The following is a 54,834-nucleotide window of genomic DNA, read 5'->3' on the forward strand; positions in this document are numbered from 1 at the left end:
ATGAAGGCGCTGGCCCTCCTCGAGGCGGCGCGAGTCGATGATGTCGCCGGTGATGACGGCGAGGCGTGTGGCCATGGAGGCTCCCAGGGCGGCGGTCATGTCTCAGGATAGGCTCTCAAGGCTATTTTTCAATGTAATAGCCCTATGAAGCTATATTTGCGCCTGTCTTATGCCTCGCCCGAGCCTGCCCCCGACTTTGCGCCTTCCGGACGATACGCCTCGACCAGCGTGGCCGGGTCCGCCTCGTCGTGCCCGCGGGCGGCATGACCGCGCATCAGCTGGGCGGCCAGGGCGCTCATCGGTGTGGCGCTGGTGGCGCGGCCGCTCTGGGCCACGGCCATGTCCAGGTCCTTGAGCAGGGTGCGCAGGTGCCAGGGCGGGGCGGTGAAGTCGCGCTCGGCCATGCGCGGGGCGAGGATGCGAAACGGCCTGGAGTCGGCGAAGCCGCCGGCCAGCGCCTCGGTCAGCCGGGTGGCGTCCACGTCGCTGGCTTCCGCCAGGGCGACCGTCTCGGCGATCACCGCCGCCTGGCAGCCGACGATCATCTGGTTGCAGACCTTGGTCACCTGGCCGCTGCCCACCGGCCCCATGTGGGTCACCCGGGCGGCCAGCGGGGCGAGCACCGGGCGCAGCGCGTCGACGTCCTCGTCGGCGCCGCCGCACATCACCGCCAGCTCGCCGGCCTCGGCACCGGCCACGCCGCCGGAGACCGGGGCATCGACCCAGGCGATGCCACAGGCGTCCGCGAGCCGCGCGGCCATGTCGCGGGTGGCGTCGGGATCGCTGCTGGAGAGATCCAGCAGGCGTTGGCCGCGGCGCGCGTGGGCAGCCACGCCGTCCTCGCCGAACACCACGGCCTCGACCACGGCGGTGTTGGCCAGGCACAGCAGGATGACGTCCGAGGCCGCGACCAGCGCCTCCAGGGAGCCGGCAACGCGGGCGCCCGCCTCGGCCACGCCGGCGGTCTTGCCCGGCGAGCGGTTCCAGACCGTCACCTCGAAGCCGGCCGCCAGCAGACGGCGGGTCATGGGGGCGCCCATCAGGCCGATGCCGATGAAGCCGAGGCGGGGAGAGGACATGGCGATGCTCCGGTGGCAATGAAGAGAAACATCAGAATGCGCGATGGAAGGGATTTCCATCAAGTGCCGCCGGGCATCGCGATCGGCGTCCGGTGCTCCGAAGTGACGCATCGCATCCATTAGGCGGTTCATGATGGTGCGCCGCAGCTTGGGTGTTCCACGCGGTCTCGTTCCGACACGGCGCTATCTTTTATTATTCAATTGATTTTAAAGAGCTATTTATTTTCTGGCCTGTGCATTGCTTTGATATGGATGTCGGCGATCGGAGCCTTTCCTGTCTGGGCTTTGCTCCGATTGTCTGCCGGTCGTCATTGCGTCGCAGTAAGACGACCGGCCCGACGAGTGAGCTGGCGTGCTCCAACTGGCCTCCCTTCGGGGAGGCTTTTTTTATGTCCTTGAATTTCCATCTGACGCGCTATGATGGGGGCTCATGGAGATGCGAGGCGCGACGGTGGTTGCACGGCAGGGATTCATCCTGACCCGACATTGGCAGGAGACGTCCGAAGGCCCCCAGGGCGAGTTCTGGCTGGCCACCGATGAGGGACCTCTGCGAGTACGCGTGCCGCCGCGGCCGTCGGTGGCCTTCCTGCCGGCGGAGCAGCGAGCGCGCGCGGATCGAGTGCTGCACGGCGAGCCCGGCGTCGAACTGCGCTCCCTCGCGCTGCGCGACTTTCATCGGCGCCCCGTGCTGGGGCTCTACTGTCGGCAGCATCATCGGCTGACGGCCCTGGAACGACGCCTGAAGCACGCCGGCGTGGAGGTCTACGAGGCCGATATCCGGCCGCCGGAGCGCTATCTGATGGAGCGCTTCATCACCGCGCCGGTGAGCGTCGAGGGAGAGCCCGACGGCGCGGGCGGCCTGATGGCGACGCGGCTCAGGCCGGCGCCGGACTATCGTCCGCGACTCAAGGTGGTGTCGCTGGACATCGAGACCAGCGGGAGCGGCGAGCTGTATTCCATTGCCCTGGAAAGCGGGCAAGAACGTCGGGTGCTGATGCTGGGCCCGCCCAACGGCGCGGCCGATGGGCTCGATTTCGACCTCGAGTACTGCGATAGCCGCTCGGACCTGCTGGAGCGGCTCAACCGATGGTTCGCCGAGCACGACCCGGATGCCATCATCGGCTGGAATCTCGTGCAGTTCGACCTGCGCATTCTCCACGAACATGCGCGGCGGCTCGGGGTTGCCCTGCGACTGGGGCGCGGCGGGGCCGTGATGGAGTGGCGCGCCCAGGGTCATCAGGCCCATCGTTTCGTCGCCTCGGCGGCGGGACGGCTGATCATCGACGGCATCGAGGCGCTTCGCTCGGCCACCTGGCACTTCTCTTCCTTTTCCCTGGAACACGTGGCCCAGGCGCTGCTGGGCGAGGGCAAGGCCATCGACAACCCCTACCAGCGGCTGGATGACATCCTGCGCATGTTCGCCGAGGACAAGCCGGCGCTGGCACGCTACAACCTCAAGGACTGCGAGCTGGTGACGCGGATCTTCGCCGAGACCGAGCTTCTCGACTTCCTGCTGGAGCGGGCCACGGTGACCGGGCTGTCCGCCGACCGCAGCGGCGCGTCGGTGGCGGCCTTCACCCATCTCTACCTGCCACGCCTGCACCGCCTGGGGTTCGTGGCGCCGAATCTCGGCGAGGCAGAAGCCGCCGAGAGCCCCGGTGGCTTCGTCATGGATTCCCGCCCCGGCCTCTACGACTCGGTGCTGGTGCTGGACTTCAAGAGCCTGTATCCCTCGATCATCCGCAGCTTCCTGATCGACCCGGCGGGCCTGGTGGAGGGGCTCGCCGATCCCTCGGATGCGGCCTCGGTGCCGGGGTTTCGCGGGGCCCGCTTCTCGCGTTCGCGACACGCGTTGCCGGCGATCGTGGCTCGGGTCTGGGAAGGGCGTGAGGCCGCCAAGCGCGCGGGCAACATGCCGCTCTCCCAGGCGTTGAAGATCATCATGAACAGCTTCTATGGCGTGCTGGGATCGAAGGGCTGCCGCTTCTTCGATGCACGCCTGGCCTCGTCGATCACCATGCGCGGGCACGAGATCATGCGACGCACGCGCGAGCTGATCGAGGCCGAAGGCTATACCGTCATCTACGGCGACACCGACTCCACCTTCGTGTGGCTCGGCCGCGAGCATCCCGAGCGGCAGGCGGAGGCGATCGGCCGGCGCCTGGTGGAACACGTCAATGCCTGGTGGCGTGAACACCTGGCCCGGGAATATGGCCTCGAGAGTGCGCTGGAGCTGCAGTTCGAGACCCATTACCGACGCTTTCTGATGCCGACCATTCGCGGGGCCGAAGCGGGCAGCAAGAAACGCTATGCCGGACTGGTGCGCGACGCGTCCGGGGACGAACGGATGGTCTTCAAGGGGCTGGAGAGCGTGCGCAGCGACTGGACGGACCTGGCCAAGGACTTCCAGCAGGAGCTCTATCGGCGCATCTTCAACGGCGAATCCTATCGGGATTTCGTCCGCGACTATGTGCGTCGCACCCTGGCCGGCGACTTCGATGATCGACTGGTGTATCGCAAGCGACTGCGTCGTTCCCTGGCCGACTATCAGCGCAACGTGCCGCCCCATGTGCGGGCGGCGCGGCTCGCCGACGAGGCCAGCGACCGGCTCGGTCGGCCGCGCCGGTATCAGCACGGCGGATGGATTCGCTACGTGATGACGGTGGCGGGGCCGGAGCCACTGGAACAGCAGTGTTCGGCCATCGACACCGAACACTACCTGACCCGCCAGCTGCAGCCGGTGGCGGATGCCATCCTGCCGTTCGTGGGGGACGACTTCGCGACCCTGATCGACCGTCAGCTCGGGCTGTTCTGAGCCCGACTCTCTTCGCCGTGGCCGATCGTCGCGGCGCGCTTGATGGCGCCGGCATCAGGCGACATAGTTTCTCGGGTCTTCCCCCTCTGGAGTCCCATCATGTCCGATGCCCTGCTGCTGGGCTGTGCCCACTGTCATGCCATGAACCGGGTTCATCCTGATCGCCTATCGGCCGGCCCGCGCTGCGGCAAGTGCCAACAGCCGATGTTCACCGGCGAGCCGCTGACGCTGACCGGTGCCAACTTCGCGTCGCTGGTGGCGCGCAGCTCGCTGCCGGTGGTGGTCGATTTCTGGGCCAGCTGGTGCGGCCCGTGCAAGGCGATGGCGCCGATCTTCGCCGAAGCGGCCCGCGAGCTGGAGCCGCGCCTGCGCTTCGCCAAGCTGGACACCGAGGCCGAGCAGGCCCTGGCCGGCCGCTTCGGCATCCGCAGCATCCCGACGCTGATCCTGTTCAAGCACGGCCAGGAGGCGGCCCGCCAGCCGGGGCTGTTGCAGGGGCCGCAGCTGCGCCAGTGGCTGGCGCCGCACCTCGGCTGAGGCGGGTTGATCGGGGCGGCCGGCGTCAGTCGCCCTGGCGCTGCTTGAGCTGGTCGCGCAGCCCGTTGGGCACCTTCTTGATGATCAGCCGGTCGCCGTCCTCGTCGTACTCCACGGCGGCGCCCAGCAGGTGGGAGTCGAAGCTGATCGAGACGCCGGCGGCGCGGCCGGTGAAGCGCCGGAACTGGTTGAGGGTGCGCTTGTCGGGCGGGATCTCGGGATTCAGCCCGTAGTCGCTGTTGCGGATGTGCTCATAGAAGGCCCTGGGGCGCTCCTCGTCGACCAGCTCGGAGAGGTCCTCGAGGGTGATGGGCTCGCCGAGCTTGGCCTGGTCGCTGGCGTAGTCGACCAGGGCGTCGGTCTTCTCGCGGCTGGCCTCTTCCGGCAGGTCCTCGTGCTCGACGAAGTCGCTGAAGGCCTTGAGCAGGGTGCGGGTCTCCTCGCCGGCGTCGCGCTGCTCGCGGGCGCCCAGCGCCTCGGCGAAGGCCTCGGACAGCTTCTTGCCGCCGCGGTCGCGGGTCCAGGAGAGATACGGATGCGAAGCCGAGCCGTTCTGCCACTGGTTGACGTCGAGGCGCGCGGCCAGCGTCATCTGGGCCAGGTTGAGCTGACGGGCGGGCACCACGCCGAGGGCCTCGTCGATGCCGAAGCCGTCGCGGTGATGCAGCAGCGCGAGCATCAGGTAGCGGGCCTCGCCCTGGCGATGGTCGACGACCAGCAGGTGACCGCCCACGGGCAGGTGGTCGTCGATCAGCGGCACGATCTGCTCGGCCAGCGCCCGGGTCAGGCTGGGGAAGTCGCGCTCGCCGTCGAGGAAGCTCGACAGGGCCGCGGGAAAGGCGGCCGGCTCGTCGTCGGCGAAGCGGCCCCAGTTCTTGGCCTTGCCGTGATAGGCGTCGTTGAGCCCCGAGACCAGGTCGTCCAGGGCCGTGGACGCCGCCAGCGGCGCCTCGGCGGGCACGAGGCGGGCCGGCGTCTCGCCGTCTCCCTTGTCGATGCGGTGGATGATGCTGTGCAGGATCGGCATGGGAACCTCCCTCGGGCTCGGTGAACGGGGGCAGGGATGATACCCGCCGCGGCACGGCGGCGATAGCGCGGCGGGTATCCTGGCGGGACGGTCAGGGCTTGAGCCGGTAGCCGCTGCGGAAGATCCCGTTGACCACGGCGAGGGCCACCGCCAGGAACAGCCCGATCACCGCCAGGCTGGCCCAGATGCTGACGTCGCCCATGCCATAGAAGCTCCAGCGGAAGCCGCTGACCAGGTAGACCACCGGGTTGGCCAGCGTCACCGCCTGCCACAGCGGCGGCAGCATGTCGATGGAATAGAAGGTGCCGCCGAGGAAGGTCAGCGGGGTGATCACCAGCAGCGGTACCAGCTGCAGCTTCTCGAAGCCGTCGGCCCAGATGCCGATGATGAAGCCGAGCAGGCTGAAGGTCAGCGCGGTGAGTACCAGGAACAGCAGCATCACCAGCGGGTGGGCGATGGTGAAGGGCACGAACAGGCTCGCGGTGCCGAGCACGATCAGCCCCAGGATCACCGACTTGGTGGCCGCCGCGCCGACGAAGCCCAGCACCACCTCGAAGTAGGAGACCGGCGCCGAGAGGATCTCGTAGATCGAGCCCGAGAAGCGCGGGAAGAAGATGCCGAAGGAGGCGTTGGAGACGCTCTGGGTCAGCAGCATCAGCATGATCAGCCCGGGCACGATGAAGGCGCCGTAGCTGACGCCTTCCACCTCGCTGATGCGGGTGCCGATGGCGGCGCCGAAGACCACGAAGTAGAGCGAGGTGGAGATCACCGGCGAGACGATGCTCTGCAACACGGTGCGCAGGCTGCGGGACATCTCGGCGACGTAGAGGGTCTTCACGGATTCGAGGTTCATGCGTCCTCCCTGACGAGGCTGACGAAGATGTCCTCCAGCGAGCTCTGCCGGGTGTGGAGGTCCTTGAAGCGGATGCCGGCGGCGTCCAGATCGGCGAGCAGCTCGGCGATGCCGCTCGAATCGTCGCCGTCGTGGCGGCCGTCGTAGGTGTAGATCAGTGCCTGGCCGTCCTCGGCGATCTCCAGGCCGTGGGCGTCCAGTTCCCTGGGCAGGCGTTGCAGGGGCTCGTGGAGCTGCAGGGTCAGTTCCTTGCGGCCGAGCTGTCGCATCAGCTCGCGCTTGTCCTCGACCAGTACCAGCTCGCCCGAGCGGATCACGCCGATGCGGTCGGCCATCTCCTCGGCCTCCTCGATGTAGTGGGTGGTGAGGATGATGGTCACGCCGCTGTCGCGCAGCTGGCGCACGACCTCCCACATGTCGCGGCGCAGCGCCACGTCGACGCCGGCGGTGGGCTCGTCGAGGAACAGGATCTGCGGCTCGTGGGCCAGCGCCTTGGCGATCAGCACCCGGCGCTTCATGCCGCCGGAGAGCGTGATCAGGCGATTGCGGCGCTTGTCCCACAGCGACAGCGATTTCAGCACCCGCTCGATGTGGTCCGGGTCCTTCGGCTTGCCGAACAGCCCGCGGCTGAAGCTCACCGTGTCCCACACCGTGGAGAAGGCCTCGCTGGTCAGCTCCTGGGGCACCAGGCCGATCAGCTGGCGCGCCTGGCGATAGTCGCTGACGTTGTCGTGACCGGCCACCAGCACGCGGCCCGCGGAGGCGTTGACCAGCCCGCAGATCACGCTGATCAGGGTGGTCTTGCCGGCGCCGTTGGGGCCGAGCAGGGCGAAGATCTCGCCGCGTCGGATCTCGAGGTCCACCCCCTTGAGGGCCTCGAAGCCGCTGTCGTAGGTCTTCGACAGCGCCTCGACGCGGATCACGCTTTGTTCACTCACCTTCCCGTACCTCCCTGGCTGTTCGGATCCTGCCGCTGGCCTGCCGGCGACGCTCCTCGTCGAGTCGGCGTCTCTGAGGCCATACCTTAACGCTTCCCTAACCTCTTCGGGTACAAGCTGCCAGGGTCTCACTGAGGCGATATTCCCTGTTCTTCATTCAAACCGCCCGTACCGGGCGGTTTTTTTTGGTCCCGGCCGTCGCCGGGCGTGGCGCTTGTCTCCCATCGCCGCCGCCATGGTTCCGGGCGTCGAGGGGTTGCCGGGCGTCGTCGTCGGTCGACTCGGTCGCGCCGGGTTGTGGCATCATCTCCTGCTCATTTCCCTGAACCCCTGCCGGGGCATGCTGCGACGGCACGGGCGTGAATCGAGCGAGGAGAGCCGATGCTGAGCGTGCTGCTGATCGAGGACGACATCGACCTGGCCGAGACGCTGATCGACTATCTGGAGCTCGAGGGCATGCGTTGCGACCACGCCGCCAACGGCGTGGCGGGCCTCGAGCTGGTCGAGCGCCAGCCGCCCGACCTGGTGCTGCTCGACCTGCACCTGCCGCGGCTGGACGGCCTGCGGGTCTGCGAGCGCCTGCGCGAGGCCGGGCGCGACATCCCGGTGCTGATGCTCACCGCCCGCGATGCCCTGGACGACAAGCTGGCCGGCTTCGCGGCCGGCACCGACGACTACCTGATCAAGCCCTTCGAGCTGCGCGAGCTGGCGGCGCGGATCCATGCCTTGGCCAGGCGTCGCAGCGGCCAGTCCCAGCGCCTCGGCTGCGCCGACCTGGAGATGCACCTGGGGGAGCGACGGGTCACGCGTGCGGGGCGGCCGATCCATCTCTCGCCCACCGGCTGGCGGCTGCTCGAGGCGCTGCTGCGAGCCTCGCCGAACGTGGTGTCGCGCGCGGCGCTGGAGACCACGCTGTGGGGCGAGGACGTGCCCGACAGCAACAGCCTCAAGGTCCATCTCTATCACCTGCGCCAGGCCGTGGACGTGCCTTTCGAGTACCCCCTCGTGCAGACCGTGCCCGGCCATGGCGTGGCGCTGAGGCCCGCGACGTGAGGCGACCCGATACCCTCAAGGGGCAGCTGATCCTGGGCGGACTGGTGGTGGGCCTGCTGCTGGCGGTCGGCTACTCCGTGCTCAGCGCCCACTACTTCCTGCGCGGCATGGACAACATGACGCGGGCACACATGGCCCGGGTCGCCGACGACGTCGCCGGCCGGCAGGGCGGCGCGTTACCGGAAGACCTGCGCAAGGTGGCCGGCTACCATCTGAGCGGTGACTGGCAGGCCATGCCCGAGGCCGTCCGACGTGTCTTCCGCGATGCGCCCGGCGAGCCCGGGCGGCTCTACAAGCAGGACGACGGCAACGGGCTCCAGCGGCCGCAGACCTTCTATGTCGCCATGCGCCATCCGACCCCAGAGGGATCGCTGTTCGTGGCCGACGTGATCGCCTCGTCGCCTTCCGCCATCTCGCCGGCCAACGAGTCGCTGAACAGTCTGATGACGCTGCTTGGGCTGGGGATGGTCATCGCCGTGGGGCTGCTGGGTGCGCTGCTGTGGTGGCTGCGCCACGTCTCACGCCCGGTGAATGCCCTGGGCGACTGGGCACGCGGCCTCGATGCACAGCGCCTGGCCGAGCCGACGCCGGATTTCGGCTATCCCGAGCTCAACGAGCTGGCCGGCCTGCTGCGCGAAAGCCTGTGCTCGGCCCATGAGGGCCTGGCGCGAGAGCAGCGCTTCCTGGCCCATGCCAGCCACGAGCTGCGTACGCCGATCACCGTGCTGCGCCACAACCTGGAGCTGCTGCGGCGCTTCCAGCAGGCGCATGACGAGACCTGGAGCCCGCGTCATCGCCAGGTATTCGCGCGCATGGAGCGGGCCGGTACCACCATGAAGCACCTGACCGAGACCCTGTTGTGGCTGAGCCGGGAGGAGGGCCCTGCGCCCCCCGGCGTCAGCGTCGATCTCGAGGCCTTGCTCGATGCCCAGGTCGCCGAGCTGCGCTACCTGCTGCGCGACAAGGCGGTCGACGTCGAGCTCGATACCGCGCCGTGCCGCCTGACCCTGCCGGAGGCGCCGACCCGGATCGTGCTGGGCAATCTGATTCGCAACGCCTTCGTGCATACCTGGGAGGGGCGGGTGGTGATCCGCCAGCGCGGCTCGGAAGTGCGCATCGACAACCACCAGGCGTCACCGAAGACGGCCGAGGCCGATGAGGCGCCGGGCGAGGTCGGCTTCGGCCTGGGGCTGCGGCTCACCGCGCAGCTGACGCAGCGGCTGGGCTGGCCCTACGAGAACCTGCCCGAGGCGACGGGCCATCGCGTGCGGGTGGTGTTCGACGCGCGTGACGCCGGGCCGATGGCCGAGCAGGGGGTGTCATGAAAAAGGCCGCGTCGATATCCGACGCGGCCCTTGTCTACCTCTGCAGCCACTCAGCCGCGGCTGGTGACTTCCAGCAGGTGGTAGCCGAACTGGGTCTTCACCGGGCCCTGGACCTGGTTCAGGTCGGCGGAGAACACCACCTTGTCGAACTCGGGCACCATCTGGCCCGGGCCGAAGCTGCCGAGCTCGCCGCCCTGGCGGCCGGACGGGCACTGGGAGTGTTCACGGGCGACCTCGGCGAAGTCGCGGCCGCCTTCGATCTCGGCCTTGAGGGCCAGGCACTGTTCTTCGCTGGGCACGAGGATATGGCGAGCGGTGGCCTGAGTCATGGGAATCTCCTTCGCGAATGGGATAGGCTCTGAACGAGCGGGGAGAATAGCACGCCGCCGGCGCCGAGGAACCGTTGCGGCCGGCGTTTTCGGGCGCGTCGTCGTCATCAGGGAGGCATCGAACGTGAGCTGCATCTTCTGCGAGATCGTCGCCGGCCGGGCGCCGTGCCATGTCATCTGGGAGGACGAGGCGCACCTGGCGTTTCTGTCCATCTTCCCCAACACGCCGGGCTTTTCGGTCGTCATTCCCAAGGCCCACCACCCCAGCTACGCCTTCGACCAGCCGGACGAGGTGCTGACCGGACTGATGCTGGCCACCAAGCGGGTCGCGCGGCTGCTGGATGCCTCGCTCGAGGGCGTCGCCCGCACCGGCATGTTCTTCGAGGGATACGGCGTCGATCACCTGCACGCCAAGCTGTTTCCGATGCACGGCACCGGCAGCGACCCGGCCTTCCAGCCCGTGGAGTCGCGGGTCGACAAGTATTTCGACCGCTACGAGGGCTATCTCTCGTCCCACGATTACCGGCGCGCCGACGATAGCGCGCTGGCCGAACTGGCCGCGCATATCCGCGCGTTTGGCTGAGCCGCCCGGCCGTGCGCATCGACCGATACCGACGCCGCGCGGCTGGCGGGGCTACGCTCTGCACCATATGCTCAGCACAAGGCATCGCCATCTCGCCAGGAGGCAGCATCCATGAGCACTCAGATTCAGGATACCGAGCCGGCGTCGTCGCTGGACTGCCCGGTCGTCGATGGCAAGCGACGAGTCCAGCACGTGTCGCCGCGCACCGCCGATGTCGGCGGCATTCCGGTCAATCGGGTGCTGCCGTCCCGGCATCGCCGCCTGATCGGCGCCTGGTGCTTCCTCGATCACGCCGGCCCCAGCGTGTTCAAGGGCGATGCTCGCGGCCTGCGGGTCGGTCCCCATCCGCACATCGGCCTGCAGACCTTCACCTGGATGATCGAGGGCGAGGTGCTGCACCGGGATAGCCTCGGCAATCAGCAGGTGATCCGCCCCGGCCAGGTCAACCTGATGACCGCCGGCCGCGGCATCAGCCATACCGAGGAGTCGGTGCCCGGCGAGACTCGTCTGCATGCCGCCCAGCTGTGGATCGCCCTGCCAGACGCCGACCGGCGCACCGATCCGCGCTTCGATCACTATCCGACCCTGCCGACCTGGGAAACGCAGGGCGCCGACGTCACCCTGCTGATCGGCGAGTTTGCCGGACGGCGTGCGCCGACGCTGGCCTTTTCCGAGCTGGCCGGGCTGGACCTGGCCAGCCGGGAGGCGAGCGACGTCGAGCTCCCTCTCCGCCGGGACTTCGAGTACGGCGTGCTGTCGCTGGAAGGGGAGATCGGCATTGAAGGGGAGGCGTTCGCGCCCAACGAGCTGGCCTATCTGGGGCGTGGGCGTGACGCCGTCACCCTGTCGCTGCCCGCCGGTGGCCGGGCCATCCTGATCGGCGGCGAGCCGCTGGGCGAGGAGATCCTGATCTGGTGGAACTTCGTCGGCCATGGCAAGGCCGAGATCGCCGAGGCCCAGCGCGACTGGGAGGCGGGCGCCGAGCGCTTCGGCCACATTCCCGACGACGACGGCGAGCCGCTGATGCCGCCGCCGCTGCCCTGGAAGGCGTAACGCCGCCCTCAACCGGGATCGATGGTCAGCAGCAGTCGCGGCTGGCCCTCCGCCAGCGCCGGGCTGCGGTGCACCAGGCCGTGCGACTCGTTGCCGATCCAGCCGCTGCCCTTGAGCAGCGCCACGTCGCCGGACTCCAGCCGGCGGATGGCGCCGTCGTCGCGCACGATCGCCGGCTTGGCGGCGCTCGGTGCCCCGAGCCCGGCGCGATTCACCGCCGCTTCGGGCAGCCATTCGCTGCCCGGGCCCAGATAGGTCGTGATCATCCTCACCGGCAGATTGTCGCAGTGGAAGCGCGGGCACATGGGCGCGTCCATCAGCCTCAGCCGCAGGCCCACCGTGTCGGTGTCGAACAGGAAGGCCATGGCCTCGGCCAGGATCACGACATCCTCCACCAGGGCGACGGACGCCGCGGGAGCGGCCAGGGTCTCGAACAGCGCGGTGCGCAGCTCGACACCGGGTGCACCGCGCCAGTTGAACGATAGCGGACGTCCGGCTTCCACCTGGGCCAGGGCGCCGGCCAGCAGCTCGCTGCCGACCGGGCGACGCATCACGGCCAGCGTGATGGCGTCCTCGAAGATGCGCGGCAGCACCTCGATGCCGCCGCCTTCCGCCCAGTGAGGCGTCGAGAGCGGGCGTGGTGCCGAGGCGGCAAAGTCGGGGCAGGGCAGGGGCGTGGGGTGCGGCATGGAAGTCTCCGTCATGAGGCGGTTAGCGGGCTTGGATGTCTTGCCAATTTGTTACGTTATAACGTATCTTTTCTGCCCTTGAAAGCCACGCTCTCTCGAGGGCGGGCGATGACCGTGACCAACAGGCAACAAGGAGAGACCGATGAGTGAACCTCATCCCCTGCCCGTGACAGTGCTGTCCGGGTTTCTCGGCGCCGGCAAGACGACCCTGCTCAACCATATCCTGGCCAATCGCGAGGGGCGTCGGGTGGCGGTCATCGTCAACGACATGAGCGAGGTCAACATCGACGCGGCCCTGCTGCGGCAGGACGAGGGCAACGGCGGTCCGGTCCCCGACATCGCGGTCAACCGCGCCGAGCAGCGCCTGGTCGAGATGAGCAACGGCTGCATCTGCTGCACGCTGCGCGAGGATCTGCTGATCGAGGTGGCACGCCTGGCCCGCGAGGGACGCTTCGACCAGCTGGTCATCGAGTCCACGGGCATCTCCGAGCCGCTGCCGGTGGCCGAGACCTTCACCTTCGAGGACGACAACGGCGAGAGCCTGTCGCGGCTGGCGCGCCTGGATACCCTGGTCACCGTGGTCGACGGCGCCAACTTCCTCACCCAGTACCGTGAGGCCCGGTCGTTGACCGAGGCCGGAGAGAGCCTGGGCGAGGACGACGAGCGCAACGTCGCCGACCTGCTGGTCGACCAGATCGAGTTCTGCGACGTGCTGTTGATCAGCAAGGCCGATCTGATCGACGAGCGCCAGCGCGCCGAGCTCGAGGCGGTGCTGCGAAGCCTCAATCCCGAAGCGCGGATTCTGGCCATGGCCCAGGGGGCGGTCCCGCTGGAGGAGGTGCTGGATACCGGCCGCTTCAGCTTCGAGCGGGCCCAGCGGGCACCGGGCTGGCTCAGGGAGATGCGCGGCGAGCACGTGCCGGAAACCGAGGAATACGGCATCGCCAGCTTCACCTACCGGGCGCGGCGGCCTTTCCATCCGCAGAAGTTCTTCGAGCTGCTGCACGCCGACTGGTTCGGCGAACGGCTGCTGCGCTCCAAGGGCTTCTTCTGGCTGGCCTCGCGCCCGCGCCTCGCCGGGCAGTGGAGCCAGGCCGGCGGCGTCGCCCACTACGGCTTCGCCGGCCTGTTCTGGAAGGCCGTGCCCGAGGTCGACTGGCCGACGGATCCCGGCTATCTCGAGGCGATCGAGCAGGTCTGGGAGGAGCCCTTCGGCGACATGCGCCAGGAGCTGGTGTTCATCGGCCAGGGCATGGACGAGGCGCGCATGCGCGAGGCCCTGGACGGCTGCCTGCTCGATGACGAGACCCTGCTGGCCGGTCATGAGTTCTGGCGCGCGCTGCCCGATCCCTTCGCCGATTTCGCGCCCGTCGAGCTCGACGCCGAGGAGGCCTGATGACAACGCCGCTGATGGATATCGCCGACGGCGCCGCCGATCAGCCGGGACGGCTGTCCTGGGTCGGCATGGAGGGCATCGATCTGCCGCTGAGCCTGGCGGGCCGGCCGGTCCAGGCACGCGCCCATGCCGGGGTCAGCCTGGACGCCGCCGAGGCGCGTGGCATTCACATGTCTCGGCTCTATCTGGCCCTCGAGCATCTGGTCGACCGGGAGATCACGCCCGGTCGGCTTCAGGAGGTGCTGGCACACTTCCTCGACAGCCATCATGAGCTCTCGCGCGAGGCCTTTCTCGATCTGGAGGGCGAGGCCCTGCTGCGCCGACCGGCGCTGGTCAGCCCGCTGGCAGGCTGGAAGGCCTATCCCTTCGCGTTGCGCACTCGCCTCGGCCCCGACGGCTTCACGCTGCGGCTGTCGCTCGAGATCGGCTACTCCTCTACCTGCCCCTGCTCGGCGGGGCTGGCGCGACAGCTGATCCAGCAGCGCTTCGACCGCGACTTCGCGGATGCGTCGGCCATCGAGCGCGAGGCGGTGCGCCGCTGGCTCGGCAGCGAGCAGGGCATCGTCGCCACGCCTCACAGCCAGCGCAGTCGGGCGCATCTCGAGCTGCGCCTCGATGGCGGGCTCGAGGCCCTGCCGGTACTCGAGGCCATCGAGCGGGTGGAGGCGAGTCTCGGCACCGCGCTCCAGACGGCGGTCAAGCGCGTCGACGAGCAGGCCTTCGCCCTGGCCAACGGCCAGAACCTGATGTTCTGCGAGGACGCCGCCCGGCGCCTGGATCGGATCCTGCGCGAGCAGCCCGGCGTGGCCGGCTTTCGTCTGCGGGTGGTGCACGCCGAGAGCCTGCATGCCCACGACGCCGTGGCGCGCAGCCAGTGGAACTGGCCCGAGGTCGAGTGCTGAGGTCCTCCCCGGGGTGCGGGCCTAGCGATCGGCGCGGGACGGCCGGGAGCGGAAGCGAGACGCACCGACCAGGCTCGCGCACAGGAACAGCAGCGTGGTGACGCAGACGATGGTGGGGCCGGTAGGGGTGTCGAACCGATAGGCGGCCATGAGGCCGCCGTTGGCCGAGAAGATGCCGACCGCCGCCGCGGCCATCGCCATCCGCTCCGGCGTGCGGCTGAACGGCCGGGCAGTGGCCGCGGGAATGATCAGCAGCGCGGCGATCAGCAGCACGCCCACCACTTTGATGGCGACGGCCACCACCAGCGCCAGTGACAGCGTCAGCACCAGCTGCTCGCGCTTCGGGTCCATCCCGGCGGCGTGGGCGAGATCCGGGTTCAGGGTCGAGGTCAGCAGCGCCGGCCAGCGCCAGCTCAGCAGTCCCAGCACCATCAGCGCGCCGCCCCAGATGATGGCGAGATCCTGACGGCTCACGGCGAGGATGTCGCCGACCAGATAGCCCATCAGGTCGATGCGCACGCCGGAGACGAAGGACACCGCCACCAGCCCGAAGGCCAGTGCCGCATGGGCGGTGACGCCGAGCAGTGTGTCCATGGCATAGCCGCGGCCACTCAGCAGCGACACGGCCAGCGCCATCAGCAGCGAGACCGCCAGCACCCCGGCGAACAGGGAGGTGGACAGGACCAGGGAAAGGGCGACGCCGAGGATGGCCGCGTGGGCGGTGGCATCGCCGAAATAGGCCATGCGCCGCCACACCACGAAGCAGCCGAGCGGTGCGGCCGCCAGGGCGACGCCGGTGCCGCCCAGCGCGGCGCGAACGAGGAAGTCATCGAGCATCAGGAAAGCGCCTCCTCGGGCGCGTGATCGTGGCGATAGAAGGCGACGGCATCGCGTTCGTCGACGCCGAGCAGGTCGCGATAGGCCGATGAGCCGGCCACCGTGTCGGGAGGTCCCTGGCAGCAGATCCGCCCGTTCAGGCACACCACGCGGTCCGACGCACGCATGACCACATGCAGCTCATGGCTGACCATCAGCACCCCACAGCCCAGCTCCCGTTTCACCCGCGCGAGCTGGCGGTAGAACTCCGCGGTGCCGCGGTGATCGAGTCCCTGATTGGCCTCGTCGAGAATCAGCAGGTCCGGGGACGTCAGCAGGGCGCGGGCCAGCAGCACGCGCTGGAACTGACCGCCGGAGAGGCCGGTCATCTGCCTGTCGGCCAGCCCGGCCGCATCGGCCTGTTCCAGTGCGCGCCGCACGGCGTCGGCGGAATGCCGCCGGGGCAGGGCCATGAATCGGGCCACGGTCATGGGCAGGGTGGGATCGATGTGCAGGCGCTGCGGCACATAGCCGATGGACAGCGAGGCATCGTGAGACACCTGGCCCTGGCTGGGTGCCAGGGCGCCGATGATCACGCGCAGCAGGGTGGTCTTCCCTGAGCCGTTCGGCCCGACGATGGTAACGAGCTCGTTCTGTTCCAGGGACAGGTCGATGCCGTCCAGGATGGTATGGCCACGTCGGGTGACGCCGACGTCTTTCAGGCTCAGTAGGGGCATGGCGGCTCCATCAGGTCGTCGTCGCTCCGCCAGGGGCAGCCTCGACAGGGGGACTTGCTAAAAACGTTATGATATAACATTTTATTCGCAACCCGAAAGAGACCTGAAAGGAGATCCCCATGCCCCTGAATCGCCGTCCCTGGCTTCTCTCGTTGCTGGCCGTCCCGGGCTTCGCGGCCGCCGATGTCCCGCGCGTTGCGGTGGACATTCCGCCCGTCCAGTCGCTGGTCGCCCAGGTCATGGGCGATCTTGGCACGCCGATGCCGGTCATCCAGCCCGGTGCGTCACCTCACGGCTATTCCATGCGCCCCTCGGAGGCCGCGACGCTGGACCGGGCCGACGTGGTGTTCTGGGTCGGCGATGCGTTGACGCCCTGGCTGGCGAAATCGCTGAGCAGCCTGGCTGCCGAAGCGACCACGATCGAGCTGCTCGAGGCGCCGGGGCTGGTCCGTCATGACTTTCGCCAGGGGGCGACTTTCGCTGCCCATGACCACGGCGAGGATCATGCGCACGACCACGACCACGACCACGACCACGACCACGACCACGACCACGACCACGATGAGGCCCATCATGAGGCCGGACATCATCACTCTCACGAGGGGCTGGATCCCCATGCCTGGCTGGATCCCCGCAATGCCCAGGCCTGGCTGACGCTCATGGCCGATACCCTGGCCGAGGCGGACCCTGAACACGCCGAGACCTATCATGACAACGCCCGCGCGGCTCGGGCGAGCCTGGATGACCTGATCGACGACGTGCAGCGGCGACTGGAGGAAGCCGGTGAGCCGCGATTCATCGTCTTTCATGATGCCTATCAGTACTTCGAACGCCGCTTCGGGGTGCCGGCGGCCGGGGCGATCTCGCTGGGAGATGCCTCCGACCCGAGCCCCGCCCGGATTCGTCGCGTGCAGGAGCAGGTCTCGGCGCTCGATGTCCGCTGCGTGTTTACCGAGCCGCAGTTCAATGCCGATCTGGTGCAGAGCGTGTTCGGCGACATGCCCGTCGACACCGCGATGAGGATCGATCCCCTGGGCGTGGGCCACGAGCCGGGCCCCGGCCTCTATGCCGGGGTCATCGAGGATCTGGCCGATGGCCTGTCGCGGTGTGCGGCGCCCTGACCAGCGTGTCCCGGCGTTCAGGGGCAGCGCGGGCGGCTGATGGCCGTCCGTTGCGCTGCCCATGACGCGTAAGACGTGTGAGGTTGGGTGTCGAACGATGGAACGTCGGACGGCCGGCCAGGGCCCCGGAGGTGATTGTCGTGGCGGCGGTCGAGGACTTTTTTTCATATGCCGATTCGCGCGTCGGGCGGGGCTATAGTGAAAGTGCCGACGCCGGACGCCCACCCGAGGCGGCCAACAGGCGCAGCGCCGAGAATCTGGCTCTTTGGGAGCCTCCTTCCCTCCGCCACTCCTCGACACCACACCAGGACGGGCATGGCCGATGGCACGGTCGTGCTTCCGGACGGCGGCTGCGCCGTTCGAGGCACATTCCTCTCACTCATGCAGTGGAGGTACCTCATGAAACGCATACTGATTTCGACGCTGCTCGCGGCAGCCCTGGGGGCTTCCGTCTCGACGATGGCGATGGAGAGGGAGGCTCCCGTCATCACGCCGTCCGCCGTCGATCGGCAGGACATCGGTGTTGAGGTGATACGCCAAGCTGACGCACCGCTGATGCTGGCGGTGGGCGATGCCTGGGAAGCGCGCGGTCAGCGCCTCAGCCAGCCACTAACTCCCAAACGCACCCGCTCGATGCCGCGACGCGAGGTGCGCGACACCAACCCGTGGTGGCGGTGAGACACGCGGAACCCATCGGCCGGGCATGCCCGGCCGATGGCCGTCTTGGGCGTCATCTTCGATCAGGTGTCGACTAGTCTGGAGGGCAGGGTTGAATGCCAGAGCTAATACCAGAGGAGCGACACCATGCAACTCGAGGGTTCCTGTCACTGCGGGGCGATCCACTTCCGCGTGGAAGCGCCGCATCCCTATCCGTTCAATCGCTGCTACTGCTCGATCTGCCGCAAGACCGCGGGCGGCGGCGGCTATGCGATCAATCTCGGGGCCCTGGCCGAGACGCTCAAGGTCGAGGGCGCCGAGCACGAGACCATCTATCAGGCGGTGACCGATGGCCAGGCGAGCCCCGGCGAGCGTCACTTCTGCTCGCGATGCGGCAGCGCGCTGTGGGTGTTCGATCCGCGTTGGCCCGAGCTCGTCCATCCCTTCGCCTCGGCGATCGACTCCGAGCTGCCGGTGCAGCCCGAACGCGTTCATCTGATGCTGGGCAGCAAGGCCGGCTGGGTGGACGTCGAGGCCGGCCCCGACGATCGCTGCTTCGACGGCTATCCGGACGAGAGCCTGGCCGACTGGCACCGGCGACTGGGGCTGGAGGAATAAGCCTGGCGTGCTAGCCATCGCCCGAAACGGCACGCGGCGGGCCGAGGCCCGCCGCGCGATAAGACGTCTCAGGCCCGAACGGGCCGAGGCGCTGTTCAGTGGAAGACGTTGAAGCTGTCGGCGTTGATCCACAGGTGCATCAGCACGCTGGCCACGTAGCCCAGAGCGATGACCGGCGCCCAGCGCATGTGGGCGGCAAAGGTGTAGATGCCGCGGGCCTGTCCCATCAGTGCCACGCCGGCAGCGGAGCCCACCGAGAGCAGGCTGCCGCCCACGCCGGCGGTCAGGGTGATCAGCAGCCAGTTGCCCATCGACATGTCCGGATCCATGGAGATCACCGCGAACATCACCGGGATGTTGTCGACCACCGCCGAGATCACGCCCAGCACCACGTTGGCCAGCGTCGGATCCCAGCCGGCATAGAGCGTTTCGGAGAGCAGGCCCAGGTAGCCCATGAAGCCGAGGCCGCCGACGCTCATCACCACGCCGTAGAAGAACAGCAGGGTATCCCATTCCGAGCGGGCGATCCGGGTAAAGACGTCGAACGGCACCACGCTGCCCAGCGCCTCGAGCTTGCGCCAGTCGCCACGCTGGCTGTAGCGGGTGCGCTTGCGCTCCAGCGAGCGCGGCAGGCTGCGGCGCAGGTAGTAGCCGAAGAACTGCAGGAAGCCGAGACCGGTCATCATGCCCAGCGCCGGCGGCAGGTGCAGCACCGTGTGGCACAGCACCGAGATCACCACGGTCAGCAGGAACAGGCAGACGATGCGCCGCGCGCCGCGCTTGAGCCAGATGTGCTCCTCGAGGGCGCCGGGCTTCTTGTTCTGGATGAACAGGCTCATGATGATCGCCGGCACCAGGTAGTTGACCAGCGACGGCCCCAGCAGCTCGAAGAATTCCTGGAACTCGACCAGCTTGGCCTGCCAGACCATCAGCGTGGTGATGTCGCCGAAGGGGCTGAAGGCGCCGCCGGCGTTGGAGGCCACCACGATGTTGACGCAGCACAGGCTGATGAAGCGCTTGTCGCCCTCGGCCACCTTGAGCACCACCGCGCACATCAGCATGGCGGTGGTCAGGTTGTTGGCCACGGTAGAGATCCAGAAGGCCAGCAGGCCGGTGATCCAGTACAGTGCGCGATAGCTGAAGCCCTTCTCGACCATCCAGGCGCGCAGCTTGTCGAACACGCGGCGCTCCTCCATGGCGTTGACGTAGGTCATCGCCACCAGCAGGAACAGCAGCAGTTCGGTGTATTCCAGCAGGGTGGCCTTGAAGGCGTGCTCGGCCGCATCCGGCAGGCCTTCCTGGACGTAGACCCAGCCGATCAACGTCCAGATAAGGCCCGCCGCGACCAGCACGGGCTTCGACTTGCGCATGTGCAGCTTTTCCTCGGCCATGACCAGCGCATAGGCGAGGATGAACAGCGTGACGGCGACGAAGCCGCTCAGCGTATAGGTCAGATCCAGCTCACCGGCGCCGGCGGCCAGTACCTGAGGGCTGAACAGCAGCAGTGCCGCGAGCACGAGAAAACCTGGCCACCGGGCGTGTTGCCGGGGCCAGTATTGCGGTCGACATCTTGTCGGCATGGCGAATGCATCCTGGGATTGGAGGGGGAGGGGAAAAAACGCGCGCAATTCTACTACAGGGCCCGTTTTATCACTATGCGTGGCCGACCCTCATAGCGTGCTAATGGTGTCGACTTTCGGCTAATGCGATGCGTCGCGCAACGGGGCGGCCCCACGGGTGGGCGACAGCCTGGCGCGCCAGGCTTAAGGAAGGCTTAACGGCGTGAGATTCAGGGCATCCCGGCCGCACTCGCGAGGCGAGGAGCGCGGCGTTATCCTGTGCGCATTCACCTTTGCATCCCCGCCAGGGCCAAGGAGGCTCGTCATGACGTCGCATCCGCAAGAGGGCATTCCGGTCGGTATCAGCGCCTGCCTGACCGGCCAGGAAGTGCGCTACAACGGTGGCCACAAGCGGTCCCGCTACTGCCTGCAGGTGCTCGCGGAGCGCTTCGCGTTCGAGCCTTTCTGCCCGGAGCTGGCCGCCGGCCTGGGCGTGCCCCGGGAACCGATTCGCCTGGTCGGCAAGGTCGGCGAGACGCCGCGGGTCAAGGGCACCGTCGATGCCTCGCTTGACGTCACCGAGCGCCTTGAAGAGGTCAGCGAGTCCTTCATCGAGGCGCATCGTCACCTGCGCGGCTTCGTGCTGATGAAGGGCTCGCCGACCTGCGGGCTCGAGCGGGTCAAGGTCTACCATCCCAACGGCATGCCCAGCCACGCCGACTCCGGCGCCTTCGTGCGTGCCATGCGTCGCGACTATCCGGAGCTTCCGCTCGAGGAGGAGGCGCGGCTCAACGATCCGGTGCTGCGTGAGAATTTCATCACCCGGGTCTACGCCCTGGACGACTGGAAGCGTAGCGTGGAACCCTCTCCCAGCCGTCACGCCCTGCTGCAGTTCCACAGCCGCCAGAAGTTCCTGCTGATGGCCCATCGCGTCGAGACCTATCGCGAGCTGGGGCGCTACCTGGGCGAGGCGCATGACGTGCCGTTGGAAGAGGCCATGACCCACTATCTGCGGCGCTTCATGGCGGCGCTGTCTCAGCCTGCCACCCGCAAGTCCCATACCAATGCGCTGATGCACGTGATGGGCTACCTCAAGCGCGCACTGGACGGCGACACCCGCCAGGATCTGCTGGCCGCGGTGGAGGAATATCGCCTCCAGCAGGTGCCGCTGGCAGTGCCCATGCGGCTGCTCAATCACTATATCCAGCGCCACGGTTCCGACTACATCCGCGCTCAGTCCTACCTGCAGCCGCATCCCTACGAGCTCGGCCTGCGCAATGCCATCTGAGCCGGCCCTCGAGGCACGCTTCCACGCGCTGACCGAGCGGCTGGCCGAATGGCAGGCGCTATGGCGGCCGCTGCCCTTCCAGCACCGTGGCGTGCCCTGGGGCGAGCGTGCTCCGGGGCTCGCCGAGGCGCTGCTGGCTCTGTCCGACGACGAGGCCGAGCGCCTCCAGGCCAGGCCCTTCGACGCCTCGCCGCTGGCGGCATGGTTGCCGGTCGATGCGCTGGCCGAGGCGGTCGACCTGCCGGATCTGGTTTCTGGCGAAGAGGCGCTGCCGGCGAGCTGGGGCGAGGGCATCGGCGCGCGCAAGTGGCGTCAGATCCAGGCCTTCGCCGGCTGCGTGGCATCGGACGACGACGAGTCGCTGCTGGAATGGTGCGCCGGCAAGGGCCACCTGTCGCGGACCCTGGCCCGGCGGGACGGCCGGCCGGTCACCGGCCTGGAGTGGCAGGCGTCGCTGTGCGAAGCGGGGCAGGTCCTGGCCGAGCGCCAGGGTCAGCCGGTGACTCTTTACCGCCAGGACGTGCTGGCCGAAGGCGCCGGCGACTGGCTGGCGCCGGGCCGGCGCGTGGCGGCGCTGCACGCCTGCGGCGACCTGCACGCCCGGCTGCTCGAGCTGGCCGCCGAGCGCGGCGCGGCGGTGACGCTGGCGCCCTGCTGCTATCACCGCACCGAGGCCGTCGACTACCGTGCGCTGTCGAACCGGGGCAGGGCACTGATGGCCGAGCACGGCCTGACGCTATCGCGTGAGGACCTGGCCATGGCGGTGCAGGAGACGGTCACGGCACCGCAGGGCGTACGGCGACATCGTCGGCGCGCCAACGCCTGGCGGTTGGGCTTCGACCGCCTGCAGCGGGAGGTGCGCGGCCGCGATGAATACCTTCCCGTGCCCAGTTGCGCCTACGGCAGGCTTCCCGGCGACTTCGCCGGCTTCTGCCGCTGGGCGGCCGAAAGCAAGGGTGTCACACTGCCCGAGGAGGTAGACTGGGCCCCCTTCGAGACCGCCGGCTGGCGGCGCCAGGCCGAGGTGGAGCGTCTTGAACTGGTGCGCCATCTGTTTCGTCGGCCGCTCGAGGTCTGGTTGGTACTGGACCGAGCCTGGCGACTGGTCGAGGCCGGCTATCGGGTGCGCCTCGGTACCTTCTGCGAACGCGAACTGACGCCACGCAATCTGCTGCTCGAGACGCGCTGAGCCGTCGCGCCTCGGGCGTGTACAACGATAACGACATCGACCCGCCATGAAGAACATCGCGCCCGACAAGACAGACAAGACCGACAAGGAAGTGCTCATGTCCGATTCCCCCTGCCTGATCCGCCCGCTCCAGATGAGCGACAAGCCGGAATGGGCACGCCTGTGGCAGGACTACCTGGCCTTCTATGACACCGAGCTTCCCGAGGCCGTCTACGATCACACCTTCGAGCGGCTGCTGGCCGTCGGCGAGAGTGAGCCCGGGTGTTTCGTGGTGGACGTGCGAGAGGCCGACGGGCAGGAGACGCCGGCCCTCGCGGGGCTCGTCCACTACCTCTATCACGCGCACTGCTGGAAGCTGGGGCCGGTCTGCTACCTGCAGGACCTGTTCGTCGATCCCCGCTATCGCGGCAAGGGGCTGGGGCGCCGGCTGATCGAGCGCGTCCATGGCCAGGCCGGTGAGGACGGCGTCACGGACATCTACTGGATGACCCAGGAGTTCAACGAGCCGGCGCGTCGTCTCTACGACCGGGTCGGGGCGCTGACACCCTTCATCAAGTACGTGCGCAGCGCCTGAGCGAGCACCGTTTCGAGCCCACATGAATCGGCCACGCCCCAAGGGGCGTGGCCGATTGTCGTGTCGCGTGACGGCGACTCAGTGGGGGCGACTGAAGGCGCCGTGCCGGCTGCCGGTCATCAGGCGCTCGAACTCGTTGCCGCTCATGTGCACCAGCGTCTCGTGGTCGCCGGCATCGAAGTAGATATCGGGCTGGTGACGAAGCTGGTCATCGAGATAGACCTTCAGGCCATAGGCCTGGCCCACGGCGATGGTCGCGCCGGGGTCACAGTCGTCGAACTCGCGCTGGATCTCCTCCTCGGAAGCCAGTTCGAAGTGCTCATGGAACAGCTGTGAGAGTTTCTCCAGGTCCGCATCCCGGGTGCTGGGCACCACGGCGACGCGATATCCCTGGTCGCCGTGCAGCATGACGGCCTTGGCCATCTGGTGGCCGCCGACGTGGGACATCTCGGCGATGCGGCTGGTGGAAACCGCGTGTGGGTGAGTGACCTCCTCATAGTCGATGTCGCAGGCGCGGAGGTACTCCCTGATCGTCATCGGCATGGCCATGACGTGCTCTCCTTCGGCCTCGCGGGCCGAGCCATCGATTGCCGCGCCTCCCTGCCTGGCAGGCGTGTCTTCCTGACTTCAAGCATAGTCCGCGACGGCGTGCGTATCAGCCCATGGTAGCCGTCTGCCCGCTCAGGGTGCCGGACGCGTCAGCCGGCGGCGCTGTTCCTCGTCGAGCAGGTCGAACAGCGACTGCTGAAGCCGGTGCTGTTCCTGCCACATCTGCTGCTGCATCTCCGACATGCGGGTCCTGGCGTCGGCCACGGCCTGCGGATCGTAGTCGCTACCTGCCTGGCTCTGCCTCAACAGCTGCTGGCGCAGCGACATCATTTCGCCGCCGCGCTCGGCCTGTTGACGATGGAACTCCTCCATCAGGGTCTTCGCCTGACGACGCTGGTCGTCGTCCATCAGCGCCCAGGCACCGGGGCCGACGCCCGGTCCGTCGCCACCCATCATGCCGGGCCCCATGCCCTGGCCGTAGCCGCCCATCATGCCGGGCCCCATGCCCTGGCCATAGCCGCCCATCATGCCGGGCCCCATGCCCTGGCCATAGCCGCCCATCATGCCGGGCCCCATGCCCTGGCCGTAGCCGCCCATCATGCCGGGCCCCATGCCCTGGCCGTAGCCGCCCATCATGCCGGGTCCCATGCCCTGGCCGTAGCCGCCCATCATGCCGGGTCCCGTGCCCTGGCCGTAGCCGCCCATCATGCCGGGGCCCGTACACGGGCCGTAGCCGCCCGAGGCGCCGGGGTCCCGGTCCTGAGCATGGCCGCCATGGGCGATGGCGAGCGGGCTGGCGAGCGTGGCGGCGGCCAGCAGCGTGAACAGCGTGCGATGAACGTAACGGCGTGGCATGGCGTCTCTCCTGTCGGGCCGGCAGGAAAAAACAGCGGGATGGCGTGGTCCGGCCCTGTTTCCGGAGCATAGTGCCAGCGGCCGGCAGCGCCCTTGATGCGCGTCAAGGGCGTGGCGAATCGGAAAGCCTTGGGTTGCCCATAGCTTTTTGATTTTCAATGAGGTTTTGGGTCGATGACAGCGACTCGTCAGCCCTGGCGACCGTTGAGGGTGGCGACCAGTCGCCGGCTGCCACCGTGGTCGCGGTGTTCGCCGAGATAGAGTCCCTGCCAGGTGCCGAGAGCCAGTCGACCGTCGCGTATCGCCAGGGTCAGCTGGGTGCCGAGCAGGCTGGCCGCCACGTGGGCGGGCATGTCGTCCGGCCCCTCGATGGTGTGCCTGAAGTAGGGCAGGTCGCCCGGCACCAGGTCGCGCAGGAAGGCGTCCAGGTCGTGGCGCACGTCCGGGTCGGCGTTCTCGTTGAGGGTCAGCGAGGCGGAGGTGTGCAGCAGCTGCAGATGCAGCAGGCCGACGTCGAGCTCGGCCAGCGCCGGCAGCTGACGGGTGATCTCGTCGGTGATCAGGTGAAAGCCCCGGGCGCGAGGGGCAAGGCGGATCTCGTGCTGGTCCCAGATCATGGCGGTCTCCCCTTGGATGGCGAAAGGGCGGTCAGCATAGGCGAGACGCCTCCGCCATCATACCCGGGAACAGGACCGGAGTAGAAAGGGCTAAAGAAGAACGCGCCAGGCCCGCGGTGGTGTCATGAGCGGGCCCGGGAGGGGAAGGCCCGGGCCGTGGCCAGGCCCATGCCGGAGGCGGCTTCGGTGACGAGGGCGACCTTGCCGGAGACATCGTAGCTCACGCCCATGGGGCTCGTGCTCCTGAATGCGGGTAAGGGAGCCTACCCCACGGTGCACGTCGTTCTGCGCCAGGGAACGTGTCTGCGGCGATATCGGTCATCAACAGGCGTGATGAATGGGCGCCGATCGCGGCCCGCACCTCACTCGCGATAGCGCAGTCGATCGATCACCAGGCGCAGGGCAGAGCTGACCTGGCGGCGGCCGGAGTAGAACAGGTGATAGCCGTCGAAGGGCGGGCACCAGTCCGCCAGCATCCGACGTAGGCTGCCGTCCTCGATCGCCTGGCTGACCTCCGGCTCGGTCACGAAGGCGATGCCGTGGCCGGCCCTGGCGGCCTCGATGCACACGCCGCTGTCGCTGAACACGAAGGGGCCGGCCACCTTCTTGACGATTTCTTCCTCGCCGCGCTCGAACTCCCACTCGTAGGCGGGCGCGTGGGGGCTGAAGCGAAGCGACAGGCAGTCGTGGGCGTCCAGGTCGTCGGGGTGGTGGGGCACGCCGCGGGTCGCGAGATAGCCGGGCGAAGCGACCGCCGCCATGCGCAGGGGCGGGCCGACCTGCACGGCGATCATGTCGGGGCCGACGTACTCGCCCAGTCGCACCCCGGCGTCGAAGCGGTCGCCGGCCAGGTCAGAGAGGTGCGGGTCGAGGTTCAGCTCGATCTCGATCTCCGGGTAGTCGCGCACGACCTGCGACAGCACCGGCATCAGCAGCGTCTGGGCGGCGGCCTTGCTGGCGGTGAGGCGTACCCGGCCGCTGGGCGAGTCGCCGAGATGGCGCAGCTCCTCGAGGCGTGCCTCGATCTGTCCGAAGCCGGGGCGCAGCGTGGCCAGCAGCTTCTCGCCGGCATCCGTGGTCGAGACGTGCCTGGAGGAGCGATGCAGCAGCCTCAGGCCGACGGAGGCCTCCAGCCGTCGCACCGCATGGCTGACGGCGGACTGCGAGATGTCCAGCCGCACGGCGGCGCGGGTGAAGCTGCGCTGCTCCGCGACGTGCATGAAGACGGTCAGGTCGCCCAGTGTTTCGCGCTTCATCGATGAATCCCCTAGCATGAACGGCGAGTTTATCCGCTCGATCGGCCGCCATCATCCGCTCATCCATGCGTCAGATTCATGGGTGCGATGAGCCGGAGACGATTGTGGGCGGCGCAGGCGGCCGGTAGCGTGGCGGGCCTCGCATCTCACCAAGGAAAGGAATCTCCATGACCGCCCGGTCCTCGACCCTGTCGCCCGCGCAGCAGACCGCTGCGTGGGGCGCCGTGTTTTCCATGTCCTTGTGCGTCGCCACGCTGATCGCCGCCGAGTTCATGCCGGTCAGCCTGCTGACGCCCATCGCCGACGGCCTGGGCGCCACCGAGGGCCAGACCGGCCAGGCGGTGTCGATCAGCGGCTTCTTCGCGGTGGCGGCGAGCCTGCTGATGACCACCCTGGCCGGGCGCCTTAACCGCAAGTGGGTGCTGCTCACCATCACCACCCTGATGCTGATCTCGCTGGCGCTGATGGCGTCCGCGCCGAGCTTCGGCGTGCTGATGCTGTCCCGCGCGCTGCTGGGCCTCTGCATCGGCGGTTTCTGGTCGCTGGCGACGGCGGTGATCATGCGTCTGGTGGACGCCGAGCACGTCGCCCGGGCGCTGGCGATCATGTACACCGGCCAGGCCATCGCTGCCGCCTTCGCCGCGCCGATCGGCAGCTATCTGGGCGGCATCATCGGCTGGCGAGGAGTGTTCTGGATACTGGTGCCGATCGTGGCGGTGAATCTGATCTGGCAGTGGGCGGCCCTGCCGCCGCTGCCTGCCAACCAGCGCCAGACCTTCCGCTCGCTGATGGACGTGCTCAAGCGCCCTTATTTCGCCAGGGGCATCGCCGCGGTGGTGTTCTGCTTCTCCGGTGCCTTCGCGATGTTCACCTATCTGCGTCCCTTCCTGGAGGGCGTGACCGGCGTCGACGTGACGATGCTCACGGCGATGTTCCTGGTGCTCGGCTGCGCCGGCTTCCTCGGTACCTGGGCGGGGGGGCGGCTCGCCAATCGGCATGTCGTGCGGCTGCTGCAGGCGGTGCCGCTGCTGATGGGGCTGGTGACGCTCGGCCTGCTCGGCTTCGGCGAGCGGCCGGTCGTAGTGGCGGTGCTGCTCGCCATCTGGGGCGCCATGAACACGGTGATGTCGATCGCCTGGATGGCCTGGCTGTCGCAGAACCTGGACGACGCCCCGGAGGCCGCCGGCAGCCTGGTCGTCGCCGCCATCCAGGCCGCGATCCTGCTCGGCGCCGCCTTCGGCGGCTCGCTGCTGGACCACTTCGACATCCAGGCGACCTTCCTCGGCAGCGTCGCGCTCTCCGCCCTGTCGCTGCTCCTGATCGGCAGCGGCCGCCGGCTGCTCAAGGTCGGCTGAGCGACCGAGCGCTCAGGCGAGGTCCCCGTCGGCCAGGCGCAGGACGGGGCCCTCCAGCAGCCGCATCAGCTCGCCGAAATAGCCGGCCGAGCGCGCCGGCCGGTTCGGGTCGGAGGTGATGGCGACGGCCAGGTCGCGCTCGCGATGCGCGGCGATGATCTGGCCGCCATAGCCTCGGGCAAGCACGTAGCCGCTGTCGGTGAGGAACCAGCCATAGCCGTAGCCCATGCCCGAATAGGGCGAGCGTGCACGGGGCTCGAGGGAGCGACGAAGCCAGTCGGCGGGGATCACCTGCCGGCCGTCGACGCGACCATCGTCGCAGATCATCCGAGCTATCGACAGCATGGCCCGCGGCGTCAGCGCCATGCCGTTGCCGCCGAGATAGTAGCCCCGCGGGTCGCGCACCCAGGGCGGGATCTCGAACCCCATCGGCGCGCCCAGTCGCCGGCGCGCCAGGTCGAGCAGGCTCTGTCCCGAGGCCTCGGCGAGGGCGGCGCCCAGCACGTGGGTGGTGCCGGTCGAATAGATCATCCGGCCGCCGGGCGACGCCACCATGGGGCGGGTCAGGGCATCGTCCAGCCAGTCGGAAGAGGCCACCCAGGCGCCGTAGTTTTCTCCCGAGGTGCTCTCGAGCCCGGCGCGCAGCGTGACCAGGTCCTCGAGCGTGATGTCCTCGACGCCCTCGGAGGCGTCCGCGGGCACGATCCCCGGCGCGACGTCGATCAGGCGGCTGTCGACGGAGGGGATCTCGCCCTCGGCGATGCAGGTGCCCAGCAGCAGCGCCACCACGCTCTTCGAGCACGACTTGATGGGAGCCAGCGCGTCGAGTCCGGGGCCCCGCGGTGCCTCGGCGACCAGCAGTCGACCGCCGCGCTGGACCTGGAGCGAGTGCAGCTGGTCGAGGCCGTCCAGGGCCCGGTCGAGGCGGTCGTCCCGCTGGCCGAACGCCGTCGTGGCGAAGCGTGCCGTCAGCGGCGCGGCGAGGCCCGCGAGAGCCAGCCGGTGGAAGGTGCGGCGGGTGATCATCAGGCGCTGTCCCTGTCGCAGTAGAGTGGAGAGGGCCCGTGACGGGTGATCGATATCGGCCACCGTTGTGGCTTGTTAGTGGATCGCGGCTCCGCCGCCGGGTTCCGGTGCCGGTCACGTCGATCATCGATGATCACGTCGACCCGATTACGTGGGAGCGGCTGGATGCCTTCTTCGACGATCATCTCGACGGAGTCTTCGGCCTGAAGAGCCGACGTCGAGAGCATGGGCACGCCGGTGGCGTGCCCCTTGTCGTGTGGCGTCCGTGACACCGTGCACGATGGCTCGGGGCCAGCGAAGAGGGAAGGACGGATGGGCCCTCGCTAGAGGGCCCATGCCGTGGGCGTGTCAGCTCGCCAGCTGATTGCCCACCGGCAGGCGGCGGATGCGCTTGCCGGAGGCGGCGTGGATGGCGTTGCACAGCGCCGGCGCCACCGGCGGCAGCCCCGGCTCGCCGACGCCGCCCATGGCGACCTCGGGATCGTCGTTGATCAGGTGCACGCGGGTCTCCTTGGGCGCGTTCGACATGCGCGGGACCTGGTACTGGTGGAAGTTGTCCTGCTCGATGCGTCCGTCGCTGGCGGTGACCTCGCTCTGCAGGGCGATGCCGATGCCCATGATGCAGGACCCCTCCATCTGCGCGCGGATGCGTTCGGGATTGACCTGGGGGCCGCAGTCGAAGGCGATGTCGGCGCTGTGAATGGTCAGCTCGCCGCCATCCCCGACCTCCACGTCGAACACCACGGCGGCGTAGGACACGAAGCTGTGGTGCACGGCCAGGCCCAGGCCGCGGCCCGCGGGGCGCTCGCGATCCCACTCGGCCGCCGCGGTGGCGGTCTCGATCACCTGACGCAGCCGGCCGACGTCGATCGGGTAGCGCTCGGGGTTCTCGCCGTAGTTCCAGCTCTCGCCGATCTCCCGCGGGTCGATCCGGCGCGCCGGGCCGAGCAGCTCGAGCAGGTAGTCGCGGTGGTCGCGCCCGGCGGCCTCGGCCAGCTCGGCGGCGAAGCTCTGGATGGCGAAGGCGTGGGGCAGGTTGAACACCGAGCGGAACCAGCCGATGCGCACGTGGGCCTCGGCCTCGGGGTTCTCCAGGCGGATGGCGGGGATGTCCAAGGGCAGGGTGTTGAAGCCCATGCCGAGCTCGAACGCCTGCTTGTGCTCGGGGTCCTCGGCGAACAGCGAGCCGATGCTCGGCGACAGGGTGCGGTGGCGCCAGCCGACCGCCTTGCCGTCGGCATCCAGGCCCGCCTCCAGCCGATCCAGCGATACCGCGTGGAAGTAGGCGTGGTGGATGTCGTCCTCGCGGGTCCACTGCAGGCGCACGGGTCGCCCCTCGAATTCGCCGGCCAGGCTGGCGGCCTCGAAGATGTAGTCTGGCTTGGACTTGCGGCCGAAGCCCCCGCCGAGCAGGGTCACGTGGACAGTCACGTTCTCGACGGGCAGGCCGAGCCGGCTGGCGACTCCCTCGCGCGCGGCCTGGGGATTCTGCACCGGCGCCCAGATCTCGGCGTGTCCGTCGACCACCTGGGCCAGCGCCACCGGCGGCTCCATGGGTGCTTGGGCCATGTGCGGCATGAAGTAGGTCGCCTCGACACGCGTCTCGGCGTCGCCGAGGGCGGCCTCGATATCGCCGTGGTCGCGGATGACCTTGCCCGGCGAGCGCGAGGCCGCCGCCAGGGTCTCGCGATAGGCCGCCGAGTCGTAGTCGGCGTTGTTGCCGGCGGGCTCGAGGTTCCATTCGAGCTTCAGCGCCTTGCGCCCCTCGATGGCCGCCCAGGTGTTGTCGGCCACCACCGCCACGCCGCCCAGCGGCTGGAAGCCGGCGGGCTGGCCGGTGCCCTCGACTGTCACCACGCGCTGCACGCCGGGCACCTCCAGGGCGGCGCCGTCGTCGACGCTGGCGAGCCGGGCGCCGTACACGGGCGGCCGGGCGATCACCGCGAACAGCATGTCGTCCCGGCGGACGTCGGCGCCGTATACGGCGCGGCCCTGGACGATGTCCTCGCCGTCGATGGCCAGCGGGCGGTCGACTGCGTCGCCGCTAAGCTCGCGGGTGGGGCCGGTCAGCTGGCCGATGTAGCGCCATTCGTCGCGGGACTTGAGGCGCAGGGTGTCGCGCTCCGGAACCGGCAGCTGGCTGGCCGCGGCGGCGAGCTCGCCGAAGCCGAGCTCCCGGCCGCTGGGCGCATGGACGACCACCTGGACGCCGGCCCGGCACTCGCCGGCCGGCACCTCCCACCGGGCGGCCGCCGCCTGCTCGAGCATGGTGCGCGCCGACGCCGCGGCCCGCCGCATGGGATCGAACCAGTGGCGCATGCTGCGCGAGCCGTCGGTGTTCTGGTTGCCGTACGTCTCCTCGTCGCCCGGCGCCTGCTCGACGCGGACGCGCTCCCAGTCGGCGCCCAGCTCGTCGGCGGCCACCATCACCAGACTGGTGCGGATGCCCTGGCCCATCTCGGCGCGATGGTTGACTACGGTGACCGTGCCGTCCGGGGCGATGTGGAGGAAGACGTTGGGGTTGTCCACCCAGCCGTGGGGCATGGCGTCGGCGCCGTACTGTTGTTCTTCCTCCTGGCCAAGGGCCAGGTCCCAGCGCGCGGCGAGCACCAGCGCGCCGGTGGCCGCCAGGCCCTTGAGCACGTGGCGGCGGCTGACGTTGGCCAGCAGCAGCGTGTCGCGAGTGTCACTCATGCCTGCTCCTCCTCGTGGCCGGCGGCGCGGTGGATCGCCTGCTGGATGCGCTGGTAGGTGCCGCAGCGGCAGATGTTGCCGCTCATGGCCTCGACGATCTGCTCGTCGCTGGGGTCCGGGGTCTGCTTGAGCAGCGCCGTGGCGCTCATGAGCTGGCCGCCCTGGCAGTAGCCGCACTGCGCCACGCCCAGGTCCAGCCAGGCCTGCTGGACCCGCTGGCCGGTGGCGTCCTCGGCCAGTGCCTCGATGGTGGTGATCTCGCGCCCCTGGACGGCGGAGATCGGCGTGATGCAGGAGCGCGTGGCCTGGCCGTCCAGATGCACCGTGCAGGCGCCGCACAGGCCCATGCCACAGCCGAACTTGGTGCCGGGCAGGTTCACCACGTCGCGCAGCGCCCAGAGCAGGGGCATTCGCTCGGGCACGTCCACGTCATGCTGCTGACCGTTGATCGTCAGGGTCACCATTCTTCTTCTCCTCTGGCTGTCATGTCGCAGGGATTCAGGCTAGCACGGCCAGCGCAGTGGCCATGGCTGGGGTCACTCGGCGCGTGACGCGAAGATCTCCTTGGCGACCGGCAAGGTGGAGAAGACGTTGGGCCAGCCGGCGTAGAAGGCCAGCTGGGTCAGCATCTCGGAGGCCTCGCCGCGCGTCAGGCCGTTGTCCATGGCGCGGTTGAGGTGGAAGCCGACCTGCTCGATCTTGCCGGCGGCGATCAGTGCGCTGACCGTGACCAGGCTGCGATCACGTGGGCTGAGGGCCGGGCGCAGCCAGAGGTCGCGGAAGAGCACGTCGGTGGTGTACTGGAGCACGCCATCGGACGAGCCGCCATAGGTCTCCTCGACGCTTGCCTCGCGGGCCTCCTCGGCCTCCACGTCGAGCGGCAGCAGCTCGGGGTCGGCGGAGGGCAGCCGGTCGGCGCCGATGCCGCGCTCGGCGAAGACGTCCTGGGCGACGGTGACCGCCGACATGGCATTGCCCCAGCCGGTGTAGAAGGCCAGGTGGGTGATGGTCTCGGAGATCACCGCCGGCTCGACGCCGTTGTCGAGGGCATGCTCGAGCTGGGCGCGGATCTCGACCCGATGGTTGCGGGCGATCACGGCCGCCAGGGAGACGACGCTGCGATCCCGGGTCGAGAGGCCCTCACGCTCCCACACTTCACCCAGCAGCAGATCCTCGGTGTAGGCCGCCAGGGCCGGTGACACGGAGGCGACGCCCTCGGCGGTGGGGGCTTCCGACGATGGATCGGCCGCACGTTCGTTCGCCTGGGCGGGCAGGACGACGGCCGCCGCAACGGCCAGCGACAGCAGCGAAGCGGGTACGAGTTTATGGGGATCTCCTTGTCATGGTTAGGCGCGGCCGTGGAGGCACGGTCGGTCAAGCTGACTCCAAGATGGCAAGCCCCGCCTTGAGTCGCAATCCTGATGCCCGGTAGCTGTTATGAAACTGGCTCATCAATGGCCATCTCATTCCTGATGCTGCAGCGCCTCGACGATGACCCGGAAGGCCAGCGAGGACTGGCGACGATGGGGATAGTAGAGGAAGTAGCCGGGGAAGGGCGGGCTCCAGTCCTCCAGCACCGGCACCAGGCGGCCGGCGTCGATGTCCTCGCGCACCAGGTTCTCCGGTACGTAGCCGAGGCCGTAGCCGGCCTGCGCGGCGCGAACCACGGGATAGATGGTATTGAAGGTGCACTGGCCGTCGACGCGGACCTTCAGCTCGCGCTCGCCCTTCTTGAACTCCCAGGCGTACAGGCCGCCGTGGGTCGGCAGGCGCAGGTTGATGCAGTCGTGGTCGGTCAGCTCCTGCGGGGCCTGCGGGATGGTGCGTCCCTCGAAGTAGCCCGGCGATCCGACCACCAGCATGCGAAAGTCGGGCCCGATACGCACCGCGATCATGCCCTCCGAGACCTGTTCGCCCAGCCGCACGCCGGCGTCGAATTTCTCGGCGACGATATCGGTCAGGCTGTAATCGGTGACGACCTCGACCTTGAGATCGGGGTAGTCCTTCAGCACCGGCGATAGCTTGGGCCAGATCACGCTGTTGGCGGCATGGTCGGTGGTGGTGATGCGGATGGTGCCGGCGGGGCGGTCACGCATCTCGACCAGCGCCTCGAGCTCTTCCTCGATCTGCGTGAAGTGCGGGGCGATGCGCTCGAGCACGCGTTCACCCTCCGAGGTCGGTGTCACCTTGCGCGTGGTGCGCGTCAGCAGGCGCACGCCCAGGCGGCCCTCGAGGCCGCGCACGGCATGGCTCAGCGCCGACTGGGACACGCCGATCTGCGCGGCGGCGCGGGTGAAGCTGCCGACCCGGGCGACGACCACGAAGGACATCAGGTCGGTGACGTTCTCTCTCAGCATTGATGAGTACCTTTCATAATTGCTATTCGATGGTAACAGCTTACTCATCGACTGACGGGCTGCTACGGTCGCAGACCTATAAGGCCATCACGAGTGAGGAGAAGTCGCGATGAAGATCGGCATACTCGGCGCCGGCCTGATGGGAGCCAAGCTCGGCACGATCTGGGCCCGGGCCGGTCATGACGTGACGTTCAGCTATTCGCGCCGTCCGGAGCGGCTCGAGCGCTTGGCCCGGGACGCGGGTGCACGCGCGGGCACGCCGGCCGAGGCCGTCGACGGCGCCGATGCCGTGCTGCTGGCGGTGCACTGGTCCCGGGTCGAGGACGTGCTGGCCCAGGCCGGTGATCTCGCCGGCAAGGTGGTGGTGAACTGCTGTGTGCCCCTCGACGCGCAGGACCGCGACCTGGTGGTCGGCACCACGACGTCGGGGTTGGAACAGCTCGCCGAGCGTCTGCCCAGGGCGCGGCTGGTCGCGGCCTTCAACACCTCGCCCAGCGAGGCGCTGTTTGGCGTCTTCGAGGCCCGCGACGACGCCTCGCCGCGGCCGCAGCTGCTCTACTATGGCGACGATGCCGGCGCCAAGGCGGTGGCCCGTGAGCTGATCGAGGACGTCGGCTACGAGCCCCTCGACGCCGGCGCGCTGCGCACGGCCCGTTTCGTCGAGCCCTTCGCCATGGTCACCGCGGAGCTCGCCTACGGCCAGCCTGGCGGGCCCGAGCTGGTCTATCGCTTCGAGCGCCTGGGTCGCTGAGGTCCGCCGGGCATTGATGATGCAGGCTCATAACTGCTAACGGCCGATAGCGATTTATCGATGATCGGGGCCCCACTAGGATCGGGGGCTATCGTGCCGATGTCTTTCTTGACGACCAGTGAGGTCAGCGCCGCCATGCGTCCCAGGATCACCTGCCACATGATCACCTCCCTCGACGGTCGACTGCACCCGGCGCGCTGGAGCGATCCGGGCGACGATCGCATCGACGACCTCGTCGGCACCCACTATGAGGCGGCGGCCGGCCGGATCGGCGCCGAGGGCTGGATCGTCGGCCGCCGGACCATGGCGGAATTCGTCGACCAGGACGCCGATCCCGAGCGCCTCGAGGCCCCGATGACGCGCCCGAATCATCTGGCCGAGCGTGGCGGGCGCGACCTGTGCGTGGCGATCGACCCGGCCGGCAGGCTGCGCTTCGACGCCGACCATATCGAGGGCGATCACGCGGTGGTGATCCTGTCCGAGCGGGTCACGGACGCCGCCCTCGCGCGTCTGCGTGTCGCCGGCGTGTCTTACCTGTTCGCCGGCCCGGACGGCGATCGCCTGACCTCGGCGCTGGATGCGCTCGGCGAGGCCTTCGGCGTCTCGCATCTGTTGCTCGAAGGCGGCGGCACCACCAACGGCGCCTTCCTCGCCGCGGGGCTCATCGACGCCTTCAGCACGCTGATCTGCCCGGCGCTCGACGGCCTGGCCGGGGAAGCGTCCATCGTCGAGCATGCCGGCCCCGCCGGCAGCCGGCCCGCCGCGGGGCAGCGCCTGCTGCTGGCCGCCTGCGAGCCGCTGTCGGGTGACGTCGTCTGGCTGCGGCATGACGTCGAGCGCGCCGAATCCGTGTCCTGATCCCCCATCATCCAGCGCCGGGGCGGTATTCCGCTGCCGCCTCGGCGTGACCGAGCGCCCCGCCATGGCGGGGGCACTCCGGCCAGGAACGGCCGGGCGCAGCACCGCGGCCATTCGGCCGCCTGACCATCACAATGCCAAGCAAGGAGACACAGCATGATCCGATTTAGCGCTATCGCCCTGACGGCGGCGCTGGCATCGACCAGCGTCTTCGCCCAGAGCATGGAAGTCATCAAGAACGGCACGCGCGACGGCTTCATTGGCCCGGACGACAAGTTCACCGGCAGCGCCTACATCGAGCCGGTGTTCGCCAACGAGGATCCCTTCGCCGTCAACGGCGGTAAGGTGACCTTCCTGCCAGGGGCTCGTTCCAACTGGCACACCCATCCGGCGGGGCAGGTGCTGGTGGTGATCGACGGTGCCGGCTGGGTCCAGGAAGAGGGCGAGGAAAAGCATCTCATGGAGCCGGGCGACGTGGTGTGGTGCCCGCCGGGCGTCAAGCACTGGCACGGCGCTACCGACACCACCGCGGTCACGCATATCGCCATTCAGCAGGTCGAGAACGGCGAGAACGTCACCTGGATGGAACCGGTCACCGATGAGCAGTACGGCGGCGAGACGCCGTAATGGAACTGGCTGAACGACAGGCGGGCGCCGACAAGGCGCTCGTCCTGACCATCGTGTCCGGGGCGACGATGCTCGCCCTGATGATCTTCACCGCGCCGCTGACGACGTTGGCGCCCACCGCCGATGCGCTGGCCGCCGGGCCGGGTGCCCAGGCCTGGATCCTCAGCGGCATGCCACTCGGGGCGGCGGCCGGCCTGCTGGGCGCCGGCGCCCTGGGGGACAATCACGGCCGACGCCTGGTATTCCTGTGGGGCCTGGCGATCATGTTTGCCGCCTCGCTGGCGGGCGCGCTGGCGCCCGAGGGCCTGACGCTGATCCTGTCGCGGGTGATACAGGGGGTCGGCAGCGCGGCGGTGCTCGCCTGTGGCCTGGGGCTGCTGGGCCAGGTGTTCGCCGAGACGCACGAGCGCATTCGCGCCACGGCCATCTGGGCCGCCGGGCTCGGCGCCGGCGTGGCCAGCGGGCCGATCTTCGCCTCGGCGCTGACCATGGCCGGAGGCTGGCGGGCCGCCTATGTCGGCACCGCCGTGCTCGCCGTGGCGCTGCTGGCGCTGGGGCGCCGCCGGCTGCCGGACACCGAGGCCAGCCCGAGCGATCGCGTGGACTGGCTCGGCAGCCTGCTGCTGGTCGGCGGCCTGGCGTGTCTGATGTCCGCGCTCACCGAGCTGCGCATCGGTTGGGCACGCCCCCTGCCGCTGCTGCTGGCCGCCGCGGGCGTGGCATTGCTTGCCGGTTTTGTCATCGTCGAGAAACGGCACCGCAATCCCATTCTCGACCTGTCGCTGTTCCGCCATGCCGACTTCGTGGGCGCGACCGTGGCGGCCTTCGCCTCGGGAGCGGGCATTCTCGCCCTGATGACCCTGGTGCCGACGCTGCTGCAGCGGTTCATGGGCACCGGTGCGCTGGCGGCGGCCTTCGTGCTGCTGGGCTGGTCGCTGACCAGCGTGGTCACGGCGCTCTCGGCGCGCTGGCTGCCGGCGGGCCTGACACCGCGGGCGATGATGATCGGCGGTCTCGTCGCCTGCGCCGCGGCCCAGCTGATGCTGTTCGGCCCCGAGCCCGACAGTTCGGCGCTGCGCTTCCTGCCGGGCCTGCTGCTGGCGGGTGCGGCCAACGGCATCCTCAATGCCGCCCTGGGCCGCCAGGCCGTGGCCAGCGTGCCGGCCAGCCGCACGGCCATGGGCAGCGGCGCCAACAACACCGCTCGTTATCTCGGTTCGGCCATCGGCATCACCCTGGGCGCGGTGCTGATCGCCCACGGTGAGGAGGTCGACGGCATGGCCGGGCTGGTGACCGGCTGGGATCAGGCCGTGGTGCTGTCGGCGGGCTTCTCGCTGCTGGGTGCCCTGGTGGTGGCCATTGCGCGAGACTGATGAGTGTCAGTCATTAGTGCTTTCGGATTGGGCGGGCTAATCGTCGGCGCCGGCCCGGCGTAGCATGACGTTATTCATCCACGCTTCACCTCGGGAGAACAGACATGAGTCATGATTTCACGGGCAAGGTCGCCCTCGTCACCGGCGCCGCCTCCGGCATGGGGCTGGCGACGGCCAAAGCCTTCGCAGCGGCCGGCGCGGCGGTCGGGATGGCCGATATCGACGGCGATGCCGTCCAGGCCGCCGCCGATGAGCTCGCGGCCAGCGGCGCCCGGACCCTGGCCATCACCTGCGACGTGACCGACGAGGCCTCGGTGAAGGCCATGGTCGAGCGCACGGTCGAGACCTTCGGCGCGCTGGATGCCGCGTTCAACAACGCCGGCGTGCAGTCGATCGCCACCGAGACCGCGGATCTCGAGAGCGACGAGTTCGACCGGGTCAACGGCATCAACCTGCGCGGCGTGTGGCTGTGCATGAAGTACGAGCTGCGCCAGATGCGCGAGCAGGGCAGCGGCGCCATCGTCAACTGCTCCTCGCTCGGCGGCTTCGTCGGCGTGCCGGGCCGCGGCGCCTATCACGCCGCCAAGCACGGCGTGCACGGCCTGACCAAGACCGCGGCGCTCGAGTATGCCGATCAGGGCATCCGCATCAACGCGGTCTGCCCCGGCATCATCGACACCCCGATGGTGGCCGGCATGAAGGAACAGGAGACCGCGGCCATGGACCTGCTGATGGAGCAGGTGCCGGCCCGCCGCCTGGGCACCGCCGAGGAAATCGCCGATCCGGTGCTGTGGCTGTGCGGCCCGGGTTCCACCTTCGTCATGGGCCATGCCCTGGCCGTCGATGGCGGCTACACGGTTCGCTGACGCCATGCGGCGCCTCGCCCTGCGGGCCGCGATGGCCGTCGTCACCCTGTCGGGCGTGGCGGCGGCCTTCGCCGACGGCGCCTCGCCAACGGAGACTCGCATGAAGATACGACTCGTGGTGGAAGGCCAGACCCTGGCCGCCACTCTGAACGACACGCCGGCCGGCAGTGCCTTCGCGGACATGCTGCCGCTGGAGCTGAACCTCCAGGACTATCACGCCATCGAGAAGATCGCCGACCTGCCCGGCACGCTGCCGACCGAGGGCGAGCCGGAGGGCATCGATCCCGAGGTGGGGGACATCACCCTCTACGCGCCCTGGGGCAACCTGGCGATCTTCTATCGCGACTTCGGCTACGCCCGCGGCCTGGTGCGTCTGGGCCGGATCGAGGGCAGCACCGCGGCGCTCGACGCCAAGGGGCCATTGGCGACGCGCATCGAGATGGCCGAGTAAGCATTCGGGCGCGGCGTATCGAGAGGGCCGGCGGGGAAACCCGGCGGCCCTTTTTTGTATCGGGCAAATTCGGATCGGGCGAATGCGAGTCGGGCGATTGATTCATCGGAAACGACAGGGTGGTCATGTCATGGCAGGACAGGGGAGAAAACGAATGTGGTGGCTATTGATCGTGCCGGGGGTGGTGGTGGCGGGCCTCTGGGCCTATCTGCAGCACCCCAAGTTCGGCACGCTGCCGTCGTGCGAGCATCTGGCGACGTTGGAGGCCTCCGATCACTACGGCGAGGAGGGGTTCCACAACCGGGTCGAGACCCCGATGTTCGCCGAGGAGGCGTCGATGGCGTCCGTGCTGATCGGCAACCTGAGTGACAAGAGCGAGCGGCTGCGGCCCGAGCGGGCGATTCCCGCCCTCGACACCGATCTGCGTGCGCTGGACGTCGACGAGGACATCGTGGTCTGGCTGGGGCACTCCTCCTACTACGCGCAGCTCGGCGGCAAGCGTTTCCTGATAGATCCCGTCTTCAGCGACAGCGCCGCGCCGGTGCCCTTCGTCAACCGGGCCTTCGCCGGTACCAACGGCTACGGCGCCGAGGACATGCCGCCCATCGACGTGCTGCTGATCACCCACGACCACTGGGATCATCTCGACTACCCCAGCGTGATGGCGCTGAAGGGCCGGGTGGATCGCGTGATCACCGGGCTCGGCGTGGGCGCCTACTTCGAGGGCTGGGGCTTCGATTTCGATCGCATCTCGGAGGGCAACTGGTTCGATGCCATCGCCCTGGACGGCGACACGACCCTGCATCTGATTCCGGCGCGCCACTATTCCGGCCGCCTGCTCAAGCGTGACCGGACGCTGTGGACCGGCTTCGTGCTGGAAACCCCGCGGTGTCGCCTGCTGTTCAGCGGCGACACCGGCGATGGCCCGCACTTCGAGGAGATCGCGCAGCGCTTCGACGGCTTCGATCTGGTGTCGCTCGACCACGGCCAGTACGACGCGCGCTGGCCCTACATCCACATGACGCCCGAGCAGGCGGCCGACGCCGCCGACCGGCTTGGTGCCAGGGCGCTGATCTCGGCCCATGTGGGCAAGTTCACCCTGGCGCGCCATGCCTGGGACGAGCCCATGCAGCGCATCAGTGCGGCGAGCGAGGGCCGGGACTACCGCCTGCTGACGCCCGTGATCGGCGAGCCGGTGCGCCTGTCCCGGGACGCGTCGCAGAGCTTCGAGGCCTGGTGGGAATAGGCCATGCCTTCAGTCGTCGGCGGCTGTGGACGCGGCGGAGGGCGCCGGCAGCTGACGGGTGATCTCGTCGGTGATCAGGTGAAAGCCTCGGGCGCGAGGGGCAAGGCGGATCTCGTGCTGGTCCCAGATCATGGCGGTCTCCCCTGGATGGCGAAAGGCGCTCAGCATAGGCGAGACGCCTTCGCCATGATACCCGGGGAGAGCGCCGGTCACCGCCGTGAGGCTGGCGGCGGTGACCGGCGTGGCCGTCAGGCGTTCTCGGGAACGCGGAAGCCGACCACGGCCTGGTAGAGCCCGTTGGCTTGCCCCTCGAGGGAGCCGGCGGCCCCTGCCGCCTGCTGCACCAGGGCGGCGTTCTGCTGAGTGACCTGATCCATCTGGGTCACCGCTTGGTTGACCTGCTCGATGCCCGCCGACTGTTCCTGAGAGGCGGCGGAGATCTCGGCCATCAGGTCGTTGACGCGCTGTGCGCTGGTGCGGATCTCGCCCATCGCGCGGTCGGCCTGGTCGACCAGTTCGGCGCCGTCGTTGACGTGGCCCACCGAGCCTTCGATCAGCGTCTTGATCTCGCTGGCCGCCTCGGCGCTGCGGCTGGCGAGATTGCGCACCTCGCTGGCCACCACCGCGAAACCGCGGCCCTGTTCGCCGGCACGGGCGGCCTCCACGGAGGCGTTGAGGGCCAGCAGGTTGGTCTGGAAGGCGATGTCGTCGATCATCGAGATGATGTCGGCCACCTTGCGCGAGCTGTCGCGGATCTCTCCCATGGTGATGACCACGCGGCCGATCACGTCCTGACCCTTTTCCACCGAGTTGGTGGTCTCCTCCGAGAGGGTATTGGCTTGGGTGGCGTTGTCGGCGTTCTGGCGCACGGTGGCGGTCAGCTCCTCCATGCTGGAGGCGGTTTCCGCCAGCGAGGCGGCCTGCTGCTCGGTGCGCGATGACAGGTCGTTGTTGCCGCTGGCGATCTCGCTGGCGCCCTGGTCGATGGCTTCCCCGGCCTGGCGGATGCGGGTGATCGTGGCGGCGAGCTCGAGTCGCATGCGCTCGATGGCGTACATCAGGCTGTGGCGGTCGTCATCGCGCAGGGGAGTGGCGTGCGTCAGGTCGCCCTCGGCGATGCGCTCCACGACGCGCTCGGCCTCGCTCGGCTCGCCGCCCAGGGTGCGATACACGCTGCGGATGACCACCAGGAAGGCGGCGGTCAGGAAGCCGCCGGCAATCAGCAGCACCAGGGCATACTGGCCCAGCTTGCCGAGGAAAGCCGCCTGGATGTCGTGGGTGTAGACGCCGGCGGCGATGTTCCAGCCCCAGGGCGCGAAGCGCTCGACGTAGCTCAGCTTGGGAAACAGCGCATCGCTGCTGGCATCGCGTGAGGCGTAGGGCAGGTAGCCGCCGCCGTCGCGGGCGAGCGCTGCCAGCTCGCGGTACACCCCGACCCCGTTGGGGTCCTCGTAGGACGACATGTCCGTACCCGGGTCACGGCGAGGGTGATAGATCAGGCGCGAATCCGCGTCGAAGACGAAGACGTAGTTGTCCCGGGCGTCGCCGAAGCGGATCGCGTCCAGCGCTGCGTAGGCCCGGGTCTTCGCCTCATCCTCGCTCAGCTCGCCGGTCTCGACCCGTGTCGCGTAGCCTTCGAGCAGGGTGTCCACCATGCCGATGGTGTTGGAAAGGGAATGCTGGCGTTCCTCGAACATCGTGGCCCGGCTTTGCCAGGCCATGCTGATCACGATGCCGATCATCACCAGCCACATCAGTCCCAGCGTCAGCCACAGCTTGCGCTTGAGGGGCCATGGCCGGCGCGCCTGGGGAGTGCGGGCGCCCTGCGATACGGCGGGGGCCTGGCTCGCGTCGAGGCGAGCGCTTGTCGTCAGACTCGTCATGGAGCTTTCTAATCCTGCGATAATCATTGATAGGAAGAGGGGCGGTTATTGGACGTGTTATGACCAGGCATTATCGGCCTCGGCCCGCCGGGCTTTAGCGCGGCCAGTCGTTTGCCCCGTCGCGGGGAAAGCCCAGGCCGTCGTGATTGACGCGGCGTTCGTGCCCTCGGAGTGTGCTAGTCCTCCGTGGGCGGCTCGGCCGGCAGCGCCGCGCGGAAGAGCTCGCCGATGCGCGTCCGGGTCCTGGCGTACCAGGCTTCGTCCTTGATCACCGCGCCGCCGGCGTTGAGCGGATGGGTGGGCAGGTGCAAGCGCATGTCGACGCCGCTGTCGGCATGGGTGGTGACCCCCTGCATGGCGCTGTGGCGTGACGGCCCGTAGGGAATGTAGCGCGTCAGCGCCGCCTGGCGCTTGCTGGCGGTGGCGAAGCGGATGAAGCGGCGTGCCGCCTCGGCGTGTGGGGCGTGGCGAGGAATCGCCCACACCTCGTGCTCCTGGACCTGGCCGTCCCAGAGGATGGCGATCGGCGCGTCGCGATGGGCCATGGCGTCGAAGAAGCGCCCGTTGTAACCAGACGCCATGGTTACCTCGCCGTCGAGCAGCAGCTCGACCGGCGTGCTGCCGGTCTCCCACCAGCGCAGGTCCTCGAGCCCCGCCAGCCGGGCGAAGGCCAGCGACAGGCCGCGGCGGGTGCTGAGTAGCCGGTACATCTCCTCGCGGGGCACGCCGTAGGACAGCAGGGCCCATTCGAGATTGACCGAGGGCGTACGCTGCAGCGCCCGAGGGCCGGGGAAACGATCTTGGTCGAACAGGTCGGCGATCTCGGTGGGGCGCCGGCCGGGGAAGGCGTCGGTGCGGTAGGCGACCACGGTGGCGAACACCGAGTGGGTCAGGCTGCAGTCGCCAAAGGCGCCGTCGATGAAGTCGCGCTCGGCGGGCGTGCCGTCCGGCGCCGGGGCGGCGAGATCGGCCGGCAGGGGTTCAAGCAGCCCCGCCTCGCAGGCCGCCATGGCCTCGCTGCGGGTCATGTCGATGACGTCCCAGGGCACGTCCCGCTCGGCCACCGCGCGGCGCAGCGCCTCCAGCCCGCCGTCGTAGCGTTCCACCGCGACCGGGATGCCGGTGGCCTCGGTGAAGGGGGCGAACAGCGCGCGCCGCTGGGCGCGCTCGTAGGCGCCGCCCCAGCTCAGCACCGTCAGCGGCCCGGTGCCGGTCGCAGGGCTCGTCTGGCCTGTCTGACCCGGCGCCATGCCGCCTGCGGCGAGACCGGACAGCAGCGCCATCACGGCCAGTATTCGCCTAGCCCGCACCGTGCTCCTCCTTTCGTAGCTCGTCGCTGTAGCGCAGGAAGGCCCGGGCGATGCTCGACTCATAGACCACGCCGTGGAAGACGTCGTCCTCGTCGACCACGGCGATGGCCTCGCCGGTCATCTCCTGCAGCTGGCGCATGGCGGCCCAGATCGAGGCCTCGGGCCCCAGCACCGGGCGCGGCGTGGCCGTGCAGTCGGCGATGGGGGCGTCGCCCCGGTCCTGCTCGCGCATCACCTCCAGGTCGGCCAGGGTCAGGCTGCCGCGGTAGCGGCCGTCGGCGTCGACCCGATAGGCCTCGCCGTGGCCCGCCTGGCCCAGCGCGTGGATGGCCTCGGAAACCGTGGTCTCTGGGCGCAGCGTCACGCCCTCCTGGCTGAGCAGGTCGCCCAGTCGGGCGTCCTCCAGCACCGCCCGGCCGCGGCCCGAGGACAGGTCCAGCCCCCGGACCACCAGCTGGATGTCGAACAGCGAGCGGCCGAACAGCTGGGCGGCGATGGGGCTGGCCAGGGTCACGCTGGCCAGCGCCGCGGTGGTCAGCGCGTAGCTGCCGGTGAGCTCGAAGACGATCAGCAGGCTGGTCAGCGGCGCGCCGATCACCGGGGCGGTGACCGCCACCATGCCGCAGATGGCGTAGAAGACGAAGGTGTCCTGGGCGGCTCCGGCCAGGCCCACCAGCGTGCCGCACAGCGCCCCGAACAGGGTGCCGATCACCAGCGCCGGGCTGAACACCCCGCCGCTGAAGCCCATCCCCAGGCACAGCGCCGTGGCGGCCAGCTTGAGCCCCATCACCACCGCGAGCTCCACGCTGCCGAAGGCGCCGGCGATGGTGGCGAAGCGCAGCGTCTCCTGGCCCATGCCGAGAATGTCGGGCACCCACAGCGCGGTCACGCCGAGCCCGGCGCCGGCCAGCGCCGGGCGCAGCGGGGCGGCCAGCGGCAGGCGCCGGGCCAGCCGGCCGACGCCGAGGATGGCGTGCATGTAAGCCCCGGCCACCAGCGCACCGAGTCCGCCGATGACGAGAAACACGCCGAACTCCCAGGGGCGGGGGATGGCGAGCTGTTCGACGTGGAAGAGCGCACCGCGGTCGAGCACCTCGGCGGCGATCACATGGCCGACCAGCGCGGCGGCCGCTACCGGGGCGAAGGCGCGCAGGGCGTAGTGGCGCAGTACCACCTCGTGGGCGAAGACGATGCCGGCCAGCGGGGCGTTGAAGGCGGTGGCAATGGCCGCGGCCACGCCGCAGGCGATGGTGATGTTGTCCTCGGAGCGGCCCAGCCGCAGCAGGCGGGCGCCCGCCGAGCCGAGGCTGGCACCCATGTGCACCAGCGGCCCGTACTGGCCCACGGAGGCACCGGCGCCCAGCGACACCAGCCCGGACAGCGCGGACAGCGCCCCGGCGCGTGGCGGCAGGCGACCGCGGCGGGTCTGCACGGCGGCGATGGCGTCAGCGGGCGTATGGGGACGGCCCTCGGGAATGGCGCGATGCAGCTGGCCGACGATCAGCCCGCCCAGCGTCGGCACCAGCACCGTGGCCACGGCCAGCCACTCGGGGTGGGCGAACATCATGCGCCCGCGCGGTGACACCAGCAGCAGGTCATTGAGCCACACCACGGCGCCGACGAAGCCCACGGCGGCCAGCGCCGCCAGGCCGCCGGTCACGCCGCCCAGCGCCACCAGCCCCAGGAAACGCAGCACGCCCCGCGCGCCGCGGCCCTCGACTTTCCCTGTATCCGGTCGGGTCATGTTCAAGGTGTAGGCGCTGGGGCGTGGATGGTCCACTCGCGGGCGCGTTCTGTAAGGGTGTTGTGATGAGGACGAGACCGGCGGCGCACTACACTGAAAGTGTCAGGTCAGGCGTTCTGGGAGGGGCATGCAATGAGCGAATATCACACGGGCGGCTGCTTCTGCGGCGTCGTCCAGGTCGAGGTCGAGGGCAAGCCGGAGGCCATGGGCTATTGCCACTGCGAGTCCTGCCGGCACTGGTCGGCGGGCCCGGTCAACGCCTTCACGCTATGGAAGCCGGAGGCGGTGCGCATCACCCGGGGGGAAGACGCCCTGGAGAGCTTCGAGAAGACTCCCGCCAGCCGACGCCGCTGGTGCCGCCACTGCGGCGGGCACGTGCTGACCGAGCATCCCGGCATAGGGCTGGTCGACGTCTATACGGCGCTGCTGCCCGATCTGGACTTCACGCCTCAGCTGCACGTGCACTACCAGGAATCGGTGCTGCGCATTCCCGACGGGTTGCCGAAGATGAAGGACGTGCCGGCGGAGCTCGGCGGCTCCGGCGAGACGCTCGAGGAATAGGAGCGGCAGGCGTCGGGCCGGGAAGAGAGCGGCGCAGAACGGCTTCCACAAAAGAACGCGGGGCCCGATGGGCCCCGCGGCTTGTGCGGACAGGCGTCGGGTCCGGCTCAGTCCATCGAGGTGGCGCCGATGCGGTGAATGCTGAGGTCGGCACCGTCGAATTCCTCTTCCTCGCTCAGGCGCAGGCCGGCCACCTTGGCGATCGCGCCATAGACCACCAGGGCGCCGATCACGGCGACGGCCACGCCGGCCAGTGAGCCGATGAGCTGGGCCATCAGGCTGACGCCGCCCAGGCCGCCCAGCCACGATTGTCCGAAGATACCGGCGGCGATGCCGCCCCACACGCCGCACACCCCGTGCAGCGGCCACACGCCAAGTACGTCGTCGAGCCGCTCGACGCGGTTCTGCGCCCACTCGAAGAGCACCACGAACAGTGCGCCGGAGACGCCGCCGGTGATCAGTGCACCGATCGGGTGCATCAGGTCGGAGCCGGCGCATACCGCTACCAGGCCGGCCAGCGGGCCGTTGTGAATGAAGCCCGGGTCCTTACTGCCCAGCACCATGGCCACCAGGATGCCACCGACCATGGCCATCAGGCTGTTGACCGCCACCAGGCCGCTGATGCCGTCCAGCGTCTGGGCCGACATCACGTTGAAGCCGAACCAGCCGATGGTCAGGATCCAGGCGCCCAGCGACAGGAAGGGAATATTGGAGGGGGCGAAGGCCACCACCTTGCCGCCGCGGTAGCGGCCGCGACGGGCGCCCAGCAGCAGCAGCGCCACCAGCGCCACCCAGCCGCCGAAGGCATGCACCACGACGGAGCCCGCGAAGTCATGGAAGCCGGCGCCGAAGGTCGCGGCCAGCCAGGCCTGCAGCCCGAAGTTGCCGTTCCAGACGATGCCCTCGAAGAAGGGGTAGACCACGCCGACGATCACCGCGGCGGCGAACAGCATCGGGTAGAAGCGGGCGCGCTCGGCGATGCCGCCGGAGACGATGGCCGGGATCGCCGCGGCGAAGGTCATCAGGAAGAAGAACTTGACCAGATCGTAGCCGTGACCGGCGGTCAGCGCCTCGGCACCCTGGAAGAAGTGGGTGCCGTAGGCGATCTGGTAGCCCACGAAGAAGTAGACCAGGGCCGACACGCCGAAGTCGGTCATGATCTTGACCAGGGCGTTGACCTGGTTCTTGTGACGCACCGTGCCGACCTCGAGAAAGGCGAAGCCGGCGTGCATGGCCAGCACCATGATGGCGCCTATCAGCAGGAATAACGTGTTGGCGCTCTGGGTCAGCGACTCGACAGCACTGGTGATATCCACGGGATGATCTCTCTTGATGCATGAAGGGAACGGAATGCGCTGGAGAGATGCAAGACGTGTTCCAGAATGGCGCGTTTTTCGTGCTCACAGGAAATTCAAGGCACCGATGGGCGGCATCCTGTGGCCTATCACGAGGCCGATGCACCCAATGAGTGCTCGTTGCCGCGGCCGCTCACCCGGATGGTGCGTTCCGGCCAACGGCCGCGTTCGGCCAGGTTTGGTGCGAAAAGTCGGCGAGCGATGCCCAGGGCTAGGCCCGCTCCCGGCGGGCCAACGCACTTCCCACCTCCCTGTGGGTCGCAAGGCAAAAATCGGTGAAAAGACGGAGTTTACGCGGTGTAAATGGGGGCTTTGAGCCGATTTTTAACGCCGTATGGGCGAGCGCAGATCGTTTTCGTAAAGCACCTAGAGCGTCTGCCAGGGCGAGGTGGGTGGCTCGCTCAACAGCTCGTCGACGATGGTCAGCGCGTGTTCGAGCGTCTCACGGGTCTCGGCCGGCCCCAGGCACAGGCGGATGGCCTGAGGCGCCGGCTCGCTGCCCATGCAGAACGGCTCGGGGGTGGACACCTTGACCCCGCGGCGGGCGAGCAGCGCCTGCACCTCGCTGCTGCGGCGTCCCGCCGGCAGCGGCAGCCAGATCAGCGACGAGCCCTCGCGGCTCTGTGGCCCGTAGTCGGCCAGGCGTTCAAGGGCCAGCGTGCGGCGCGCGGCAAGTTCCTCGACCTGCCAGCGCAGCAGCTCGCGACTGTCAGGATCCTCCATCCAGCGGCAGGCCGCCTCCACCATCAGCGGCGGTACCATCCAGTTCTGGGAGCGCAGCGCCGAGCACAGCCGCTCCTGCAGCCGTTCGGGCACCGTGAGGCTGCCGATGCGCAGGCCGCCGGCCATCACCTTGGAGGTGCTGAAGACGTGCAGCGTGCGCTCCGGCGCCAGGGCGATCAGCGGCGTGCCGCGCTGCTCTTCGGGGAGGTACTGCACGGCGTCCTCGATGATCCAGATGTCGTGCTCCCGGGCCAGGGCGACCAGGCGTTCGCGTCGGGCCTCGCCGAGCCGCGCGCCGGTCGGGTTGTTGAGATCCGGCGTGGTGTAGATCAGGCGCGGCGGCTGGCGAGCGCACAGCCGGGCCAGGGCGTCCATGTCCATGCCGTCGGCGTCCATCGGCACCGCCATCGGGCGCAGGTGAGCCTGCTGGGCGGCACACACGAAGCCCGGGTAGGTGAGGGCGTCGGCGGCCACCAGGTCGCCGGGCTGGGCGATGTGATGCACCAGCAGGTGGATGCCGTGCTGGCCGCCTTGGGTGATCAGCAGCCGCTCCGGGTCGTCGGGCAGACCGAGACGGCCCTGCCAGGCGGCGATGCGCGCCCGCTGGGCCTGGCTGCCGGCCTCGGGCTGATATTCGGTGGCGGCCAGCATGGTCTCGGCCGAGGCGGTGATGCCTTCCAGTGCGCGCTTGAGCCCCTGGGCGCGCAGCGGGTGCGGAGGCGGCAGACTCATGCTGATGTCGATCACGCCGTCGCCCGCCGGCTGGCCGGCGCGGAAGAAGGGCAGGTGGTCCTCCTCGGCGGCGCGGCGCACGTAGGTGCCGCTGCCGACCCGGGATTCCACCCAGCCCTGGCGTTGGGCCTCGGCATAGGCGCGGGTGATGGTGCCGACGGTGACACCGAGACGATCGGCCAGCTGGCGCTGGGGCGGAAGCTTCTCGCCCGGAGCGAGCTCGCCGGCACCGATCGCCGCGGCCATGGCCTCGGCGATGCGGCGGTAGCGCGGGCCGCCCTGGGGCAGTTCGGGGATCCATATTGTCATGGTGACAATAAAACCTTTGACGGCGTAATTGTGCCCATTATGCTCAAAAAAGCCGGCAGAAAGGAATCAATTAACTCAAAAATGTAGGGGTACAATTTCGATGGACACTCTGGTCGCCCTGGGGCCCGCCGCCCTGTTCATGATTTCCATGACGATCACGCCGGGGCCCAACAACATGATGCTGACCGCCTCCGGGGCCAACTACGGCTACCGGCGCACCCTGCCGCACCTGCTGGGCATCATGGGCGGCTGCTTCGTGCTGTTCACGGCGGTGGCGCTGGGCCTGGGACTGGTCTTCGAGCGCTTCCCGATGGTGCAGACGGCGCTGCGCGTGGTCGGCAGCCTCTACCTGCTGTACCTGGCCTGGGGCATTGCCACCGCGCCGCCGCCCAGCTTTGGTGATACCGAGGGCCGCCCGCTGAGCTTCTGGCAGGCGGCCGCCTTCCAGTTCGCCAATCCCAAGGCCTGGGTGATGGGCCTGACGTTGATGGCGAGTTTCCTGCCCGAGGGCGGCAATACCGTGATCAACGCGCTGCTGCTGGCCGGAGTCTCCGAGCTGATCGCCTTCCCCTGCATCTCGCTGTGGGCCGGCTTCGGCATGGCCATCGGCCGCTGGCTCAAGGGACCGCGCGCCTGGCGGGCGTTCAACGGCACCATGGGCGCGCTGACCGCCGGCTGCGTGGTGTTCATTCTCGGCTGAAGGCAGGGCCTCGAGGTCCGTCATGGACACTCATTCGGAGGGCGACATGAACGCCAAACTGGTAGACGTATTCAGCGCTGAACGGCTCAGCGGCAACGGGCTGACGATCTTTCCACAGGCTGAGGGCCTGTCGACGGCTGAGATGCAGGCCCTGACCAGGGAGATGCGTCAGTTCGAGTCGATCTTCGTCTGGCGCGAGGGGGATGCCTTCGTGGCGAGGATATTCACTCTGGAGGAGGAGCTCGATTTCGCCGGACACCCGCTGCTGGGCTTGGCCTATTATCTGCACCACGCCTTCGGCGAGGGCGATCTGCACGAGTGGCGGGTGAGGTTGGGCCGGCGCACGGTCGAGCTAACCAGCGCCTGGCGAGACGGCCGCTTCACGGCGACCATGGCCCAGGGGCGGCCCGAGTTTTTGAAGACGCTGACGAACGACGAAGCCGGGGCGATCCTGGCGGCGCTGGGCTTGGAGTTTGATGGGCGACGTCGCTATCCGGCCGAGGTGGTTTCCACCGGCCTGCCCTACCTGATTCTGCCGGTGAGTGGGGGTTTGGAGCGAGTTGTCTTCCGGGTCGCAGACCTGTCGCCGCTGCTGGAGGCCCACGGGGCCAAGTTCGTCTACGTGCTCGACGTGGAGCACTTCGAGGGGCGCACCTGGGACAACGCCGGGAGGATCGAGGACGTGGCCACCGGCAGTGCCGCCGGTCCCGCGGCGGCCTATCTGCACAAGCACGGGCTCGTGCACGGCTCGACCCTGTCGATCGCCCAGGGACGCTTCACGGGACGGCCGAGCCGCATCGCCGTGCAGCTGGTCATCGAAGGCATGCAGCTGGCGGACGTGCGTGTCAGCGGTGAGGTGGTGGAAGTGGCCGATATCACCTTCGCCGATTGACGGCCTCTCGGCCTGGCGGCGGCTATGCTGGTGGCTGACGTCGAACGCGTCACTTCTCCGCGGCGCCCGGAGCCGACCAGCCATGCCGGACCATGTCTCCATCGCCTCACTCTATCGCCAGCACGCCCCGCGCGTGCTGGCGACGCTGATTCGCCACCTCGGCGATTTCGATGCCGCCGAGGAGGCGCTGCACGACGCCTTCACCGCGGCGGTGTCCCGCTGGCCGGAGGAGGGCATGCCCGACGCGCCGGTGGCCTGGCTGATTCGGGTCGGTCAACGGCGCGGCATCGACCAGATCCGGCGCCGGCAGACGGCTCGCCAGCATGCTCACCTGCTGGTGCCCGACGAGGGTGAGGCCGAGGCCGAGGGGAACCGCAATATCCAGGACGATCTGCTGCGGCTGCTGTTCATCTGCTGCCACCCCATCCTGTCCATGCCGGATCGCCTGGCGCTGACCCTGCGCGAGATGGCCGGGCTGACCACCGAGCAGGTCGCCAGCGCGCTGCTGCAGCGGCCGGCCGCGCTGGCCCAGCGCATCGTCCGCGCCAAGCGCCGGCTGCGCACCGCCGGCATTCCCTTTGACGTGCTCGAGGCCGCCGATCTGCCGGTGCGGCTTCCCGGCGTGTTGGGCGTGATCTACCTGATCTTCAACGAGGGTTATTCGCCCAGCCGCGGTGAACGAGTCGTCGACGTGCGGCTGGCCGATGAGGCGATCCGGCTCGGCGAGTCCCTGGCCGGCTTGCTGCCCCGAGGCGAGGTGTTCGGGCTGCTGGCGCTGATGCACCTCCATCATGCCCGCCGCGAGGCGCGCCAGGATGACCACGGGGAGCTGGTGCCGCTGGAGGAGCAGGATCGCCGCCGCTGGGATGTTGGGGAGATCGAGATCGGGCATGCCTGGCTGGAGCGCGCCCTGGCGCTGTCGCCTGTCGGTGCCTATACCCTGCAGGCCTCCATCGCCGCCGTGCATGCCGAGGCGCCTCGCGCCGAGGTCACCGACTGGGGACGAATCGTGCGTCTCTACGAGGCCCTGCTGCGGGTTCAGCCTTCGCCGGTGATCGAGCTGAATCGGGCGGTGGCCGTGGCCATGCGCGATTCCCCCGACGTCGGACTGGTCCTGCTCGATCGCCTGTCCCAGCGTCATCGTCTCGATCACTACCCTCTTTTCCACGCTGCCCGCGCGGACCTGCATCGGCGCGCCGGCCATCTCGAGGCGGCCCGGCAGGCCTATCGGCAAGCCCTGGCGCTTTCCCTGCAGGAGCCCGAGCGGCGCTTGCTGGCGCGTCGACTGGAGGCGCTCGTCGGCGCCGGCGATTGACGCGACGGAAAAAAATCTCGCCGGTCTGTCGATTCTCGGCGGTGCTGCACGACTCATGACTACCATCCCCCAGGAGAGTGATGTCATGCGATACATGCTGATGCGCAAGGCCGATGCCGCCACCGAGGAAGGCGTGCTGCCCAGCCAGGAACTGCTGCAGGCCATGGGAGACTACAACGAGCGCATGATCCGCGCCGGCGTCTTCGTCACCGGAGATGGCCTGCGACCCAGTCGGGAGGGCTGTCGCATCGCGTTTCGCGACGGCGAGCCGCGAGTCACCGAAGGCCCGTTCTCGGCCACCGACGAGCTGCTGGCAGGCTATACCGTGCTCGAGGTGGACTCCCTGGAAGAGGCTGTCGAGTGGGCCAGGGACTGGCCGCGGGAGGACGGCGACGTCACGCTGGAACTGCGCCGCTACTTCACCTTCCAGGACTTCGCGCCGGGAGCAGGGCTGCAGCGGCATGCTGCCCAGGCGCGCATGCCTCGGGGGCTCCAGGTCCACCTGAGCTTTCCGGGGAGCTGCCGCGAGGCCATGGCCTTCTACGCCGAGGTCACCGTTGGTCATCTGGAAGCGGCCCTGACCTACGGCGAGACGCCGGCGGCAAAGGACGTGCCGCCCGAGTGGCACGACCGTATCGCCCATGCCTCGCTCAATGTCCGCGGTCATCGCCTGATGGGGGCCGACATGCCGGGTGACGGCGACCGGCCGCCCCAGGGCGCCCAGCTGTTTCTCGACTACGACGACGTCGACCAGGCGGCTCAGGTGTTCCAGCGCCTGGCCGAGGGCGGTCAGGTGCTGATGCCGTTCGAGGCCACCTTCTGGGCCAGGGGCTTCGGCATGGTCAGCGACCGTTTCGGCGTGCAGTGGATGGTCGCCACCCCGAGCGATCAATGCCCCTGACGGGAGGAGAGGATCATGAAATACGTGGCGCTGGTGTACTACCAGGAGCGGTTGATCGAGGCCATGTCCGAGCGCGAGTGGCACGACCTCAACCAGGAATGCATCGCGGGTGTCGAGCGGCTGAGCGAGCAGGGCCACTTCGTGGCCGGCCAGGCGCTGCAGCCGACAGGCAGTGCCACCAGCGTGAGAGTGCGCGACGGCGAGGTCCTGGTCTCCGACGGCCCTTTCGCCGAGACCAAGGAGCAGCTGGCCGGCTTCTATCTGCTCGAGGCCCGTGACCTCAACGAAGCGTTGCGCCTGGCCGGGCGCATTCCTCCGGCGCGCCTGGGCACCATCGAGGTGCGCCCGGTGCGCGACTTGCCCCCGAAAGACGAGACAGGAGAGACACCATGAGCTACGTGGATGGCATCGTGGCCGCCGTGCCCACCGCCAACCGGCAGGCCTTCATCGAGCATGCGCGCAAGGCGGCGGCGGTGTTCAAGGAGCATGGGGCGCTCAAGGTGGTGGAGTGCTGGGGCGATGACGTACCGGAAGGCGAGGTGACGTCCTTCCCCATGGCGGTACAGTGCCAGCCCGACGAGAGCGTGGTCTTTTCCTGGCTGGTCTGGCCGTCGCGGGAGGTGCGCGACCAGGCCATGGCGCGGATCATGGAGGACCCGCGCCTGTCGCCTGAGGTCAATCCCATGCCCTTCGACGGCAAGCGGCTGATTCATGGCGGGTTCGCGATGGTGATCGAGGAGTAGCCCCATGAACCGTATCACTCCTTGCCTGTGGTTCGACGGACAGGCGGTCGAGGCGGCGCGCTTCTACGTCTCGGTGTTTCCGGATTCCCGCATCGAGCGGGTGCTCGAGGCGCCGGCCGATACGCCGAGCGTGCCGGCGGGCGCGGCGCTGCTGGTGGCATTCACCCTCGACGGCTCGCGCTACCTGGGGCTGAACGGCGGGCCCGACGTACCGTTCAACGAGGCGGTGTCGCTGCATGTCGACTGCGCCGACCAGGCCGAGGTGGATCACTACTGGGCGGCCCTGAGCGAGGGTGGCCAGGCGATCCAGTGCGGCTGGCTTCAGGATCGCTGGGGGCTTCGCTGGCAGGTGGTGCCGCGCAGAATGCACGAGCTGCTGCACGACCCCGACCCCCAACGGGCCCGGCGGGCCATGGAGGCGATGATGCAGATGGAAAAGCTCGTCATCGCCGACCTGGAGCGGGCCGCCGACGGCCGGGGGGCAACGGCATCCTGAGCGTGCCGATCGCAGGCAACGCGGTGTTCATCCGCGGATAGGAGCGACCACCCGATGACGGGAAAGCCGCCGAGTGCGCTCGGCGGCTTTTTTGATGTCGGTCATGGGAGCGGGGAATAAATCGATAAAGGCGAGGGCCGTCGAGTCGATAGACGAAAGTGGCAGGCTTGGCGCTGTGGGCGTTGGCCTGGCCGGGAGCGAGACTGGGTCATGACAGAAGAAGGGATCACGAATGAAATGGTTGCATCGTCTATCGCTGGGTCGAAAGTTCGCCCTGACGCTCATCGTGCCGTTGGCCGTGCTGATCACGTTCGCACTGATGGGCGGGCTGGAGCGTCAGCGCACCATGAGCGACATGTCTCGCCTCGAGACGCTCGCCGAGCTGGCCAGCCGCGCCGGGGCGCTGGTGCATCAGCTGCAGCGCGAGCGTGGCATGAGCGCCGGCTATCTGGGCAGCGAAGGCGCGAGCTTCGGCGATGCCCTTCACGAACAGCGCCGGGCCACCGATGAGCGCCTCGAGGCCTTTCGGGCGGCTTTCGCCTCGGTCGATGCCGATACCCTCGGCGAGCGTATCGGCCGGCGTTTCGGTGAGGCGCGGGATGCGTTGGGCCGGCTCGATCGCCAGCGTCGGTCGATCACCGACATGAGCGTCGACAACGCCGCGGCCCTCGGCTATTACACCGGGATCAACGACCAGCTGCTGGGCGGCGTCGCGGCACTCGCCAATACCACCGACAACGGTGAGCTGGTGCAGCGCCTGGGCGCCTTCTATGCGTTGCAGGAGGTCAAGGAGCGGGCCGGCATCGAGCGCGCGCTGCTGTCCAACGCCTTCGCCGCCGATGCCTTCACGCCGGCGCTGTATCGCCGTTATCTGAACCTGCTGGGCGAGGAGAGTGCCTTCGACGAGACCTTCCGTGCCCTGGCGCCGCCAGAGCTGGTCGCGGCGCTGGACGCACGCAACGAACGCCCCGTGGTGGCCGAGGTGATGGCGATGCGCGAGGCCGCCGTACAGCGTGGTGTCGAGGGTGGCTTCGGGCTGTCGCCGACGGCCTGGTTCGACAAGCAGACCGAGCGCATCGGCCTGCTCAACGAGGTCGTGCGCCTCGGTGCAGACGATCTGGTGACGCTCGCGGACAAGCTCGGGGGCGAGG

Annotated in this window: 56 protein-coding genes (1 of these 56 only partly in view); 32 read left to right on the forward strand and 24 right to left on the reverse strand. The window is 68.9% G+C overall.

Annotation, left to right across the window (positions count from 1 at the left end; translation table 11 throughout):
• Window positions 1–167 precede the first annotated feature (167 nt).
• Window positions 168–1,079, reverse strand: a complete 912-nt coding sequence (locus CVH10_RS15060; protein ID WP_106489119.1) for an NAD(P)-dependent oxidoreductase — start codon at window positions 1,077–1,079, stop codon at window positions 168–170.
• Window positions 1,080–1,509: 430 nt separating this feature from the next.
• Between CVH10_RS15060 and CVH10_RS15065 the strand changes: the two genes are divergently transcribed.
• Window positions 1,510–3,894 carry a DNA polymerase II gene (locus tag CVH10_RS15065; RefSeq protein WP_369335817.1) on the forward strand — a complete coding sequence of 795 codons (2,385 nt, stop codon included), beginning with the start codon at window positions 1,510–1,512 and terminating at the stop codon, window positions 3,892–3,894.
• 99 nt (window positions 3,895–3,993) lie between these two features.
• The gene (trxC, locus tag CVH10_RS15070) at window positions 3,994–4,431 is read left to right on the forward strand and encodes a thioredoxin TrxC (RefSeq protein ID WP_106489120.1); all 438 of its coding nucleotides are present in this window, start codon (window positions 3,994–3,996) and stop codon (window positions 4,429–4,431) included.
• Between the two features lie 25 nt (window positions 4,432–4,456).
• On the opposite strand, the gene CVH10_RS15075 is transcribed toward trxC, so the two are convergent.
• From CVH10_RS15075 to CVH10_RS15085, 3 genes are all read right to left on the reverse strand, one after another.
• Window positions 4,457–5,458 (reverse strand): nucleoid-associated protein, encoded by a 1,002-nt coding sequence (locus CVH10_RS15075; protein WP_106489121.1) that lies wholly within the window; start codon window positions 5,456–5,458, stop codon window positions 4,457–4,459.
• A gap of 91 nt (window positions 5,459–5,549) precedes the next feature.
• Window positions 5,550–6,311, reverse strand: coding sequence for an ABC transporter permease (locus CVH10_RS15080; protein ID WP_035596830.1), 762 nt, complete (start codon window positions 6,309–6,311; stop codon window positions 5,550–5,552).
• Entirely contained in the window at window positions 6,308–7,249 is a 942-nt protein-coding gene (locus tag CVH10_RS15085) for an ABC transporter ATP-binding protein (RefSeq protein WP_106489122.1), read from the reverse strand. Before CVH10_RS15085 ends, CVH10_RS15080 begins: the two co-directional genes overlap by 4 nt.
• Before the next feature lie 384 nt (window positions 7,250–7,633).
• Between CVH10_RS15085 and CVH10_RS15090 the strand changes: the two genes are divergently transcribed.
• Complete coding sequence (locus CVH10_RS15090) at window positions 7,634–8,302, forward strand: response regulator transcription factor (RefSeq protein WP_219924715.1); 669 nt, start codon at window positions 7,634–7,636, stop codon at window positions 8,300–8,302.
• On the forward strand, window positions 8,299–9,627 hold the full coding sequence (locus CVH10_RS15095) for a HAMP domain-containing sensor histidine kinase (RefSeq protein WP_052052503.1): 1,329 nt from the start codon (window positions 8,299–8,301) through the stop codon (window positions 9,625–9,627). The genes CVH10_RS15090 and CVH10_RS15095 overlap by 4 nt, the downstream gene beginning before the upstream one ends.
• A 50-nt stretch (window positions 9,628–9,677) precedes the next feature.
• On the opposite strand, the gene CVH10_RS15100 is transcribed toward CVH10_RS15095, so the two are convergent.
• On the reverse strand, window positions 9,678–9,956 hold the full coding sequence (locus CVH10_RS15100; RefSeq protein WP_016855385.1) for a peptidylprolyl isomerase: 279 nt from the start codon (window positions 9,954–9,956) through the stop codon (window positions 9,678–9,680).
• 124 nt (window positions 9,957–10,080) lie between these two features.
• Between CVH10_RS15100 and CVH10_RS15105 the strand changes: the two genes are divergently transcribed.
• Window positions 10,081–10,539 carry an HIT family protein gene (locus tag CVH10_RS15105; protein WP_106489124.1) on the forward strand — a complete coding sequence of 153 codons (459 nt, stop codon included), beginning with the start codon at window positions 10,081–10,083 and terminating at the stop codon, window positions 10,537–10,539.
• A gap of 111 nt (window positions 10,540–10,650) precedes the next feature.
• Window positions 10,651–11,592, forward strand: coding sequence for a pirin family protein (locus CVH10_RS15110; protein WP_106489125.1), 942 nt, complete (start codon window positions 10,651–10,653; stop codon window positions 11,590–11,592).
• A gap of 8 nt (window positions 11,593–11,600) precedes the next feature.
• Here CVH10_RS15110 and CVH10_RS15115 read toward each other — a convergent pair whose 3' ends face one another.
• Window positions 11,601–12,281: a DUF1826 domain-containing protein gene (locus CVH10_RS15115; RefSeq protein ID WP_369335818.1), complete on the reverse strand. Its 681-nt coding sequence runs from the start codon at window positions 12,279–12,281 to the stop codon at window positions 11,601–11,603.
• 142 nt (window positions 12,282–12,423) lie between these two features.
• Here CVH10_RS15115 and zigA point away from each other — a divergent pair, with 142 nt between their 5' ends.
• Both zigA and folE2 read left to right on the forward strand, forming a co-directional pair.
• A complete protein-coding gene (zigA, locus tag CVH10_RS15120; protein WP_106489127.1) occupies window positions 12,424–13,677 on the forward strand; it encodes a zinc metallochaperone GTPase ZigA in 1,254 nt (417 codons plus the stop codon).
• The gene (gene folE2 / locus CVH10_RS15125; protein ID WP_106489128.1) at window positions 13,677–14,579 is read left to right on the forward strand and encodes a GTP cyclohydrolase FolE2; all 903 of its coding nucleotides are present in this window, start codon (window positions 13,677–13,679) and stop codon (window positions 14,577–14,579) included. The genes zigA and folE2 overlap by 1 nt, the downstream gene beginning before the upstream one ends.
• Window positions 14,580–14,600: 21 nt before the next feature.
• On the opposite strand, the gene CVH10_RS15130 is transcribed toward folE2, so the two are convergent.
• Together CVH10_RS15130 and CVH10_RS15135 are read right to left on the reverse strand one after the other, a co-directional pair.
• Entirely contained in the window at window positions 14,601–15,416 is an 816-nt protein-coding gene (locus CVH10_RS15130; protein ID WP_106489129.1) for a metal ABC transporter permease, read from the reverse strand.
• Complete coding sequence (locus tag CVH10_RS15135; RefSeq protein WP_106489130.1) at window positions 15,416–16,132, reverse strand: metal ABC transporter ATP-binding protein; 717 nt, start codon at window positions 16,130–16,132, stop codon at window positions 15,416–15,418. The genes CVH10_RS15130 and CVH10_RS15135 overlap by 1 nt, the downstream gene beginning before the upstream one ends.
• 119 nt (window positions 16,133–16,251) lie before the next feature.
• On the opposite strand from CVH10_RS15135, the gene CVH10_RS15140 reads away from it, so the two are divergent.
• The 3 genes from CVH10_RS15140 to CVH10_RS15150 all read left to right on the forward strand — a co-directional run bounded on the left by CVH10_RS15140 (window position 16,252) and on the right by CVH10_RS15150 (window position 18,528).
• Window positions 16,252–17,253: a zinc ABC transporter substrate-binding protein gene (locus CVH10_RS15140; protein ID WP_106489131.1), complete on the forward strand. Its 1,002-nt coding sequence runs from the start codon at window positions 16,252–16,254 to the stop codon at window positions 17,251–17,253.
• 399 nt (window positions 17,254–17,652) lie between these two features.
• Window positions 17,653–17,931 (forward strand): hypothetical protein, encoded by a 279-nt coding sequence (locus CVH10_RS15145; protein ID WP_146142939.1) that lies wholly within the window; start codon window positions 17,653–17,655, stop codon window positions 17,929–17,931.
• A 126-nt stretch (window positions 17,932–18,057) separates the two neighbouring features.
• Window positions 18,058–18,528, forward strand: a complete 471-nt coding sequence (locus CVH10_RS15150) for a GFA family protein (protein ID WP_106489132.1) — start codon at window positions 18,058–18,060, stop codon at window positions 18,526–18,528.
• A gap of 95 nt (window positions 18,529–18,623) precedes the next feature.
• Here CVH10_RS15150 and nhaD read toward each other — a convergent pair whose 3' ends face one another.
• A complete protein-coding gene (gene nhaD, locus CVH10_RS15155) occupies window positions 18,624–20,108 on the reverse strand; it encodes a sodium:proton antiporter NhaD (RefSeq protein WP_046079608.1) in 1,485 nt (494 codons plus the stop codon).
• A 304-nt stretch (window positions 20,109–20,412) separates the two neighbouring features.
• Between nhaD and CVH10_RS15160 the strand changes: the two genes are divergently transcribed.
• From CVH10_RS15160 to CVH10_RS15170, 3 genes are all read left to right on the forward strand, one after another.
• Complete coding sequence (locus CVH10_RS15160) at window positions 20,413–21,375, forward strand: DUF1722 domain-containing protein (RefSeq protein WP_035596872.1); 963 nt, start codon at window positions 20,413–20,415, stop codon at window positions 21,373–21,375.
• Window positions 21,365–22,564, forward strand: a complete 1,200-nt coding sequence (locus tag CVH10_RS15165) for a methyltransferase (protein WP_106489133.1) — start codon at window positions 21,365–21,367, stop codon at window positions 22,562–22,564. Before CVH10_RS15160 ends, CVH10_RS15165 begins: the two co-directional genes overlap by 11 nt.
• Before the next feature lie 97 nt (window positions 22,565–22,661).
• Entirely contained in the window at window positions 22,662–23,138 is a 477-nt protein-coding gene (locus tag CVH10_RS15170) for a GNAT family N-acetyltransferase (RefSeq protein ID WP_035599963.1), read from the forward strand.
• Window positions 23,139–23,216: 78 nt separating this feature from the next.
• Here CVH10_RS15170 and CVH10_RS15175 read toward each other — a convergent pair whose 3' ends face one another.
• The 4 genes from CVH10_RS15175 to CVH10_RS15195 form a co-directional block, all read right to left on the reverse strand.
• Entirely contained in the window at window positions 23,217–23,687 is a 471-nt protein-coding gene (locus CVH10_RS15175) for an aminoacyl-tRNA deacylase (RefSeq protein WP_035599958.1), read from the reverse strand.
• 132 nt (window positions 23,688–23,819) lie between these two features.
• Window positions 23,820–24,542: a hypothetical protein gene (locus CVH10_RS15180; protein ID WP_106489134.1), complete on the reverse strand. Its 723-nt coding sequence runs from the start codon at window positions 24,540–24,542 to the stop codon at window positions 23,820–23,822.
• 188 nt (window positions 24,543–24,730) lie between these two features.
• A complete protein-coding gene (locus tag CVH10_RS15185; protein WP_081945893.1) occupies window positions 24,731–25,159 on the reverse strand; it encodes a secondary thiamine-phosphate synthase enzyme YjbQ in 429 nt (142 codons plus the stop codon).
• 362 nt (window positions 25,160–25,521) lie between these two features.
• Complete coding sequence (locus tag CVH10_RS15195; protein WP_035599204.1) at window positions 25,522–26,415, reverse strand: LysR family transcriptional regulator; 894 nt, start codon at window positions 26,413–26,415, stop codon at window positions 25,522–25,524.
• 167 nt (window positions 26,416–26,582) lie between these two features.
• Here CVH10_RS15195 and CVH10_RS15200 point away from each other — a divergent pair, with 167 nt between their 5' ends.
• On the forward strand, window positions 26,583–27,770 hold the full coding sequence (locus tag CVH10_RS15200; RefSeq protein ID WP_106489135.1) for an MFS transporter: 1,188 nt from the start codon (window positions 26,583–26,585) through the stop codon (window positions 27,768–27,770).
• A gap of 12 nt (window positions 27,771–27,782) precedes the next feature.
• On the opposite strand, the gene CVH10_RS15205 is transcribed toward CVH10_RS15200, so the two are convergent.
• On the reverse strand, window positions 27,783–28,796 hold the full coding sequence (locus tag CVH10_RS15205) for a serine hydrolase (RefSeq protein ID WP_035599210.1): 1,014 nt from the start codon (window positions 28,794–28,796) through the stop codon (window positions 27,783–27,785).
• 38 nt (window positions 28,797–28,834) lie between these two features.
• On the opposite strand from CVH10_RS15205, the gene CVH10_RS25340 reads away from it, so the two are divergent.
• The gene (locus CVH10_RS25340) at window positions 28,835–29,065 is read left to right on the forward strand and encodes a hypothetical protein (RefSeq protein ID WP_146142940.1); all 231 of its coding nucleotides are present in this window, start codon (window positions 28,835–28,837) and stop codon (window positions 29,063–29,065) included.
• A 79-nt stretch (window positions 29,066–29,144) separates the two neighbouring features.
• On the opposite strand, the gene CVH10_RS15210 is transcribed toward CVH10_RS25340, so the two are convergent.
• The 4 genes from CVH10_RS15210 to CVH10_RS15225 form a co-directional block, all read right to left on the reverse strand.
• Entirely contained in the window at window positions 29,145–31,490 is a 2,346-nt protein-coding gene (locus tag CVH10_RS15210) for a molybdopterin cofactor-binding domain-containing protein (RefSeq protein ID WP_106489136.1), read from the reverse strand.
• The gene (locus CVH10_RS15215; protein WP_035599216.1) at window positions 31,487–31,954 is read right to left on the reverse strand and encodes a (2Fe-2S)-binding protein; all 468 of its coding nucleotides are present in this window, start codon (window positions 31,952–31,954) and stop codon (window positions 31,487–31,489) included. Before CVH10_RS15215 ends, CVH10_RS15210 begins: the two co-directional genes overlap by 4 nt.
• Before the next feature lie 72 nt (window positions 31,955–32,026).
• Complete coding sequence (locus CVH10_RS15220) at window positions 32,027–32,692, reverse strand: carboxymuconolactone decarboxylase family protein (protein ID WP_369335819.1); 666 nt, start codon at window positions 32,690–32,692, stop codon at window positions 32,027–32,029.
• A gap of 261 nt (window positions 32,693–32,953) precedes the next feature.
• Window positions 32,954–33,847 carry a LysR family transcriptional regulator gene (locus CVH10_RS15225; protein WP_035599222.1) on the reverse strand — a complete coding sequence of 298 codons (894 nt, stop codon included), beginning with the start codon at window positions 33,845–33,847 and terminating at the stop codon, window positions 32,954–32,956.
• Window positions 33,848–33,956: 109 nt separating this feature from the next.
• On the opposite strand from CVH10_RS15225, the gene CVH10_RS15230 reads away from it, so the two are divergent.
• From CVH10_RS15230 to CVH10_RS15260, 7 genes are all read left to right on the forward strand, one after another.
• The gene (locus CVH10_RS15230) at window positions 33,957–34,598 is read left to right on the forward strand and encodes an NADPH-dependent F420 reductase (protein ID WP_106489138.1); all 642 of its coding nucleotides are present in this window, start codon (window positions 33,957–33,959) and stop codon (window positions 34,596–34,598) included.
• A 108-nt stretch (window positions 34,599–34,706) separates the two neighbouring features.
• A complete protein-coding gene (locus CVH10_RS15235; RefSeq protein ID WP_219924711.1) occupies window positions 34,707–35,456 on the forward strand; it encodes a dihydrofolate reductase family protein in 750 nt (249 codons plus the stop codon).
• Between the two features lie 156 nt (window positions 35,457–35,612).
• Window positions 35,613–36,083 carry a cupin domain-containing protein gene (locus tag CVH10_RS15240; protein WP_181244420.1) on the forward strand — a complete coding sequence of 157 codons (471 nt, stop codon included), beginning with the start codon at window positions 35,613–35,615 and terminating at the stop codon, window positions 36,081–36,083.
• Window positions 36,083–37,456 (forward strand): MFS transporter, encoded by a 1,374-nt coding sequence (locus CVH10_RS15245; protein WP_106489140.1) that lies wholly within the window; start codon window positions 36,083–36,085, stop codon window positions 37,454–37,456. The genes CVH10_RS15240 and CVH10_RS15245 overlap by 1 nt, the downstream gene beginning before the upstream one ends.
• A 104-nt stretch (window positions 37,457–37,560) precedes the next feature.
• The gene (locus CVH10_RS15250; RefSeq protein ID WP_106489141.1) at window positions 37,561–38,322 is read left to right on the forward strand and encodes an SDR family oxidoreductase; all 762 of its coding nucleotides are present in this window, start codon (window positions 37,561–37,563) and stop codon (window positions 38,320–38,322) included.
• 100 nt (window positions 38,323–38,422) lie between these two features.
• Window positions 38,423–38,773: a cyclophilin-like fold protein gene (locus tag CVH10_RS15255; protein WP_106489164.1), complete on the forward strand. Its 351-nt coding sequence runs from the start codon at window positions 38,423–38,425 to the stop codon at window positions 38,771–38,773.
• A gap of 154 nt (window positions 38,774–38,927) precedes the next feature.
• On the forward strand, window positions 38,928–40,019 hold the full coding sequence (locus tag CVH10_RS15260; protein ID WP_219924712.1) for an MBL fold metallo-hydrolase: 1,092 nt from the start codon (window positions 38,928–38,930) through the stop codon (window positions 40,017–40,019).
• A 9-nt stretch (window positions 40,020–40,028) separates the two neighbouring features.
• Here the strand turns inward: CVH10_RS15260 and CVH10_RS26540 are convergent, their stop codons facing one another.
• The 4 genes from CVH10_RS26540 to CVH10_RS15275 all read right to left on the reverse strand — a co-directional run bounded on the left by CVH10_RS26540 (window position 40,029) and on the right by CVH10_RS15275 (window position 44,992).
• Window positions 40,029–40,151, reverse strand: a complete 123-nt coding sequence (locus CVH10_RS26540; protein ID WP_369335820.1) for a hypothetical protein — start codon at window positions 40,149–40,151, stop codon at window positions 40,029–40,031.
• A 116-nt stretch (window positions 40,152–40,267) separates the two neighbouring features.
• Window positions 40,268–41,902: a methyl-accepting chemotaxis protein gene (locus CVH10_RS15265; protein ID WP_106489143.1), complete on the reverse strand. Its 1,635-nt coding sequence runs from the start codon at window positions 41,900–41,902 to the stop codon at window positions 40,268–40,270.
• A 176-nt stretch (window positions 41,903–42,078) separates the two neighbouring features.
• Window positions 42,079–43,212 (reverse strand): ABC transporter substrate-binding protein, encoded by a 1,134-nt coding sequence (locus CVH10_RS15270; RefSeq protein WP_369335821.1) that lies wholly within the window; start codon window positions 43,210–43,212, stop codon window positions 42,079–42,081.
• Entirely contained in the window at window positions 43,202–44,992 is a 1,791-nt protein-coding gene (locus CVH10_RS15275) for a chloride channel protein (protein WP_369335822.1), read from the reverse strand. The genes CVH10_RS15270 and CVH10_RS15275 overlap by 11 nt, the downstream gene beginning before the upstream one ends.
• 96 nt (window positions 44,993–45,088) lie before the next feature.
• Here CVH10_RS15275 and CVH10_RS15280 point away from each other — a divergent pair, with 96 nt between their 5' ends.
• A complete protein-coding gene (locus tag CVH10_RS15280; RefSeq protein ID WP_106489146.1) occupies window positions 45,089–45,517 on the forward strand; it encodes a GFA family protein in 429 nt (142 codons plus the stop codon).
• Window positions 45,518–45,624: 107 nt separating this feature from the next.
• Here the strand turns inward: CVH10_RS15280 and CVH10_RS15285 are convergent, their stop codons facing one another.
• Both CVH10_RS15285 and CVH10_RS15290 read right to left on the reverse strand, forming a co-directional pair.
• Window positions 45,625–46,833: an ammonium transporter gene (locus CVH10_RS15285; RefSeq protein WP_106489147.1), complete on the reverse strand. Its 1,209-nt coding sequence runs from the start codon at window positions 46,831–46,833 to the stop codon at window positions 45,625–45,627.
• 405 nt (window positions 46,834–47,238) lie between these two features.
• Window positions 47,239–48,636, reverse strand: a complete 1,398-nt coding sequence (locus CVH10_RS15290; protein ID WP_106489148.1) for a PLP-dependent aminotransferase family protein — start codon at window positions 48,634–48,636, stop codon at window positions 47,239–47,241.
• 100 nt (window positions 48,637–48,736) lie between these two features.
• Here CVH10_RS15290 and CVH10_RS15295 point away from each other — a divergent pair, with 100 nt between their 5' ends.
• The 8 genes from CVH10_RS15295 to CVH10_RS15330 form a co-directional block, all read left to right on the forward strand.
• Entirely contained in the window at window positions 48,737–49,336 is a 600-nt protein-coding gene (locus tag CVH10_RS15295; RefSeq protein ID WP_181244421.1) for a LysE family translocator, read from the forward strand.
• A 46-nt stretch (window positions 49,337–49,382) separates the two neighbouring features.
• Window positions 49,383–50,228, forward strand: coding sequence for a PhzF family phenazine biosynthesis protein (locus tag CVH10_RS15300; protein ID WP_106489165.1), 846 nt, complete (start codon window positions 49,383–49,385; stop codon window positions 50,226–50,228).
• An 82-nt stretch (window positions 50,229–50,310) separates the two neighbouring features.
• A complete protein-coding gene (locus CVH10_RS15305; protein ID WP_106489149.1) occupies window positions 50,311–51,543 on the forward strand; it encodes an RNA polymerase sigma factor in 1,233 nt (410 codons plus the stop codon).
• 85 nt (window positions 51,544–51,628) lie between these two features.
• Complete coding sequence (locus CVH10_RS15310) at window positions 51,629–52,444, forward strand: YciI family protein (protein ID WP_106489150.1); 816 nt, start codon at window positions 51,629–51,631, stop codon at window positions 52,442–52,444.
• Window positions 52,445–52,459: 15 nt separating this feature from the next.
• Window positions 52,460–52,837 carry a YciI family protein gene (locus CVH10_RS15315; RefSeq protein WP_035595674.1) on the forward strand — a complete coding sequence of 126 codons (378 nt, stop codon included), beginning with the start codon at window positions 52,460–52,462 and terminating at the stop codon, window positions 52,835–52,837.
• On the forward strand, window positions 52,834–53,187 hold the full coding sequence (locus tag CVH10_RS15320) for a DUF1428 domain-containing protein (protein ID WP_035595672.1): 354 nt from the start codon (window positions 52,834–52,836) through the stop codon (window positions 53,185–53,187). Before CVH10_RS15315 ends, CVH10_RS15320 begins: the two co-directional genes overlap by 4 nt.
• 4 nt (window positions 53,188–53,191) lie before the next feature.
• Window positions 53,192–53,683: a VOC family protein gene (locus CVH10_RS15325; RefSeq protein WP_106489151.1), complete on the forward strand. Its 492-nt coding sequence runs from the start codon at window positions 53,192–53,194 to the stop codon at window positions 53,681–53,683.
• Window positions 53,684–53,915: 232 nt separating this feature from the next.
• Window positions 53,916–54,834, forward strand: the beginning of a protein-coding gene (locus CVH10_RS15330; protein ID WP_369335823.1) for a methyl-accepting chemotaxis protein. 1,052 nt of this gene lie beyond the right edge of the window; 919 of the gene's 1,971 nt are visible here — the first part of the coding sequence; the start codon lies at window positions 53,916–53,918; the stop codon falls past the right edge of the window.

Origin of the sequence: Halomonas sp. ND22Bw (assembly GCF_003011945.1) — a bacterium.
In the GTDB taxonomy this organism is placed as follows: Bacteria; Pseudomonadota; Gammaproteobacteria; order Pseudomonadales; family Halomonadaceae; genus Halomonas; species Halomonas halophila.

What these genes read in the sequence shown, in the direction of transcription:
- CVH10_RS15060 (WP_106489119.1), bottom strand. Translation starts at nt 1,079, where the DNA reads ATGTCCTCTCCCCGCCTCGGCTTCATCGGCATCGGCCTGATGGGCGCC.
- CVH10_RS15065 (WP_369335817.1), top strand. Translation starts at nt 1,510, where the DNA reads ATGGAGATGCGAGGCGCGACGGTGGTTGCACGGCAGGGATTCATCCTG.
- trxC (WP_106489120.1), top strand. Translation starts at nt 3,994, where the DNA reads ATGTCCGATGCCCTGCTGCTGGGCTGTGCCCACTGTCATGCCATGAAC.
- CVH10_RS15075 (WP_106489121.1), bottom strand. Translation starts at nt 5,458, where the DNA reads ATGCCGATCCTGCACAGCATCATCCACCGCATCGACAAGGGAGACGGC.
- CVH10_RS15080 (WP_035596830.1), bottom strand. Translation starts at nt 6,311, where the DNA reads ATGAACCTCGAATCCGTGAAGACCCTCTACGTCGCCGAGATGTCCCGC.
- CVH10_RS15100 (WP_016855385.1), bottom strand. Translation starts at nt 9,956, where the DNA reads ATGACTCAGGCCACCGCTCGCCATATCCTCGTGCCCAGCGAAGAACAG.
- CVH10_RS15110 (WP_106489125.1), top strand. Translation starts at nt 10,651, where the DNA reads ATGAGCACTCAGATTCAGGATACCGAGCCGGCGTCGTCGCTGGACTGC.
- CVH10_RS15115 (WP_369335818.1), bottom strand. Translation starts at nt 12,281, where the DNA reads ATGCCGCACCCCACGCCCCTGCCCTGCCCCGACTTTGCCGCCTCGGCA.
- zigA (WP_106489127.1), top strand. Translation starts at nt 12,424, where the DNA reads ATGAGTGAACCTCATCCCCTGCCCGTGACAGTGCTGTCCGGGTTTCTC.
- folE2 (WP_106489128.1), top strand. Translation starts at nt 13,677, where the DNA reads ATGACAACGCCGCTGATGGATATCGCCGACGGCGCCGCCGATCAGCCG.
- CVH10_RS15130 (WP_106489129.1), bottom strand. Translation starts at nt 15,416, where the DNA reads ATGCTCGATGACTTCCTCGTTCGCGCCGCGCTGGGCGGCACCGGCGTC.
- CVH10_RS15135 (WP_106489130.1), bottom strand. Translation starts at nt 16,132, where the DNA reads ATGCCCCTACTGAGCCTGAAAGACGTCGGCGTCACCCGACGTGGCCAT.
- CVH10_RS15140 (WP_106489131.1), top strand. Translation starts at nt 16,252, where the DNA reads ATGCCCCTGAATCGCCGTCCCTGGCTTCTCTCGTTGCTGGCCGTCCCG.
- CVH10_RS15145 (WP_146142939.1), top strand. Translation starts at nt 17,653, where the DNA reads ATGAAACGCATACTGATTTCGACGCTGCTCGCGGCAGCCCTGGGGGCT.
- CVH10_RS15150 (WP_106489132.1), top strand. Translation starts at nt 18,058, where the DNA reads ATGCAACTCGAGGGTTCCTGTCACTGCGGGGCGATCCACTTCCGCGTG.
- nhaD (WP_046079608.1), bottom strand. Translation starts at nt 20,108, where the DNA reads ATGCCGACAAGATGTCGACCGCAATACTGGCCCCGGCAACACGCCCGG.
- CVH10_RS15160 (WP_035596872.1), top strand. Translation starts at nt 20,413, where the DNA reads ATGACGTCGCATCCGCAAGAGGGCATTCCGGTCGGTATCAGCGCCTGC.
- CVH10_RS15165 (WP_106489133.1), top strand. Translation starts at nt 21,365, where the DNA reads ATGCCATCTGAGCCGGCCCTCGAGGCACGCTTCCACGCGCTGACCGAG.
- CVH10_RS15170 (WP_035599963.1), top strand. Translation starts at nt 22,662, where the DNA reads ATGTCCGATTCCCCCTGCCTGATCCGCCCGCTCCAGATGAGCGACAAG.
- CVH10_RS15175 (WP_035599958.1), bottom strand. Translation starts at nt 23,687, where the DNA reads ATGGCCATGCCGATGACGATCAGGGAGTACCTCCGCGCCTGCGACATC.
- CVH10_RS15180 (WP_106489134.1), bottom strand. Translation starts at nt 24,542, where the DNA reads ATGCCACGCCGTTACGTTCATCGCACGCTGTTCACGCTGCTGGCCGCC.
- CVH10_RS15185 (WP_081945893.1), bottom strand. Translation starts at nt 25,159, where the DNA reads ATGATCTGGGACCAGCACGAGATCCGCCTTGCCCCTCGCGCCCGGGGC.
- CVH10_RS15195 (WP_035599204.1), bottom strand. Translation starts at nt 26,415, where the DNA reads ATGAAGCGCGAAACACTGGGCGACCTGACCGTCTTCATGCACGTCGCG.
- CVH10_RS15200 (WP_106489135.1), top strand. Translation starts at nt 26,583, where the DNA reads ATGACCGCCCGGTCCTCGACCCTGTCGCCCGCGCAGCAGACCGCTGCG.
- CVH10_RS15205 (WP_035599210.1), bottom strand. Translation starts at nt 28,796, where the DNA reads ATGATCACCCGCCGCACCTTCCACCGGCTGGCTCTCGCGGGCCTCGCC.
- CVH10_RS15210 (WP_106489136.1), bottom strand. Translation starts at nt 31,490, where the DNA reads ATGAGTGACACTCGCGACACGCTGCTGCTGGCCAACGTCAGCCGCCGC.
- CVH10_RS15215 (WP_035599216.1), bottom strand. Translation starts at nt 31,954, where the DNA reads ATGGTGACCCTGACGATCAACGGTCAGCAGCATGACGTGGACGTGCCC.
- CVH10_RS15225 (WP_035599222.1), bottom strand. Translation starts at nt 33,847, where the DNA reads ATGCTGAGAGAGAACGTCACCGACCTGATGTCCTTCGTGGTCGTCGCC.
- CVH10_RS15230 (WP_106489138.1), top strand. Translation starts at nt 33,957, where the DNA reads ATGAAGATCGGCATACTCGGCGCCGGCCTGATGGGAGCCAAGCTCGGC.
- CVH10_RS15240 (WP_181244420.1), top strand. Translation starts at nt 35,613, where the DNA reads ATGATCCGATTTAGCGCTATCGCCCTGACGGCGGCGCTGGCATCGACC.
- CVH10_RS15245 (WP_106489140.1), top strand. Translation starts at nt 36,083, where the DNA reads ATGGAACTGGCTGAACGACAGGCGGGCGCCGACAAGGCGCTCGTCCTG.
- CVH10_RS15250 (WP_106489141.1), top strand. Translation starts at nt 37,561, where the DNA reads ATGAGTCATGATTTCACGGGCAAGGTCGCCCTCGTCACCGGCGCCGCC.
- CVH10_RS15255 (WP_106489164.1), top strand. Translation starts at nt 38,423, where the DNA reads ATGAAGATACGACTCGTGGTGGAAGGCCAGACCCTGGCCGCCACTCTG.
- CVH10_RS15260 (WP_219924712.1), top strand. Translation starts at nt 38,928, where the DNA reads ATGTGGTGGCTATTGATCGTGCCGGGGGTGGTGGTGGCGGGCCTCTGG.
- CVH10_RS26540 (WP_369335820.1), bottom strand. Translation starts at nt 40,151, where the DNA reads ATGATCTGGGACCAGCACGAGATCCGCCTTGCCCCTCGCGCCCGAGGC.
- CVH10_RS15265 (WP_106489143.1), bottom strand. Translation starts at nt 41,902, where the DNA reads ATGACGAGTCTGACGACAAGCGCTCGCCTCGACGCGAGCCAGGCCCCC.
- CVH10_RS15280 (WP_106489146.1), top strand. Translation starts at nt 45,089, where the DNA reads ATGAGCGAATATCACACGGGCGGCTGCTTCTGCGGCGTCGTCCAGGTC.
- CVH10_RS15290 (WP_106489148.1), bottom strand. Translation starts at nt 48,636, where the DNA reads ATGACAATATGGATCCCCGAACTGCCCCAGGGCGGCCCGCGCTACCGC.
- CVH10_RS15295 (WP_181244421.1), top strand. Translation starts at nt 48,737, where the DNA reads ATGGACACTCTGGTCGCCCTGGGGCCCGCCGCCCTGTTCATGATTTCC.
- CVH10_RS15300 (WP_106489165.1), top strand. Translation starts at nt 49,383, where the DNA reads ATGAACGCCAAACTGGTAGACGTATTCAGCGCTGAACGGCTCAGCGGC.
- CVH10_RS15305 (WP_106489149.1), top strand. Translation starts at nt 50,311, where the DNA reads ATGCCGGACCATGTCTCCATCGCCTCACTCTATCGCCAGCACGCCCCG.
- CVH10_RS15310 (WP_106489150.1), top strand. Translation starts at nt 51,629, where the DNA reads ATGCGATACATGCTGATGCGCAAGGCCGATGCCGCCACCGAGGAAGGC.
- CVH10_RS15315 (WP_035595674.1), top strand. Translation starts at nt 52,460, where the DNA reads ATGAAATACGTGGCGCTGGTGTACTACCAGGAGCGGTTGATCGAGGCC.
- CVH10_RS15320 (WP_035595672.1), top strand. Translation starts at nt 52,834, where the DNA reads ATGAGCTACGTGGATGGCATCGTGGCCGCCGTGCCCACCGCCAACCGG.
- CVH10_RS15325 (WP_106489151.1), top strand. Translation starts at nt 53,192, where the DNA reads ATGAACCGTATCACTCCTTGCCTGTGGTTCGACGGACAGGCGGTCGAG.